Genomic DNA, 57,671 nt, shown 5'->3' with positions numbered 1-57,671 from the left:
GTTTCTTCGAACGGCCCGCCGCCTGTTGGGCGACGACGCCTTGATGATAGTAGGCGCAGATCTGGTCAAGGACGAAGCTACGCTCCTTGCCGCCTACAACGACGCGGCAGGCGTCACCGCCAGTTTCAACAAGAACCTCCTGACCCGGATCAATCGCGAGCTCCTCGGCGACTTCAACCTGGACGCCTTCGACCATCTCGCCGTCTGGAATCGTGAGCAACGTCGAATTGAAATGAACCTGGTCAGTCGCGCCGACCAGGTAGTCAATGCTGCTGGCAAAACGTTCGCGTTCAAAAAAGGCGAGTTTTTGCACACGGAGAACTCACACAAGTTCACCACCGACTCCTTCGCCAGCCTTGCCTCCGATGCCGGCTGGACAGCCGGACGAACGTGGACCAGCGATGCACCCGAGTTCGGGGTATTCGTGTTGATGTAGGCCGAATTTCAAGATCAGGCTCGGTAGACGCCACACAAAGCACGCCGAGTCGCTTACGCGCTGCCGCAAGCTAGCGTCGAGCCCCTTCGTCGCATCCGCGGCGAAGGGATTCCGATCGCAGAGCGGTTCGAAGAATGAACCAAAGCGAGCCGTCTCCCACATAACGCTTTCGGAGTTCCCAATGCCGTATCAGCACATCAAGGTTCCAATCGGTGGTGACAAGATCACCGTCAACGCCGATTTTTCGCTCGATGTTCCCGACCGGCCCATCGTTCCGTATATCGAAGGCGACGGCACAGGTGTCGACATCACGCCGGTCATGCTCAAAGTGGTCGATGCGGCGGTTGAGAAGGCCTACGCGGGCAAGAAGAGAATCCACTGGATGGAAGTCTATGCGGGCGAGAAGTCGACCAAGGTGTACGGCCCGGACGTCTGGCTCCCGGAAGAAACGCTGGCGGTGCTGAAGGAATACGTCGTCTCGATCAAGGGGCCGCTGACCACGCCGGTCGGTGGCGGGATCCGTTCGCTGAATGTCGCGCTGCGTCAGGAACTCGATCTGTACGTTTGCCTGCGCCCGGTGCAGTACTTCAAGGGCGTGCCTTCGCCGATGCGTGAACCTGAGAAGACCAACATGGTGATCTTCCGCGAGAACTCGGAGGATATCTACGCCGGCATCGAATGGGCGGCGGAATCGGAACAGGCGAAGAAGGTCATCAAGTTCCTGCAGGAAGAAATGGGCGTGAAGAAGATCCGGTTCCCGGAAGCTTCGGGTATCGGTATCAAGCCTGTGTCGCGTGAAGGCACGGAGCGTCTGGTGCGCAAGGCAATACAGTACGCGATCGATCACGATCGCCGCTCAGTCACGCTGGTACACAAGGGCAACATCATGAAGTTCACGGAAGGCGCATTCCGTGACTACGGCTATTCGTTGGCGCAAAACGAATTCAGCGCTGAGCTGATCGACGGCGGCCCGTGGATGAAGATCAAGAATCCGAAAACGGGTGGCGACATCGTGGTGAAGGACGTGATCGCCGACGCGTTCCTGCAGCAGATTCTGCTGCGCCCATCCGAGTATGACGTGATTGCCACGCTGAACCTGAACGGTGACTACATTTCAGACGCGCTGGCGGCACAGGTTGGCGGTATCGGCATTGCGCCGGGAGCGAACATGTCGGATTCGGTCGCGATGTTCGAAGCCACGCACGGCACTGCGCCAAAGTACGCGGGCAAGGACTACGTGAACCCGGGTTCGGCAATCCTCTCGGCGGAGATGATGCTGCGCCACCTCGGCTGGACCGAAGCAGCCGATCTGATCATCAAGTCGATGGAAAAGTCGATCCTACAGAAGCGAGTTACGTATGACTTCGCGCGGCTGATGCAAGGCGCGGCACAAGTTTCGTGCTCGGGCTTCGGCGAGACCATGATCGGAAATATGTAATACCACCTTATTGGGCAAGGGGACCCGAGCGAAAGCAATCCAATCCGTGCAGCGCTTTGACGCTATGCACCGATGTGCATAGCCACTTCGAATCACTGACTGGAAGAGGAAACTGCTGATGCTATGTGCCAGGTTACCCGCCGCTGCCGCGCGCTTTGCATAGAGTGTTCGATAAACAAAGTGTTCCAGAAGGCTGATACGGACACTCAAACGTTGGGTCGCCGGGATTACAGTGTCACGCAGGGTCCGATTCAATTGAACGCGCGTGCTCCTTGAGGTCCAGTTTCATCCTTGCGTACAGGCTCTGGCGACGGAAGTTTTTTGATTTGAGACTTGTCGAAGCGCTTCTGTTCGCCATGAAGCCCATACTTCCCTACTCTACGGCGGATAACCTCTGCACGTCGCATGCTGCAGTTGACGGTTAGGCGTGTGGCTCGAGTAGAACGATGTAAATCCAGAAAACCGAGGTCAGAAATGATGACGAGAAAGTCGATTCTGTCCGGAACCTACCTCCGGTCCTTTGCCGACTGTCTAAGTGAGGTCCTCTGGACCCAGGAGCAGATAGATCAATCTCTGAGTGAAACGCTAAAGTCCCGACCGGCCAATGGTGAGGTTTGGCTCTTCGGTTACGGGTCGCTAATCTGGAATCCACTGTTCGAATACGACGCCCGGGAAATCGCCACGCTGCAAGGATGGCAGCGAAGTTTCTGCTTGCGTGTGATTGCGGGCCGAGGGACTAGGGAAACACCGGGAAGAATGCTGTCGCTGGAGCCAGGAGGATCTACTCGCGGGGTCGCGCTGCGACTTCCTGCGGCTAATCTGGATGAAGAACTCCGGTTAGTCTGGACTCGCGAGATGTTAACTGGCGCATATACGCCAACTTGGGCAGACGTCGCACTTGACAACGGAAGGTTACTAAAAGCACTGGCCTTTGTCGCAAATCCGGCGCATCCGTTCTACGAATCAAATACGCAGGTTTTGCACATTGCACCGTTCGTGGCAGCGGCGTCGGGTCTATTGGGGAGCAACGTAGACTACGTTCGCCGGTTGCAGTCAGCCTTGCTCAACTGCGATATTAAAGATCCGTACATCGACCAACTTGCGACCGAATTGGACCGCCTCTCAACCAGCACCTGATTGCACCGGGGCTATGCTCCGATGCGCGGCAAATTTTGAACGTTTGCAATTTCCCGCCATGGCTCACTTGAGCGCTACAAGCTGCGCTGACGATTTCTTCTTAGCAAGTTCCCCTTTCCTTCTATTGTGAGCCCATCCGCCGCAACGTCGCTCATTCTACCGATGAAGCAATTGCGGCAAGCCGCTCCCGAGTGGCGGGCCATTGCACGCATATCACACCTTTGTATGCAGTTCCACAACTTGAACGTAAGAGATGAGTGGTGCGTGCCCACTCATGCGTTTCTCGCCCTCCTCTGTGGCACGACCGCACCGGCTTGGTGAAAATTAAGCGAAAGCTAAAGAAGGAGTCCGTCACGCCGATATTGAGCATAGTTGAGCTGTTTTTTATTATGTGCGGATCTGCAATCCGCTCGATGTTTTCCTTCGTTGGAGTTCGACTGTGGACCATTCGGCGTGTGCGGTGAAGGCCGGTGAGACCTCTTCTGAGAAACGGCTCAATTCGCCGCCAGCCAGCGCGCCTGAAGTCCTGACGCAAGCCCTCAATGGGACGCCGTCCTACCTATGAAACGCAATCTCTTCTTTCGCTTGCTCGCACGCCTTCGCGTGGGGCGAAAACTCCTGTTCAGTTGCTTGAGGCCAGACGTCATTACTGTGTGGTTGACTGGCAGGGGCTGCGATCAATCGCCAATAGCGAAGCGGTACTGCCGCTGAAGTCCCAGCTACCGACAGAAATTCATCCACCACGCCAATAGGGATTTCATTGGGAAAACGACAGTCGATCCGCGATACGACGACCGTAGACGGAATGGCTTGGCGTGGCTGGCCAATGGCGTCCTCAAGGGTCCGGTCGCGCGCTTGGCGAGAAGTGCTGCAGGTGTGCCACCAGACATACGGTGGGCGAAACCGATGGCGTCGACAAGCGCCCTCTACAGCGACCCTTTGCGAGCTCGCGCCATGCTGCTGGGTTTATCTCGCGAGCTAACAAAGGGAACGGGTGAGGCATCGGGCTTCCGAACGGTATAAAGCCCACGGCTGTGCGCGACTTTCAGGGTTCTCCCCGTTATGCAGCGATGCGCTCTCGCCAGCGCGGCCCACCGTCACGGCGCCCGGAAGTTACCTCAAAGCGACTGGCAGGCAATCGCCCACACAAGAAGATCGCATGGTCGCACTGGCCGTGCTATGCCCGGCAGACCGTTAGGACCGTCACCCGGTCATGTCGCCGGAAGCCCCCAATGCCCGGGACAACGTCGTCGCACGCCTCGCCACTTCGCGTCCAATCGCTTCGATATTCCCATGCGGCAAGCGCGACTTGGGCGACGTCAGGCAGATGCAGCCCAGAATGCCGCGCGGGCCAAATACCGGCGCAGCGATCCCACGTGCATCAGGTAACTTCTCGCCGGTACTGACGGCATAGCCCTGCGCCCGAATGGTATTCAGCTCAGCGGTTAGCGCTCGCCTGGAGGGCAACGCGGCCCCGCACGCTGGTGACGGCCCTTCGTTTGCAAGCACCGTTTGCACGACATCGGTGGGCAGATACGCGAGAATTGCTTTTCCCGATGCGCCCCAAACCAGCGACAGAGGCTCGAACATGTCGATTTGATATTTGAGCATTTGCTTGCCGTCCGCCCGAGCGACAAAGCTAACGGCACCCTGCTCCGGAAGATACAACCCGAACACGACTGCCTCATCGAATGTATCAGCAACCTCCTGAATCATCGGCAGTGCGATATCGGGAGCGCGCACGAGTGACATGACGCGCGCCGCGACCCGGTAAAACTGAGGCCCGATTGAATATTTGTGCCCCTCCGCTGCGGCCTCGACAAACCCTTCCTTACGTAGCAACTGAAGCAACCGATGAGCCGTAGATGGCGCCAATTGCATTTGTTCCGCCACTTGTTTGACAGCCATCGTACCTGGAGAATCGGCAAGCAGGGTGAGCAACTGCACGGCACGACTCACGGTGCCCGTCGTTGCTGTGGCCGGCTCGACGACGGAAGCCAGGGAGGTTTTTTTCTTTGTCGCGTTCAAATCGTTACCACCTAGAAGGTACTGCGCCAGATCACGCACATTACGTCACAGAATACTCGACGCGCCGCATAATGCCCGCAGGCACTGGTGTCGCTGCACACAGATTCTATCAACAATCCTAGACCGCAAAACCTGACCTATGGCCACCGTTCCCGGCAGTCTCGAGTTTTGAATCGGCCCCACACCCCTGCTGAATGGTTGCACTCGCTAGAAGACGCAATTTATGGACGCAAGCAGTGCGCTACGGAATGGCGTAGCCAGCCAAGCAATCTGTCAAATTTTCGGGTCCCAAGTATTTCATTTACCAGATTTAATTTCCGGTCAACGGAACAAATATAGCTTGCGGCTGGATCATGCGCAAGCCGCTCCGTGTGGCGCAAGCCAACTTCCGCCTCCTCCGCGAGCGTCAACAAACCCGGCCCGACGGCAGCTACGCTCGCCGCAAACACAAATCTTCTTGCCAACCACGTGGGCGATATCCTATTATTTCCATATATGGAATGTCATTCCATATATGGCATTCGTAACGATCCACAAGATGCCACCGGGGCGGGATGAAGTTTCCTTATGCGAGTCGTGCGCCGGGGACGGACGTCACATCGACGCATTGCCGTTCCAGAATTGACAGGACACGTGCGTTACGCCGTGCGCGTTACACGTTACTTAACGCGCTGCTCAAGATAGAATCATGCGAGACGCTATTTGCCCTCGGCTACGTCGATTTCCCGGAAGGCTTACGTGTATGGAGGGACGTCGAAATCGGTCAGCCATCGCTCGGCACCGTTCCAGTCATTCAAACCAACGCCGTCTCCACTGGCGAGTGGTAGCGCGCGCAACGCGTGAATAGATGGGAGCGACAATCTATCTGTCTCAATTCGTCATATTTAAATAGGATTACATATCAAATTAAACACCGAGGTTTTGATTTAACGGTCGAAGAGTACTAACGATTGCACTCATCCGGCCTGTTGCAATTACTACAGGTCTCGCAAACAAGTTGCCTCTGGTGATGCCACGGGGTCCGCCACTGACCGGCGCGTCGACGAACTCGATGGGGCGTTCCTGCAGTTGAGCAGCGATCTCGCGACACGCGCCTGGACCGATGGTCGACGTTTCGATGTAATAGCTCACTGCCTGTCCGTGTATGATCCCTTCCCCCCCTACGGTCACGTCCCTGCTGGCCTCTGCATCGGGCACCGAGGCTATGACAAAGCGCGCGCGCTCGGCCGAGCGATCGTACACAATCACCTCATATCCGGCCGCCATCAGTCGATCCGTGATGGACGCACCCATCATCCCCAATCCGACAAAACCAATTGCTTCACTCACTTCCAGCCTCCTCTCACCATGTGTCGACCGATCCGTTGTCCAGCATTCATTCGCGCGAGGATGCCACGCGTCGAGGAGCGCATAGCCATGCGCAGACGAAGCCAAATACGCCCAACGCCGCCATATAGGCCGCGATCAATGTAGTGCCACCGGATAGGGAAAACAACAGCGTTGCTAGAAACGGAATAGTGCCGCCAATGATGGTGGTCGGAATCGACTGGCTCAAACTGATACCGGTGTAGCGTACCGACACGTCGAAGCGAGACGAAAACAGGGCAGCCTGCGGCGCCTGCAAGGAGGCATGGTTGATCGCCAGCAGGATCGCCATCGCACCTAAAGTCCAACCCATCGACGCCCTATCCAGCATATGGAAATACAGGAAGGAGGATACAAAGGAACTCAGGGAACCAAAGGCAACCATGCGCCAGTGACCAACTCGATCGCTGATCCAGCCGAACATCGGGATTGTGATCAGAGGGATCGTTGAGGCAAGCAACAAGGCGTTGAGTACGGTGCCCCGGCTCATGCCCAGATGGCTCGATGAATACGACAAGGTGTAGATGGTTGCAATATAAAACACTGAATTGCTCGGTGCGGCCATGCCGAAAGCCAGGAACAGATCTTTCCAGTTACGCCTGAACACATCGACGATCGGCACCTTCGGCTCCATCTTCTTCTGGCTGGCCTGCAGAGCCTCGAACTCCCGCGTCTCGTCGATGCCCATTCGGATCCAGAAGGCGATGAGGAGCAGAACCAGACTTGCGAGAAAGGGAATGCGCCACCCCCAAATCAAAAACTCGCTTCCCGAGACCCAACCGCTGATCGTGGTCACGCCCGAGGCCAGAATCAGGCCACCGGGGGCCCCCATCTGCACCGCGCTTCCAATCAGCCCCTTGCGCTCTGGAGGGCTGTTTTCGACCAGCATCAACGCCGCGCCGCCCCACTCTCCCCCCATCGCAAGCCCCTGCAGCAAACGCAATGCTACAAGCAGAATCGGCGCAAACACACCGATCGATCCGAAGGTTGGCAGCAGACCGATGGCGACGGTCGAGGCACCCATCAACAGTAGCGAGATGATCAGCGTACGCCGACGCCCCAGCTTGTCGCCCCAATATCCAAACAGAACACTGCCAAGCGGGCGCGAAAAGAAACCGACAGCGAAAGTGGCAAATGCGGCAAGTGTTCCTACCAGCGGGCTATAGCTGGGAAAGAACAACTGCTTGAATACCAGCGCTGCCATCGTTCCGTAGATAAAAAAATCATAGTACTCAAGCGTCGTACCGGAAAAACTCGCCACAATAATCTTGAGCATCGCCGGCCTGCGGGCGGCGATCTGTATATTGTCCCCTGGTGCGGATACCACGCTGACGCTATGACTTACTGGCATGATCTCGTCTCCTGATAGTTATTTTAAAGAGCCCCGACATGCCTCTCGGCAAGGGCACACGCTGACGTCGTCACTGACGCCAGCGGAAGTTGAAATGGCGCGCATGAGCTCAAAGAGTGGTCTTCTTCCGGGCGCTAAAAGTGCGGCGAAGCAACTGTATTGCCTCATGCCCGCGGCCAAAAATCAGGCTCATGATGCTATCGAGAGCCCTCCGCGTTCGGCGCAGGTTCGTGCGAACCCGAGGACTCCCAATGCCGTGTGAGGAGAGAAGCGAGTTGGCCCGGCGTGGTGAGCGCTACCATATGCCCCGCATTCGAGATCTCCGCGAACTGGATATTCTGCCCGGCCTTCGCCTCGACGAAAGCTTGCACGATCTGTCGCATGGCCGCAGGGGGTGTCGATAAATCGATGCTGCCTGCAACCGCAAGCGTCGGAGGAAGAAACTGTGCCAGTTCGCGATAGCCATCGAACTGGGCAAAAGCCGTCCAGGCCGCAGCCCATTCCTCAGGTGACATCGCCATCAGACACTCGCGCGCATAGTCGAGCACCGCCTTGCTCGAATTCGTGCCGCCGAACCACCGTTGTAGAGTGTCGTCCAGCACGCCTTCTATGCCACCGGCAAGCGCAGCGTGCGCCCGATTCTTGAACTCGGCGAATCCATGAGGTGGCGTAGTGACGAGCGTAAGCGAGGCGACAAGTTCCGGGCGCCGGGATACTGCCGCGGCGGCAATGCTGCCCCCGAGAGAATGGCCTAGCACGTGCACGCGCTGCCCATCGAAGCGAGCGAGCGCCGCGAGCGCATCGTCAACCCAGTCTTCGAAGGCGAGCGCTGCACTCATGCTCAACGTGGCACTACCGTGCGCCAGCAGATCATAACTAACGATGCGCCAGCCGGGCGCAAGCTGCTGGCGCAGCAAGTCGAACGCACGCCGGTCAAGGCCCAAAGAATGCAGCGCAAGGACGGTTCCGAGCTGACCTGTGCCAATGTCTCGCCACGGGGTGGCGGAGTGGCGAAGTTGAACGATGGAATCCGATGGATTATCAGTAAACATTTGATGTACTCCAGAACCGCAGTAATTCGCTCGCGACCTCAACGAGGCTTTCGACCATCGGCGTATGACCTGCGTCTTCGATTACGAGCCGATGTGGCACCTGTGGCGCTCCCGGTCGACAGCAGCGCGCACACGTCATCGAACATCGATCCATAAAAAAGAGCGAATGCAGCATGAAAACCGGCTCCTCTCCACCAGCGGCCCTCGATCGAATATCCCGGTAATGCAGGCGCGCGCCGTCGTCGGTTAAAAGTATGTCCTGCTGCATGGTGAATACAAGGTCGTGCGATTTGCAATGGACTTTGTGCCGAGGCGTTGTGCTACGGAACGCACTCCGATGTTCGCTTTCGGGGATGCTATAAATTCCGCTAAACGGAATACGATAACGCTCAATGGAATAACGGTATCTACTCAGACTGACGGTGTCAAGCGCTTTCTAACGCAACGCAGACCGCACTCGTCGTGATTCTTGAATGCGCTTCGGGCGGCAAACTTCACTTGTCAGGATCCTCTGGCCAAAGTATTATTTCACACCAACGGAATCTAATTCCGTTAACCGGAATTAACATTGGCAGCGCAAGATAAGCAGTTTCTGTTACCGAACGGATGGCCCAGCCACAATGCCATCCGGCCGTCCCGGCTCTTTCTCTGCCCACGCCGGCATAACCAGCAGATATACAGCTTCGGAGACCCGGATTCATGCCACTTGACTTGCAGCGATTAGCCCATGCCGTGGCGTCCATATCCGTAGATGGACAGCCGGTGACACACCAGGAGGTTGCACGCAGCCTCCTGGACACCATGGCCGTCGCCACCGCTGGTCGCCACGAAGTGGTGGCGCGCAAGCTCGACTCCCTGTATGGCGATGCACCGGTATCCCTCGAGCATCGCGCGTTCGTGGAAGCCACCGCTGCTCACGCGCTGGACTATGACGACGTGCAACTTTCCAGCATCGTGCATGCGAGCGCCGTTATCGTGCCCGCGTTGCTCGTCGCCGCCGAACGCCGCCCCCATCCGGACATGGCAGCGGCTTATCTCGCAGGCCTGAGGGTCGCCGATCTCGTGGGCCAGGCGCTTGGCCCTGGCCACTACTCAGCAGGCTGGCATGCGACCAGCACAATCGGGCCAGTCGCCGTCGCTGCAGCTGTGATGCGCATGTGGCGCGCGCCGCAAATGTCGATTGAACGCGCGCTTGCCCTTGCGCTGTGCCAGGCGGCCGGCACGCAGAAAAGCTTTGGTTCGATGGCCAAACCCGTGCACGCGGGTATCACGAGCGCCGCCGGCCTACGTTCCGCCTTACGGGCCCGGCAGGGCATCACTGCCTCACAGTCCCCCTTTGGCGAGAAGGGCCTTGAGGTACTGTACGGCGGCCGATCGGATTCGCCGTTACCCTGGCAGGATCCGCCGACGGTCAACGTCTCGCGCAAAGCTTTTCCACGCTGTTACGGGGGTCACCGTCTGATCGCCACGGTGCTTGAGATACGACGTCAACTGTCGGGGAAGCCTTTCGCCTCGCTCGCTGTGACCGTGCGCACCGGCACCTTGCTGCCACTGCTTACCCGACCGCCGACCAATGGCAATGAGGCAAGGTTCTCTGCCGACTACCTCCTCGCGGTCGCGATAGTGGATGGCCAGGTCGGCCAGCGACATTTCGATGACAGCTGCCTGGAACGAACCGACATCTCCGGGGCGCGGCGCTGGCGCAAGCCACGGTCGAGGCATTTCCAGGCTCACCCTCGGCGCCGTTCGCTGATAAGCAACTCGACGCGCAGGTTCCCAACTGTCTCGGTCAGTCGCACGACGCGGGCGCGACGCTCAAACATGATCTCAGTCGTTGGCTCGGTCTGACTAGCGAACAATCTCAACGCAGTTAAAAGGAGGCGAAATGCCAAACATGGAATCCACCAGGACGTCGGGCGCGGCCTACGCTAACGATGCCCTGCCTTTCAAAGATCTAGAGGAACCGAAACCAGCCCAGTTCATCAAGCAGGACGGCATTGTCCTGCTCAAGGGAAGCGTCAGTCGCTCCTCGGGATATAAAGCCTTTCCTGAACGTGACGTCTGCCCACAGACCGGTGCCCGCGATATGAGGCCAACGCTGTTCGGTCCGCATGGCACGCTGTATTCCTATTCCTCGGTGCACGTGTCGTCAACGCGGGCGACGCCCTACGCCATCGGCTATGTCGATTTTCCCGAGGGCGTGCGCGTCCTGGCCAATGTCGAATCGCCGGCAGCCTTGAAAGGGGAACTGTCCTGCGATATACCCGTAGAACTGCGCGCCGAAGGCGACCGTTGGTTTGTGGTCCCGCTTGTCGGCCAACAGGACGGAGTATCAGCATGAGCAACGCTTACATCGTGGGCGCCGCAATGATTCCGATGGGCAAATATCGTGAATCCAGCTATTCGGGCCTGGCTGTACCCGCCGTCTTAAACGCGATGGTTTCCGCTGGGATTCGCCCACAAGATGTGCAGGCGGTCGTATGCGGGCATACCTACGGCGGCATGCTAACTGGCCAACGCATTGTCAAGGAAGTCGGCATCAGCTCAGTGCCCGTCATCAACGTGGACAACGCATGCTCGGGCGGCGCGTCGGCATTGCATCTCGCGTGGAAAGACGTGCTCGAGGGCAGGCACGAAGTCGTGCTTGTAATCGGCGTTGACAAGCTCACGCAGTTTGGTGGGGGTACTTTGCCACTGGTGCTTGAGGATCCTGAAGTCCAGCAAGGCATGGTGATGCCGGCCGTGTACGCCATGCGTGCCCGCCGCTACTTGCACGAACGGGATGCATCGATCCAAGACCTCGCCGAGGTGAGCGTCAAGGCGAGACGTCACGGCGCGCGCAATCCGTATGCCCAATTCCGCAGAGAGGTAAGCGTCGAAGACGTGATTAGCTCGCGCCCGATTGCCGATCCGCTGACCTTGCTACAGTGTTGTCCGACCGGCGACGGCGCGGCCGCCGTGCTCGTAGTATCCGATGCGACGCGGCGCAAGCTGGCACGTCCCGCAATTCGGATTGCTGCGTCGATACTCCACTCCGGTTCAGCGATCTGGGGCTTTCGCGACATGCTGCGACCGGAGATCAGTTATCACTCTGCCGCGGAAGCCTACGAGGCGGCGGGATTCGGCCCGCGGGATCTCGACGTCATCGAATTGCACGATTCATTCTCGATCGCGGAACTGGTGTACTACGAGGCTTTGGGGTTGTGCGAAGCGGGCGCCTCGGCCGCCTATCTGCGCGCAGGCCGGACCACATACGGCGGCGACGTTGTCGTTAATCCAAGCGGTGGGCTGCTCTCCAAGGGACATCCGGTTGGGGCGAGCGGCGTCGCGCAAGCGGTGGAGATGTATTGGCAACTTACTGGCCAGGCTGGTGCACGTCAGGTGGGGAATGCGCGTCTCGGCCTCAGCCACGTGACCGGCGGCGGAATCGCTGCTCTCGACCACGGTGCCTGCACCATTCACCTGTACGAAAGAGCTTGAAGTCCTCCGGTAAACCAAGAAACGCACCCATGAAAGTCCAGAACAACGCCGCCCCACTGAAAGGCTATCGGGTTCTTGATCTTACGACGTTCCTCTCCGGACCGTTCTGCACGCAAATCCTCGCGGATCTGGGCGCGGAAGTGGTCAAGGTCGAGGCGCCCGATGGCGACTCCAGTCGCGCGATCCCACCTTACTTTGTCGGTGACGACAGCGCGTACTTCATGAGCACCAATCGCAGTAAAGAAAGCGTCGCAGTCGACCTGAAGCAGGCCGATGGGCTCGCTCTCGTCAAGCGCCTCATAGCTCAGTCAGATGTGGTGGTTGAAAATTTTCGCCCCGGCGTCGCGGCTCGAATCGGCCTCGATATCGACGCCTTGCGCGAGACAACACCGCGCCTGATCTGGGCCTCCATCAGCGGCTTCGGCCAAAGCGGGCCGTGGCGAGACAAGCCGGCGTATGACATGATCGTGCAAGCTCTGTCCGGCGTCATGAGCCTGACTGGCGAACCAGGGCGCCCGAGCGTGCGTTTGGGCATCCCGGCGGGCGACATGGTCGCTGGGATGTATGCCACCATTGCGATCAACGCGGCGCTCGCCGATCGCGAACGTAGTGGTGCCGGCCGGATAATCGATATCTCGATGCTCGATTGCCAGCTCGCGATGCTTTCCTATCAAAGCACCTATGCCCTGCTTGCCGGCATCACGCCGCAGCCACAGGCCGCGCGCCATGACTCGATTCCGACCTATCGTTCCTTTGTCGGGGCGGACGGACGCGAGCTGGTCGTGACCGCCAACACTGAGCGGATGTGGCGAGGATTGTGCGAGGTGCTCGGCTTGCCTGAACTCACTCGGGATGCCCGCTTCGCCGACGGTGCGCAGCGTCTAGCCAACCGCGAAGCGCTATGGGAATTGCTCGAAGCAGCCTTCCGACAACGCGGCGCAGCGGACTGGATCACGCCGCTTGCCGAAAACGGTGTGCCGGTGGCCTTGATCCGAACCGTACCCGAAGCGTTGGACGACGCACGTCGAGCCGGACGAGAGATGATCATTCCCATTTCAGACGGGCATGGACAATCCGTCGAAGTCGTCGGCAATCCGATCAAATTTCCGGGCTCGACGCCGATGCAGCACGGATACCCACCGTCACTGGGCGGCGACAATGAGAAGGTATTGCATCGTTGGCTCGGTGCGGATAAGGAGGAGATTTGCGCACTTGTCGAGAGCCAAGCGTTGCGGTCGCGCTGAAGAGGATGTGGCGGGTCCACATTCTCTTTCAGTCTAGTCGATATTGATCTCGGCCGAGGTTCGCCGTGGTAACTTCGGATGTGCGAGCGCTATCGTATTTGAGATACAACGATCAACGGAGGAAAGATGTCCAAGCTGGCAGGTAAGACGGCGTTTGTGACGGGAGCAGGTGGCGGCATTGGCCTCGCTATGGCCAAGGCATTCGCGGCTGAGGGCGCCGTGGTCGCGATGGCCGATATCAATGCGCCTCTACTCGAAAACGCAGCGCGAAGCTTGCCCACAGGAAGAGGAGTTCCAGTCGTCTGCGATGTAACCGATCGCCTTGCTGTGAAGGCCGCCGTAGACGGTTTCTGCGAACTGCACGGCGGGCTCGACATCTTGGTGAACAATGCCGTGAAGTTCCATTACGCACCGTTGGTTGATATGCCGGAAGTCGAGGTCGACCGAATGTTGTCGGTCGGCATCAAAGGCGTCCTCTGGTCATTACAGGCCGCAACTCCCCACATGATCAAGCGACGCGGAAGCGTGATCAACCTTTCATCCGTCGCGGTATCCCTTTCTATTCGCAACGGCGCCGTTTATACCGCGATCAAGGGCGCAATTGATGCGCTGACACGTCAACAGGCCGTTGAGTTGGGAGAGTATGGAGTGCGCGTGAACGCCATCGCGCCTGGTCCGGTGGACACACCCGGCGCCAGTTCGGTAATCGATGCCCAAGGTTGGGCCGACCGTCGTGCGCGTACGCCTCTGAAGCACCTCGCAAGCGTCGAAGAAGTCGCGGCCGCAGCCTTGTTTCTGGCCTCGAATGACGCCGCTAGCATTACCGGTGTCACACTCAAGATAGACGCTGGCGTCACAGTGATGGGGCCTTAGCCCATGGAGCAACATCCTCGTTCGGTTTAGTTCTCGTCCATGCAAAGTAATCAATCAGCCAGAGGGTGAGGTCGGTCGGAAGTCGTGGACGCCCGCGGTTTAAGCAGCTACCCGATTCAGATAGTAGCGCAGCGAGAATGCCACGTGCAGTCCATGATAGGGAGACGTTTCAATAAGTTTTTCACACGCAATAAACGATCGCTGGATGAATTACGTCGCGCTTTTTGAGCTGAGTAGTGGCGCGTCGCGAGACGGGCTATCGATCGGGGTTTCGCGGGCAGCACTTGATCTTGAATAAAGCGCGCTTGCTTGTGTCGGTGCGCCGCATGCGTAGCGCAAGGATCTCGGTTGCCGTCCAATCATGGACGATCACATGGCCAAGTCGTCGCGAGGTGCCATGGGCTAATCGTTATATTTCGTTTCACGAGGCCTCAAGCGCCCATAGGGGAGCGGGAACTGCATGTCCCGAGGGAAGACTTAGTGATCTTTAAGTCCCCGCGCCTTCCACCGATACACGAACCTTCTTCGTGAGCCGCCTAACAGCGCCGCAATTCCGCCCTGAAACATGATCCTGGGCTTGATCACTCAAGAAGATTAAAACTCGCACAAAGCTTTGTTCCATTGTTAATGTAGCGCCCCCGCGATCGCAAGGAGCGCTTAGCTTCGCTCAAGCCGTTGCCGCCGCAACCGACTTGCCGACCAAACGTCCTGTTCCGGTGGAAGGACTACCGACACGGTGCCGCGCACAACAGGTGCTGGATTGCATATATACATTCGGCCTGTTTGCGGCACGCGAGTGCCTGGCCCCAATGGATTTCGCCCGGCGACTCCTTCATATATCCACGGCTTCGGGAGCCCTAAGTCTGCGCAGGTTTTGTCGCCGACGGTCCGACCTGTTTGCCATTGAGTCAAATCACTTGTGCAACCGATGAAGGAATAGAATTATTGCAACCGGACGACCAGCGCGTTGGTCATACGGGAGGTGCGTATTCGCGCTCGCGTGCAAGTAATACCCAGATCGTCCTGGCTATCTTGTTGGCGAGTGCCGCGACGGCGACATTTGTGCCCCGTCTTGCCTGGACCTCGAGTATCCATCGCCAGAGTGTGTCGGTATGCTTCACAGCCTGCTGGACGACCGACCTGGCACCGTGTACCAGAAGCATTCTCCGATACCCGTTGCCCCGCTTCGTGATGCCAAACAGGCGCTCCTTGCCGCCTGACGAGTGCTGACGCGGTGTCAGGCCGAGCCATGCCGCAAACTGTCTGCCATTTGAGAACTCCGTGGCGCTGCCTGCTGCAGCGATGGCGGCGGTTGCGATCATCGGTCCGACGCCACGGATTGGGCGGCGACACCCATTGGCGAGCCCGGTGTCAAGTGAGCGAACAATACCCTCGACTGCCTGCGCAGCCGAATTCGATTCCACTGACGGAATGCAGTAGCCGATCGCACCCGTTTCTTCGATTCATGGCTGCGACGGATCGCGCCAGACACCCAGGCGATTTCCTGATCGAGCGCCTGCCATTGGGCCCACGCGCGCATGAGCGCCTCGCGCGCGGGTCCGGCGAGTTCGTTGCTGCCGTCTTCGACGCAGTCGACGAAGTATTTGTGCAACTGGTTGATGCGCTGCGGGAAGAACACGCCGAACTCGGCGAGCAGTCCCCGCAACCGGTTGATGAGCGCGGTGCGCTCCTCGACATAGCCGGTACGCATCCGGTGAAGCACGAGCACGCTTTGCTGGGCGGGTGACTTGACGGGCACGAAACGCATCTGCGGCCGGCTCGCGGCTTCGCAGATGGCTTCGGCGTCGCGCGCGTCATTCTTCACGCGCGCTCCGCCCTTGCGGTAGGGCACCACAAACTGGGGTGGAATCAGGCGGACCTCGTGTCCGAGCGCGCGGAGTTTGCGGGCCCAGTAGTGGGCGGCGCTGCAGGCTTCCATTGCGATCAGGCACGGCTTGAGATTGACAAACCAGCACAGGAGCCGGTTCCGCGCAATCGCCCTGCGGGCGACGACGCGCTCGGCGGCATCGACCGCGTGGATCTGGATGACATTCTTGGCGAGATCAACGCCGACCCGGGTGATCGTGTCCATGACTTCCTCCTTGGCGGAAGGTTGTTCAGCGGCCCTATGATCGCACCTGAGGCTGGTGCTCCGCTGGCCGGGCAAGTCCTTTACCAATTCAGGATCAAGCGATCGACGTTACAACCGTTGCTCATCGCCTTGGTGATTTCCCACCCCAGAAGAACTACAAGGGCTTCCCCCTTTGAGCACAAGCTCAATCGAAGTTCGATGTGGATACTTGCTGCAATGCCGCTTCGGCGTGCGTGAGAAGGTGAAGGACTGCTGTACTACAACCGGTCATGTCCAACCCGCTTCACATCACCGCCGGCAGTGCAAAGTGATCGTCAATCCCCTCGTGGTTGCTGTGGTGCCTCGGGCTGTTTGCCTATCGGGCGTAGTGTTCGCTCATGCGGTCGCCGGTACGTATTTGAAGCGTCGCCGTACTTGAGAGTCGCCCACGCCATGCACGCATTCTTCGCGGCGATGGCGACAGCTGTCCGCCAGTAGCCGCGACGCTCGACGAGACTTCTCACCCAGCGGCTGAAACGGTCCTGCTTGTCGCCCAGGCTCGCCATCACCGAGCGAGCTCCGAGTATCAGCAGATTGCGTAGGTCCGCATCTCCCGCCTTCGTGATGGCGCCCAGCCGTTCCTTACCTCCGCTGCTGTACCGGCTTGGCGTGAGGCCTATCCATATGGCCACCCGGCGGCCGTTTGTGAAGTCGTGTCCGGCGCCGAGACTCGCAAGCAAAGCGCTCGCGGTGGTCGGGCCAATGCCGCGGAGATGCCTAAGCCGTCGACTGCGCTCATCGTCTCGGGCGCTTCTTTTGCACTTAATTTTGGAGTGACACTGGAAACTTAGGCAGCGGCGAGTCTCTTCAGCGTGGGCTCGCGTCCTTCGAAATAAGCTCGTATCCCTCGATGCGCGAGGCCGGTGAGGAATCGGCACCAGCAGCCATGGGAGATTGTGGTGTGATTAGCGTGGCCTGCCCGGACATGGGCAGACGGTGGTTAATACAGGCTAGCGCCAATGCTCCCATGATGCCGGCCACTCCGATCGCGAGGAAGTTCAGCTCCAAGGGTAGCTTCAGCGAGACGATCAGACCGATCAACACAGGAGCCGCGATGGCGCCCAAACGCCCGATTCCTAGTGCCATGCCAACTCCCGTTGAGCGGATAGGCGCAGGGTAGAACTGCCCGCAGTAGGTAAAAGCTATTAGTTGCGCACCGGTGGTGCATGCGCCCACGATAGCAACGATTGCGTATCGCATTTCGATCGGAGTCTTGAAGGTCATCGCGTACAGGAAGACACCACCAAGCGCATACATACACACCAAAACCCATTTGATGTGAAAACGATCAGCAAGCCACCCTCCTCCTATAGCGCCAATTATCGCGCCGACATTCAGTGCCACCAAGAAATTCAGCGCCGAACCAAGGCTGTAGCCTGACATCGCCATCAGCTTAGTCAGCCAGGTGCTAAGTGCGTAAACCATGAACAATCCGGCGAAGCACGCGATCCAAAACATGATTGTGCTTACACCGCGGCCGCCCTCGAAGAGTTTTACCACAGGGACCCTTGCGGCTCGGTCTTGATGCGGCCGTAGGAAAGTGTCATCGGATTTTAATATGCCCTGCGGATGGATACGGCCGACGATCCCTCGCAAATGAGTATCGTCCTTGCGTGAAATCAGGAATGGCAAGGACTCTGGCATTGACTTCAACATGAATGGGATCAGAATCACTGGAGTGCCCGCGGCAAAGAATACGATCTGCCAACCGAACTCTGCAATGAACTGTTTGCCGAGCATGGCGGCCAGAATACCGCCAATTGAGTATCCGGAGAACATCATTGTCGTCAAGAGGCTACGAATCCGTCGTGGTGAATATTCGGTCATCTGTGCAACGATGTTTGGAATAACACCTCCGATTCCAAGGCCGGCAATGAACCGCGCCCCACTAAATGTGACGGGATCGTGAGTTAGCCCAGCTGCGGCTGTGAAGACGCTGTACAGAAAAACACAAATAGAAATCGTCCGACGGCGGCCGATTTTGTCCGAAAGGGAGCCAAGGAGCATTGCGCCAAACATCATCCCAAAAAATACCGAACTCACCATGAAGCCCGCCGTCGATGGCTCGACGCTCATGTCTTTCATGATAGATGGCAGTGCGGCGCCAGTCACAACGATGTCATAGCCATCGATACACATTAACAGCAGGCACCAGGTTAGGACCTTGGCGTGAAAGCTATTGAACTTTGCTTTGTCGACCACCTCATGCACGTTTATGCATCCCATCGCTTGTCTCCTTCGTTATAGTAGGGTACATGGCTTTTGAAATTGTTGACGACGTAAATCCTTTTAATTTCTGTGCAAACTTCTATAGACGGCGAATCAGTTACGTAATGATATATGGCCTGGTTTAGGCTGCGTTCGTCCCCACGTTCGCTTCGAACATTGCCCAAACGTCCAGGAAGTGTCCTCCATCTCTAACGCAATAAGCCCCGGTCTTGCCGGGGATCACTTAATTTGATCACGACATCCTTGCTACAAGAAAAACGATCGGCAGTCGCGCTCTACGGGTATTGCTTCAGATAGAACGGCCGCCGTCGATGGGCAGATTAACCCCCGTCAGGAACGACGCTTCGTCGGAAGCAAGAAACACCACGGCCGACGACACATCTTGCGCACGGGCAAGTCGGCCCAGCGGTATGCTGGCCAGCAACGGTTGAAAATCTTCGCCCCCAGCGAGCGTCTTCAACATATCCGTCTCAGTCCCCACCGGACATACCGCGTTGACGCGAATCCGGCGCGGCGCGAGTTCGATCGCGAGCGCCTTTGTCATGATGTTAACCGCACCCTTACTACTGCTGTACCAGGTCAATTGTGGTCGAGGCCGCAAGCCGATCGCCGAGCCCACGTTGACGATCGATGGGTGAGACGACTTCTCGAGGATCGGTACGCCATATTTTGCAAATAAGAAAATACTCTTGACGTTGACGGCCATCAATCGATCGAACTCGACCTCGTCCGTATCAAGAAGATCGCCCTTCGGCTGCGCGATACCTGCGTTGTTGACAATCACATCGATTCCGCCAAACGATGTTTCGGCCAGACGCAGCACGGCACGCACATCATCCGCGCGGCTGACATCGCCTTGGAAAAAATGAAAATTTGACAAGTCGGGCCACGGGCTATCGGCAGGCAAGTCATTGCGGTCCATCGCCACAACTTTGGCGCCTTCGTCGAGCAGCCGTGTGGTGATCGCAGCGCCAATGCCACGTGCGGCACCGGTCACGAGAAAAACTCTATCTACAAATAACATAATGTATTTCCTAAAAAGAGAAGGATCGCATCGACGAGACGCTGCGTATGCAGCGCCTCACGCTTTAACGCGAGTTCACAAACTTCGTCTTCTGGTACGGCGCGAGGATCTCGATACTGCCTTCGGTGCCATAACCGCTTTCCTTCCATCCTCCGAATGGCACCTCCGGCGGATGACTCGGCACATCATTCAAACCAATTATTCCGACTATCGGACCGGCGAGCGCTGCGCCCAGTGGCTGACCGGCGTTCGCGAGTCCCACGGCCGTCGCAAGCTCCCGCCGGGAAAACCAATTGCTCATTACCTTGTTGGCCGTCGAGCAGGACGACCCCTTGCCCGTCCCGAAGAATCATCGAATGGTAAACAGCATCGGCAGGCTGCAGAAAACCGACCAGCCGAGCGTGGCAACCGTCATGATGCCTTTTCTCCAAAGCGATCAGACGACCACCGTACTACGCGTACCCGCAATTGGTGTCGCGACCTTCCTTCCTGGGTCTGGTATTCAAGCTAATCGAAGAAGCCGAGAAAATCTAACGCCACATGAACGACCTCGAAAAGATCCAGCTATTGCTGGAAGGCATTACCGCGAGAACGACGTCACGATTGTCGCAGCGAGAAAAGCATCGACAAAGGTCTTACCTCAAAGGCAATTTCAGCAGCCACTCTGCTATGGCGACCCCGATCTCGTGAGGCGAATCTTCCTGCAGGAAGTGGCTGCCCGGAACGGTTACTTCCTCCTGGTTTTTCCAGGTGCGACACAGCTCCCGCATTTCGCCGACCAGGGCACCACCCGGTTCGCCGTTAATGAAAAGCTTCGGAACATCCGTCTCGGCCATCCATCGCGAGTAGTCGGTAACAATCTGGGCCACCTGCTCGGGTTTCCCGTCAACCGGGATCTCACGTGGAAATGTCAGCGTCGGCAGCCGATCTTCCCCGGCGCGAAGATAGGGCCGCCTGTAGATATCCATTTCGACTTCCGTAAGTTTGCGGATAATGCGGGCGGGAAGTAGCTTTTCGATAAAGACGTTGTCCTGCAATGCCATTTCTTCACCGTCCGAAGACCGCAATCTTTCGAACGTGCTGCGGACGATCGGATCCATTTCGTCCCATGTCCTGGTGCGCACCAAGGTCTCCATGTAAGCGATGCCGCGTATTTCTCCGGCATGTCTCCGTGCCCAGTCCATGGCAAGCGCGGCACCCCAATCTTGCGCCACCATGACCACGTCATGGGTAACGTCGATGCTTTCCAGAAACGTGTCAAGAAAACGCCGGTGCTCCACAAAACTGTATCGATCAGGGCCGCCCTCGTCGAGTTTTTCGGAGTCTCCCATGCCGATAAGGTCCAGCGCGACGCAGCGTGCGTACGGTGCCACGTGGGGTATCACGTTTCTCCATATATAAGAGGACGTTGGGTTTCCATGGAGAAAAACGACTGGCCGTCCGTCGCCTACGTCGACGTACGCCATCTTTTTTCCATGAACTTCGCAAAAACGTTTGGGTTGCTCGTCAGTCGAGAACATTTGGGAGCTCCATGATGAGGTTTTTCAAACGGGCGCAAAGACATGCTTTGCGTCGACACTTCCAGGAACCACCGAGTTGGGCCGTCGCCCGCCGCCAGACGCGCAACGGCACGCGCGAAACTCGCATGGACGCCGCTGCTGGCCGTCTGTACTCTCGGCACCGACACTATTACTCCTGCAATACACGACAGCCTCCGTTCATATCATCTCGTACAGGGCTTGCCACACTACGCCACTACACCGGGGCGAATTGGCATCGGCTTTGGCGTCGTATTCGCGCTTCTGATTCATGCAGCACTTCGATGTCTGAACGGTCATGGGCAGCGCGAAATTCAGATTTTTTCTCATTCGTGCTACAACTTTTTCCGTGCTTTCAGAGGTCAAGCACGAGCAAGTCTGATTTTGCGCGTGAACAGCAAGGAGTGAACTGATCGTTACGCGCCTTCTCATCGTCGGTGAAGTACACGTCGCGGTGATCGATTTCGCCATCGAGCACGCGTGTGGCACATGTCCCGCACACCCCCGACTCACACGACATAGGAATTTCAATCCCGCTGGCCAGCAGTGCTGCGGTCACCGATTGGTCCGTTCTCACCGGAATCACCTTGCCGGTGCTGGCAATCTTGACCTGAAAACTCACGTCGGAGGACGCATCAACCTCCTTGCCAGCGAAGTATTCAAAATGGACGTTGGAACTCGCCCAACCGTTGGCCTTGGCGGTGGAGATCACGAGGTCGAGAAATCCGCCCGGTCCGCAGACATACAGGTGAGTTTGGGAGTCCGGCGTTGCGAGCAGCGCCGGAATAGCAACCTTCTGCTGAGGGTCCCCGTCGTCGTAGTGGAAGTGCACCTTGTCCGCGAACCGGCTGTCCAGGATACGTTCATGAAACGCTGTCCGTGCCTTCGAACGCGTGCAGTAATGCATCTCAAAGTCAGCCCCTGCCTCAGCGAGCTGCTCCGCCATGCAGAGGATCGGTGTGACGCCGATTCCGCCGGCGATTAAGAGGCTGCGCTCAGCGCCGTGCACTAACGGAAAGTGATTGCGGGGTTCGCTGATCCGGACCACACTCCCTTCGGATACGTGATCGTGCAACCGGGCCGACCCTCCCCGAGTGTTGGGATCCCGCAGAACGCCAATGAGATACCGGTGTCCCTCCCTAGCGTCGTTGCATAAAGAGTACTGTCGCACGATACCTGGGGTGACTTCGACATCAATGTGCGACCCCGCACTGAAATGTGGCAACGGGCCACCCGAGGGATCGACAAGTTCGAACGTGCAAATATCCTGCGCTTCGAAGATCTTGCGCGCTACGCGTACTTCCATCATCGTCCTCGTTGCCATCGCCTCATCGGAATTGGAAAGGGTACGGGCTAGCATGGTTGTGCACTCCCGATGAAATCGTGGTTCATCGCTCAATGCACCGTGACGGGGAGAGAGGACAATCCGCGAAGGACGTTGTTGACACTGTACCTGGGTTCGCCAACAAGTTCGAAGCGCTGGATTTTCGGAATCAGTGCCTTCAGCAAACAGCCGATTTCGAGTTGCGCCAGGTGCATGCCTGCACATTGATGGACACCGTGGCCGAAGCCCAAATGATCGCCCACGTTCCGGCGTACGTCGAACCGCTCTGGATCCTGAAATTTGCGCTCGTCGTGGTTGGCCGACGAGAACATCACCAGCGCCCGTGAGTTGGCTTTCAGGGTGATACCGTCGACTTCGACGTCGCGAACGACCAGCCGAGAGAATTGCCTGAGCGGCGAGTCGATGCGGACTGCTTCATTGATCGCATTGCGGATCAACGAAGGGTCGTTACGCACCAGTTCATATTGCTCGGGAGACCGTGCAAAATGGAGTATCAGCGTTGACGTGACATTGATGGTCGAGTCGAGCGACGGAATAATGTAGTCCATCAGCAGGTGGCCAGCTTTTTCTGGCGAGATTTCACCGCTATCGACCGCTTGAAAGATGTCATCGCCCCAACTGCCTGGTCGCACAGCCCGAGTGGCGACACAGTGATCGATATACGCCGCCATTTCGCTAATTCTGTCCTGTGCGGCATGCGCGCGGTCGTTCATCGGACCGATCGAATCGAACGCGGCAGCAGCCCATTCGAGCATGTGATCACACCCCTCATCGGACAGGCCAACGAATTCTGTGACCAACGACATCGGCAGGTGATGAGCCAGATCTGTGACGCCATCAAAGCTGCGACGCGCGACCAACTGCTCCGACAGGGCGTCTGCGGTCGTCTGAACCCGCTCGGTGATGGCGGAAAGCGCGCCTGGCAGCATTGGTTTACCCATGATCTTGCGCAGCTTGGTGTGCAGTTCGCCGTCGCTAGTCACTGCGTTACCGCGCATGATTGTGTTGAATCTGTCATTCAACGCAATGCCTTGTCCCGAGATGAAGACGTCCGCATTCCGTAGACATTCCTTCACTTCCTTGTAGCGTGGGATTGCCCACGCTTCGTGCCGCGGAAGCCATACTGCAGCACCGATGTCCCGCAACTTCTTGAAGTGAGGAAAAGGGTTCAGGTGGACTTCGTCGCTATAGAGATCGACATCGTAAGTTGGACTGGCGTTGTTCACGGTTTTGTCTCCTTGTGAATTGTTCGGGCCCTTGGGCGCTTTTTAAAAAAAGTCCTGGGTTTCTGGGACGCCTGACAACGGAAATTTTTACGCCAAGCGTTTATAAAAAATCACGAATTGCAGGCGCCTTGCCACCGGCCGGCCCATATCGGGAATGCCGCACTCCGTCGTCGATTGAAAGCATTTCTTGCTGCACGGCAGGCGCGTGATCGATGCAATTCGTATTGGGCTCCACAGCTCGTCTTTCAATTCGAACACAATATTCCGTTGACCGGAATTCTATTGCGTACAATGGAATTAATGTAGCTAGTCCAACGGGCATTGTCAAGGGCTCTCATACTCGGCACCAGTGATATGCACACCAATCTTTCGGATGTAGTGCGAGGGGCAAAGCTTCGATTGTCAGGAACGTTTGACACCGCCAGCATTACCGGCGTCAACTCAACATAGACGCCGGCGTCACGGTGGTAGGGCCCTAGGCCTAAAAGAAGCACGGTTTGCCAACGAGTTGAAAATTTCACTCATGCCCGCTCCGGCCTCGACCGTGCCAAAAGATGGACCACCCGCAGCGCCGGGGATAACCGCTGCTGATCCGGCTCCGTCGACTGGGCACACTCCTCCGACGACCGCGCCTCGAAATCACCGGCCCGGCTGCAATCCAGTTCGCTCGGGATTTGCCTTTGCGGTATTCGCCTGTTTTAACGGGAGATTGGTCTGCTCCAAGCCGATGAAGCGGCAAGCTTCCAGATCAAATGGGATCACCCGCAAACAAAGCCCGTCATCGAACTCAAGCACGGACATTGCGCTAGTGAATGTATTCCGTGACCGCGAATTGCTGTATGAAAACCGATCGGCAGTCGACAACAAGGAGAACGGCTCAGGGACGACTTCTTTGAGGAGTGAGTTGTCAAGTGCCGGTCAACTTTGTGGGGATGTTCGGGTCATGAGTGATTCCTTCGAGTCTGGGGCCGCGCGGTCCAGACTCATCATGTTGAATTGGAGCCGGGTGATGCGCGCGTGAGACACCAGCGTCTCAACAACTTCTATCCGCCGGTGTTGTGCCGCCTCATCCTTTATGCGCGGTGCACCAGACAATGCAATCCGGGAGAACTGCCCCATCTAGTTATCGGTTACGTCGAGCAACCCGTCGGCCCTCCGGGCACATCACACTCCAACCTCCAGAATGGCGAACTGTGTACCCGATTTCATGCCGGCTTGAACTGGGCTCCGTCGGAAATGATGCCGTCCCCCACGTCGCGCCACAATGCAATCACCAGCCTCCTGGCACGCGCAACGATCGCGATGCGGCGTGCGCGGCGATCGAGTCCGGTGCCTTGCGTACGCTCGTTGAACCAGCTCGCCAGTGCACTGCCGAGCTGGTATGGCAGCCAGCGCCAGACCATCTGGACGAGCTGGGTGCGTACCCGTCTGGCTCCCGGCTCTGGCCGCTGTCGTACGGCTGCGGCACCAGTCCCACGCATGCACCGAGCTGGCGACAGATGTTGAACTGGCGCCACAACAGTTCGTGCTTGAGGCGGGATGCGCCGATATGACCGACGCCCCTGAGGCGCCTAAGGTAAATGATTCGCTCACGCACCGGCGAGCGCAGACGCTCCTGAAGCGTGCGCTCAAGCGCGGCGAGCTGCTGTTCAGCGAGCTCGAGGCGCTCGGTGTCGCGATAAGCCTTTTGCGCAACTCGTCTGGCAATGGCGAACCGTCTTGACAGGTCAGTTGGCCGGCTGCGAGTCACCTGGCGAACGACCTGTGGCCGAGTTTGTCTCAGCAACCCAACGTGACAAGCAGCTTGCGCATGCGCTCGCGGTGTTGCGGCACTTCCTTGTGCAACTGTCCGCGATTGCGGATCAGATGGCGCAACGCTTCGTCGTGCGTGGGGGTCGCAAGCACCACCCGCATGCGGTCGCGCTCATCATGCAGCCAGGCGCGTAGGTTGGTGACCAGCCTGATAGCATCCAGCCTGTCTGTCTTCGCACGCCGCTTGTGGCGCTCCACCGGAATGCTCGCGGCATCGACCATATAACAGTCGATGCCGCGTGGGACAGCGCCCGGAGGATCCAGAATCCGTCCTGCCCGGCTTCATAGCTGACGACCACGCGCACGTGCGAGTGTAGCGCTTGCCTCGAGGCTGCTTCGCCAGTCGCCGCACTTGACGCTGACGCGTTTGCCCAGCGGGCCTGCGCACGCTGTACATCCGCGACGCCGCGCCCGGCGGCCAGATCCTCGAGTTGAGCCTCGAGTGTCTCGATCGGCCGCTGCAACTACTCGGGCTTGCGACCGAACTGCATGCGCCTGAGCTTGTCGATCTGGGCCCTGAGCTGTTCGATCTCGACATCTCGTTCGGCAAGCAGGCTACCCGGCTTCTTCCCTTCAGACTGTGACAAAGTGGTGCCCATCAGATCGGAAATGATGAGCATCACTATGGCGCCTCTCTCAGTCACCGTCTATAACGGCCGGCGCGAGCCGCTAACGCTTGATCTCACACAGGCGTCGAACTGCCGAATCGTTCCAAGGATCGCGATCAGGCCCGGAGACACAGTCCGTTGTCTAGGCAACAACACCGGGTTGCCGGACGATCGCTGCAAATGAGTCCACACCCGACAAACCGTGCATTTCGCGCTTTCAATAGTGTTTAGTAACGGCTTATCACGGTCGGAAACTGCGGCAAGACATGCTCGCCTAACTCTTGCAGGACGTCGATTGCAGGGCGCCTCGACACCCTTAGATTTAAGGCCACGTGAGACACACCTTGATCGCGTTGTCGTTTCCAGAAGTCAATTAGCGATTTTCGGCCTCCTCGCATCATTACGCCGCGGACGAACATAGGTTCATCCGGGTCAGCGCTCAGATCGAAGTACGTTCCGTAGCCGAATGGTTTGAAGCAATGCTGCTTATTTGAATTGCGCCACATCTCGATGATCTTTGGGACGTGCGAATGGTCGAAGCCGTGCCAGATCCAGCCATCCATTTCCTTGGCGAGCCAGTCGACTTGTTGCCCCGCCCTCCCGATCGCGACGGTCGGTAGCCTTCGCACGAAAGGCTTCGGCACAAGATCTACCTGTCCCACCAGGCTCCCAAATTGTTCGGTGTTGTATCTCGGAAAATCCGTTTCAGTTACCGCGCGGATTATTTCTCGCGCCTCTCTGTAACGGGTGCCTCTCTCATGATAATTGACACCGAATATCGGATACTCGATAGGTCGGTCGCCTGAGGACAAGCCTAAAATAAACCGGCCGCCCGTCAATTGGTCCAGACTGGTGGCCTGCTTCGCAATCGTCAGAGGATCGCGCAGCGGCATAACAATGCCTGCAGTGCCGATTACAATCTCGCTTGTTAGTGCTGCAAGGTACCCTGCGTACGCGATCGGGTCAAAGATCTGCCCGACATCGTTGAATCCCGGGTCAAAGAGCGGAACGTCACGCAGCCAGATCGCCGCGAAGCCCAACTTTTCCGCTGCCTTCGCAATCGCAACGTGATTTTCCATTTTCGGGCTCGGAGAGTGTCCGTATCCCTCTATTGGAGTAATGAGGCCAAAAGTCAGAGCGTCAGGCTGAAACACCCTCGAGTAGCCCGGGTGTTCGGATAGATCTGTTGGGAGCAGATTGTTGCTTTCAGACGGCGAACCCATAAATTTGCCCCATACGTTTAAATTTCACTCACAGCGCCTAGTCAGCAGCTCATGACAAGATTGATGATGTACGCGACTGTACTCAATCCGCGACAAAATCTACGCTAGTGGGCAACAAGGATAAGAGGATGTACGCTCGTACTCACGCGGCAATTGACGAATTGCGGCCCAATGAACCAGGAACGCAGATCCGCCGTGGTCGCGTGAAATTGTCCGCCAATGGCACGACGCAAAATCCAATGGCTAACGGGCCGGATCGGCCTAGCCAGCTTGACTACGACATTTTGTGGACAACCGCCAGTTCACCGCAGATGGTCGTAAAGCCTGTGACCTGCTCCACGATTGGCATCAAGTGCGCCAACGCGGTAATACTCACGCTGGGACCGGAACCTGATGTTTAGCAGTCTCGCCTCTGCACCCCTCACTTTGCCCGCGTAACGTCGCTTTAAGTGCCTGCCTGATGGACGACGACCGAGTAGCACCGTCGATACGGAAAATGAGTCGATACGTGCGAGGTTCACCCGTATTGCGCGTAGACCTCCAGATTATCAAGGTCAGCCGACTCGTCTTGAATGCCGCCTTGACAGTCGCTTTTGAAAAAAATCAACTACGTCTTCAAGTGCCGCGGGATACCCAGAAAGATCTTTGCGTGTTGTATCTCGATATCGCACAACCTCGGTATGAACACCTGCCGCAATCAGTTCACTTGCGTATCGCTCCGCTTCGACGTGCAATTTGTCCCCGTGCACACTTGCAATCAACGCGGGCGGCAGCCCGACCAATCGGCGAGACTCGAGCGGCGCTGCATACGGGTGTAGCCGTTGCATCGCGGTCGGGAGGTATGCGCGGTAGCAACTCGCGCACGTTCCCAAGTCGAAATGAGCGTCCCCTTCGAGGTCGTCGGCAAGACGCGTCATACTCGGGTCGAGTAGTGGCGCAAGCAGAGCTTGCGCGCTGATATGCGCCGTGTGTCGATCTCGCGCCATTGCCGCTACGGATGTCGCCAGGTTGCCGCCTGCATCGTGGCCAGCAATGCCAATTCGCCGAGGATCGGCACGCTGATCGCGCGCGCACGTCCAAGCCCACAGAAGAGCACGCCATCCATCTTCAGGCGCATGAGGAAACGGGTATTCGGGTGCCAATGAATATCCGACTGAAACGACCCACGCCGGGGTGCCACGCGCAATGGCCTTCGCTGCGACATCCCCATCATCCAACGTGCCACCCGTGAACGAGCCGCCATGAAAATAGATGATCAGGGGAAGAGCGGAGCCGCTGTGCGATGGCCGATAGCTACGCAGGATAATAGGTTGGGCGTGGCCGGTGATTGCCACATCCTCGACACAGAGACCCAACTCAGTAAGCTTTGCCATGTTGTGCGCCGACGCCCTCGCGCAGTCCCCTAATTGGTATCGGCTCATTTTGGCCTCGGCAGGCGCACAGATAAATCCAATTCCGCACGAAACACAATTCATTCCCGGCCAACAATATTTTTTTGCACAGCGCCGTAGCAAACGACCCCCGCGGAGATATACGCCCGGGACGGATGCGTTGAACGGAGGGTACTCGCCGTGAAATATCTTGAGAGCGGGTGCGGTCGACTGGTCATTCGGTCAGCGTCGTCCATCTTCCAGCTACGCGCCCATCCACGTGCTGCGACGAAACCATAGCCGTCGTTGATCGAATCTAAGATTGAAAGACGCACTGCCGCGCGCACACCTTAGCGTAAGGGGCCACCGCAATTCGGCTATTCAATGTCCATTCTCGACTTTTGTGAGAGTTCGCGCACAAAGGTGCGGCCGAGCATGCGACTTCACGCCCGGATACCGCTCCAGTGGCACCGCAAGCGAGTAGCATATGAGCAACTTGACGATCTCCTAGCCTCCCGTATCCTTGTCTCAGGTGACGGGAGCTGCTGCGTTGGTCGCTGCGTCCAGCCGATTCGAATCATCTACGCCGGCGAGCATTGTCGGGCTGCGACGCACTTTCAAATCCCCCTGCCCGGACAACAGCTCACATTCACTGAAGAGATCAGCGACCCAGTCGACAAACACCCGCACCGTTGGCGAGAGATGGCGATTGTGCGGATAGATCACGGAAATCGGCATAGGTAGCGGTTTCCACTGCGAGAGGATTTCTACTAACCTTCCCGACTTCAGATGCGGCAGCGCCATGAATCGGGCAGCCTGGATGATACCGATTCCCTCAAGGCCGCCTTCGACATATGCGTCCGCGTCGTTGACAGCGATCTGCCCTTTCACCTTCACCTTGACCGGACGACCGTCCACCTCGAAGGTCCAATCCATAATGCGGCCGGTCCGCCCCCAGAAATAGTTAACGGCCACATGACGTTCCAGATCTTCGACTGACTCTGGAACGCCACATCGCTTCAGATAGTCAGGGCTCGCAACGGTTACACCTTGGTATACGCCAATGCGGCGAGCTACAAGCCGGGAGTCCTGGAGAGTACCGATACGAATAACGCAGTCAACACCCTCCTCAATCAGGTCAACAGGCCTGTCCCCAAACCCCAGCATCAAATCGATGCCCGGGTAGCGGGTATGGAACTCGTGAACTCTGGGCATAACGGTCATTCTGCCCAAGGCTCCCGGCATATCTATCCGCAACTTGCCTCTAGGCGCCTTTCCGGCATTCTCGAGCGAACTTTCCGTTTCTTCAATGTCCGCAAGAATTCTTACACAGCGTTCATAGTAGGCCGCTCCATCGGGTGTCAAGTTCAGACGGCGCGTCGTGCGCTGCAACAACCGCACCCTTAGATGTGCCTCAAGCTGCTGGATAATTACCGTGACAGAAGCGCGCGGCAAGTCCAATACACCGGCTGCCCGACTGAAGCTGCTTGTCTCGACCACTTTCGTGAAGACGTTCATGGCCTGCAGTCGATCCATATCCATCTACCTCTCAAGTGAGTCGCCAGAACCACAAATTTCCTTGGCTTTCGGCACAATAGCGCAGCAGGAGGGCGCAGTACGCACTAACAAATTTTGACGAACAAACGCGTGCTGCGTTGGTGCACTGCCGTCAGTGACCTTGTTACGCCAGTGACTGCACACGTGGGGCAATGTGTGCACGACCAGGCCTCGCGTGCGAGGTTGCACGATATCCGCCGTCCGCTACATTGAAACACGATCAACCGACAAAATACTATGTCTGTACATATTGCACCATGAATCTTTCTCAAGGTCAATAATCGATGCACATCGTCCGTGGATCATCAACACAGGCAAACTCACCCACCGTCTGATCTCTGAAATTGACGGCGGTCTCCCACTTACCATATGTACGACCATATTGATTTTGTTTGGCACAGAAAGAGAGGCGTTCGTAGGGCGCGCGTCATGTCGGTTTTGAAGTCTCCCCACCAACGACGGGAGCCCCCGCCCGACTCTGTCGACGCAAATCGCCGAAGACCGCAGGTTGGACGTTGACGCAGTTGGCTAACTCCGCAAGCAGAATGAGCGAGCTCCCACGAGACCTACCACACCAGTCAGCCAAGTGATCGGTCGTCCATCTCCGTTGTTCGTGCGGCCGGATCGGACCTGCCGAATTCTCGTAAGGCTTACGCCTCGGCCCCTGGACGCGAGCTGACTGGCGGCAATCAACCGATAGTGCGCGGCAGGAAACGTTTGCTATGGGCGTCCAACGGCCTAGGCGGTTGGATTTTCGACAGCAGGCGGCACCGTCATCCATTGTGCCGTCGCCGGCGGAGCGATTGCGCTATAATATGTACGAGCGTACAATTTACGACCACCATCATGTCCAGACCGTCACACAGAGATACTCTCCTCGCCAAAGGCATGGGTGTCGTCCATGAGCACGGCTTCAATGGCGCAAGCGTGCGGGACATCGTCCAGGCGGCGGGAGTTCCACACGGATCGTTCACAAACCATTTCGCGTCCAAGGAAGCGTTTGGTTTGGAAGTGATTGATTTGTATTTTGCCGATGCTTGCCTTGACCTTCGCGAGACGCTGTGCAATGACGAACTCGCTCCACTGCTTAGGCTACGCAAATATATGGACGCGAGCATCAGGCACATAAGCCGGAACGATTCCCGCAACGGATGCTTATTCGGTAATTTCGCCATAGAGGCAGGCGACAGCAGCGAAACTATACGGCTGCGAATCGTCGAGATTTTTGCAGAAATCGAAAAATGCGTCGCCTACTGCCTGACGGCGGCAGTCAAGGCACGCGAGCTTGGTGCCGGCACCAATTGCGAGGAACTTGCCTCGTTTATCGTGGCTTCTCTGCAGGGCGCGTTCTTGATGGCAAAAGTGCATCGAGATCCCACTCCCGTCGTCAACTTCAAAGAGATCTTGTTCACGGTGATTCTACGCTGACCTACAAGGCACGTTGCGAGCCGGCAGACCGATCTCCGGCTCGCGATTCCTTCACCGTCATCACACTGCATCAGATCACGTAACCGGGCTAATGGTCCCCGAAAAGCAAAGTCGAGACTCGGCTACGCGAGCGGGTAAATGTCCGACCGACGATTCATACGGCTTGCCCAGCACAAAACACTTGAGTCAGTCAGCAGCCGGCGCAGCCCTTTTTTACGGTAATTCAGGCCACAGCCCAGGTCGCTAACGACCTCGACATCGGCGAAACCTGCGTCGATGCAATGACGCTCGGGCGGGCCGCCCGCGTCTTCAGCTGTCCGGCCTGATCGTGCGAGGAAACACAGGCACAGCAGCCGGTCCTGCCGGCGATAGCTGGCTCAGCGTCCAGGTGGCGCGTACCGTGTCACGCTGTTATCGCCGATGGCCGCCGACGGTCCGGCCGAACGGCATCAACAGGCCCTGTCGATGCAAGCGTCGCAGCGTGCCTACCGCTAGCCCAGTTCTGCCGCAGTCTCGCCAATTGATAAAAGTCGCATCCGATATCTCCACAAGGATACCGGGTGTAGAACCCGTTTTTTAACGCGATGGCCCGGTTTGAGCAGACCCAGCGCTTACTGCTACAGACCCGCGACGCCGCGCGTCATGACGCTGCTCCCTCACAGTGCTGTGCCGCTTTCCGAAGCAACGACGGCAACCATCACGGCCACACAGATTCTGTCAGTGTCACTTCCAGACAAGTTCTTTGGTCACGGCCTTGGTGCGTCGGGAACCGATACGGAATCGGTCGACGCACGAACGTACGGCATATCTCCACCTCGCGGCTGACCAGCTATGGCTTGATGAATACGCTAGTGTCTGGACGATTTAACAGGTCACGCTGTTGGGACACATCATTCTTAATTGGCAAGTTTTGTCAATGAAAGGGCAGATTTGGACATTGTCCGTAAAAGTCGCGAAGGCTACGATCAGCCCTTTGACCGCCCTGTCTCACCCCCGCCCTGCCCCGGAGCCTGGTCGAGCATGACAGTCAACCACTCGCAAAATGTGAAGGAGACGCGCGATGAGCTATACGGCGCCCATCAAGGACATGCTGTTCGTGATGCAGGAACTGGCGGATCTCGACGAGATCACTACGCTGCCGGGTTTCGAAGACGCTAATTTCGATACCGCTCAGGCTATCCTCGAAGAATCGGCGAAACTGTGCGGCGAAGTGCTGGCGCCGCTGAACGTTGAAGGCGACCGCAATCCCAGCAGTTGGAAGGACGGCGTCGTTACCGCAACGCCAGGCTTCAAGGGGGCTTTCCGGCAGTTTGCCGAAGGCGGTTGGCAAGGTGTGCAGCATCCGGTCGAGTACGACGGTCAGGGCCTGCCGAAGCTGATAGCTACCTCCTGCCTTGAAATGCTCAACGCGTCAAACCTCTCGTTCGCGCTGTGTCCGTTATTGACCGACGGCGCGATCGAAGCGCTGCTGACTGCCGGCAGCGAAGTGCAGAAACAGGCCTACGTGCCGAGGCTGATCTCCGGCGACTGGACCGGGACGATGATCCTCACCGAACCGCAGGCAGGCTCCGATCTCGCCCTAGTGCGCACGCGCGCCGAGCCGCAGGCCGACGGTTCATTCAAGCTGTTTGGCACAAAAATCTTTATCTCCTGGGGCGAACACGACATGGCGAAAAACATCGTCCATTTCGTGCTAGCGCGCACGCCAAATGCTCCCGAGGGTGTTAAGGGCATTTCACTTTTCGTGGTCTCGAAGTTTCTTATCAATGATGATGGCTCGCTGGGCGCACGCAACGACGTGCGTTGCGTGTCGCTCGAACACAAGCTGGGCATCAAGGCGAGCGCAACCGCTGTGATGCAGTTCGGCGATAATGGCGGCGCAATCGGCCATCTGATTGGCGAACAGAACCGTGGTCTCGAATACATGTTCATCATGATGAACGCAGCTCGCTTCGCGGTGGGCGTCCAGGGCGTCGCGATATCAGATCGTTCGTACCAGAAGGCGGCCGCCTATGCGAAAGAGCGCGTGCAAAGCCGCCCCGTCGGCAGTTCTGCAAAACAGCCAGTCGCGATCATTCACCACCCGGATGTGCGCCGCATGCTCGCAACGATGCGCAGCTTGACCGAGGCGTCGCGTGCGTTGGCATATGTAGCCGCAGCACATTGCGACATAGGCCATCACCATCCAAATGCAGCGACGCGAGCCGACCATCTGGCGATCTACGAATTCCTGGTCCCGATCGTCAAGGGCTGGACCACGGAGCTATCAATCGATGTGACCAGCCTTGGCGTGCAGGTGCATGGTGGCATGGGCTTCATGGAAGAAACAGGAGCCGCACAGTACTATCGCGACGCGCGCATCCTGCCGATCTACGAAGGCACAACCGCCATTCAGGCGAACGACCTGATTGGCCGCAAGACGGTGCGCGACGGCGGTGCGATTGCGAAATACCTGCTGGCCGGCATCGCAAAGACGGTCGAAGCGCTCGGTCGCCATCAGGGGACAGCGTTCGAGTCGATGCAAAAGCAGTTGGCGCAAGGACATCGCTCACTGGAAGCGGCTGTAGAGTTTGTCATCGCCAATATCAAGCGCGATCCAAATGCGGTGTTCGCAGGCAGCGTGCCTTATCTGAAGCTTGCTGGACTCGTCCTGGGCGGTTGGCAGATGGCACGTGCGCTGTTGGCAGCGGAAGAAAAGCGCGAGGAAGACCCATCGTTCTACGGCGCCAAGATCGCAACGGCGCAGTTTTACGCTGAGCATGTGCTTCCACAGGCCGCTGCGCTCGAAACGTCGATCGTCAGCGGGAAGGGAAATGAAGGCGTACTGGCTCTCGCCGAAGATCAGTTTTGATGGAAAACATTAAAAACTCACCCCATACGAGACTCATTGAGCAGTACGGTCCACGCGAGTCGATGGAATACGACGTTGTGATCGTCGGCGGCGGCCCGGCTGGCCTGTCCGCAGCGATCCGCCTGAAGCAGCTGGCGGCGGAAAAAGGCGCCGAGCTTGGCGTGTGCGTACTGGAAAAAGGCTCGGAGATCGGGGCTCATATCCTGTCGGGCGCGGTGATGGATCCGCGCGCCATCACCGAACTGATCCCGGACTGGAAGGAAAAAGGCGCGCCGCTGACGGTGGACGTGACCGAAGATAAATTCCTGTTCCTGACGGAAACCGGATCGAAAAGCGTGCCGACGTGGGCGCTGCCGGACAACTTCAAGAACCACGGCAATTACGTGATCAGCCTCGCGAACGTCACGCGCTGGCTGGGTCAGCAGGCCGAGGCGCTGGGCGTCGAGATTTTCCCGGGCTTTCCGGCTGCTGAGATTCTGTATAACGACGATGGCTCGGTCAAGGGCGTCGTCACCGGCAATCTGGGGATCGGCAAGGACGGCGAGCCGACCGAGAACTTCCAGCTCGGCATGGAGCTGCATGCAAAGTACACGCTCTTCTGCGAAGGCGCGCGTGGACACCTCGGCCGCCAACTGAACGATAAATTCAAGCTGCGCGATGGCGTCGATCCGCAGGTCTACGGTATCGGTATCAAGGAACTGTGGGAAATCGATCCGGCGAAGCACAAGCCGGGTCTGGTGATGCACACCGCGGGCTGGCCGCTGGAAAACGACACCTACGGCGGCTCGTTCCTCTATCACATGGACAACAACCAGGTGGTGGTGGGCTTTGTGGTCGGTCTGGGCTACACGAACCCGTACCTGTCGCCGTTCGAGGAATTCCAGCGTTACAAGACGCATCCGGCGGTCCGCGCGATTCTGGAAGGCGGCAAGCGGGTGTCGTACGGCGCGCGGGCGATCACCGCGGGCGGTCTGCTGTCGCTGCCGAAGCTGGTGTTCCCGGGCGGCGCGCTAGTGGGTGACGATGCGGGCTTCCTGAACGCATCGCGGATCAAGGGTTCGCATGCGGCGATCAAGACCGGCATGCTGGCGGCTGAGGCGGCATTCGATGCCGTGCAGGCTGGCCGCACCAGCGACGAGCTGACGGCCTATCCTGAGTCGTTCAAGACCTCGTGGCTGCACACGGAACTGCATCGTGCGCGCAATTTCAAGCAGTGGATGAGCAAGGGCCTGTACCTCGGTACTCTGATGGTCGGCATCGAGCAGAAGCTGCTGGGCGGCAACGTACCCTGGACGCTGCATCACCAGCATTCCGATCACGAGATGCTGAAACCTGCGTCGCAGTGCAAGCAGATCACGTATCCGAAACCGGATGGAAAGCTGACGTTCGACCGTTTGTCTTCAGTGTTCATTTCGAACACCAACCACGAAGAGAATCAGCCGGCTCACCTGACGCTGAAAGATCCTTCGGTGCCGGTGAACGTGAACTGGCAGACCTATGCCGGTCCGGAGTCACGCTACTGCCCCGCAGCAGTGTATGAGTTCGTAAAGAACGACGACGGCAGCGAGCGTCTCGTGATCAACGCGCAGAACTGCGTGCACTGCAAGACCTGCGATATCAAGGACCCGACCCAGAATATCGTCTGGATGACGCCTGAAGGTGGCGGTGGGCCGAACTATCCGAATATGTAGAGCGACCCGTCATTCCAGAGCCTTTGTCAGTTGAGAGGAACACACCTGTGCAAAGAGAAATCATGATCGTTTCTGGAGTCCAGACGGCAATCGGGACCTTCGGAGGCCCTTTGAAAGACGTCCCCCCACATCTCTGAATGCACTGGCCGTACGCGAATCGATGACGCATGCCGGTATCAGTGGAAACGAAGTTGGTCATCGACTGGTGCACTTCTGACCGTCAAGGCCATTTGCCGGTTGCGCCGTAACAGCGGGCGCTTTGCGCTCTTGACCATGTGCATCGGCGGCGGGACAAGGCATCGCTGCCATCTTCGAGAATCTACAGTGAGCGGGACGCAGCGTTGCGGGGCAATTCAACACAGGAGTGACATATGACGATCAAGACAGTCGGTACCCTCGGTGCCGGCACGATGGGCAATGGCATTGCACAAGCCGCGGCAATGGCAGGCCTGGACGCGATCATGGTCGACATCAGTGAAAAAGCGTTCCTAGAAGGCGTAGAGTCTGCCAGACGCAGCCTGGACAAGTTTGTCGCAAAGGGCAAGCTCGACACTGGCGCGGCACAGCTAGCTCTCGCGCGAATTCTAACGTCGAGAGACTACGAGAGCCTCGCATCCGCAGACATCGTTATCGAAGCTGTGACAGAGAATGTTGATACGAAGATCGCCTTACTGCGCAAAATTGAAGCTGTCGTCGGGAGCCACACCGTAATCGCAACAAACACATCGTCAATCTCAATCACCGCTCTAGGTGCAGCGCTGTCTGATCCGACCCGTTTCATCGGTATGCATTTTTTCAATCCAGTACCGCTGTTACCGCTCGTGGAAATCATCGAGGGCCTGCAGACACGCGCGGCTACAACTGAGAAAGTTCGAGAGCTAACGACGAAGCTGGGCAAAACACCGATTGTCGTAAAAAATTCGCCAGGTTTCGTGGTAAACCGCATCCTCCTTCCGATGATCAACGAAGCATTCTTCCTACTGGCCGAGGGTATCGCAAGCGCGGAGGAAATCGACGCGGGCATGCGATTCGGCGCGAGTCACCCGATCGGTCCGCTTGCATTGGCGAACCTCATCGGATTGGACGTATGTCTAGCAATTCTCGACGTCCTTGCACGCGACTTTGGAGACCCGAAATACCGCGCATGCCGCCTCTTGCGGGAACTGGTTGGCGCGGGGCACCTGGGACGCAAAACGGGCAAAGGCATCTACACCTACAGTTAGATTTCGGACGATCTGACCTGTGCCTGCGGTTCAACGTAGCTCACGATTGCAGGCTTGAACTCCATCCAACGAGAGCCGCATACCCGCCGTCAAAAAACGATCAGTTTGCTTATGATCAGCGGTCGCTTTAGGTCCTAGCTGGAGGAGAAGTGATCGCGCAGCAACCACGACGGTCACCGACGCCTCCGACACGGCATCAACGACTACGCGGGCATCGCAGCAGCTTCCGTAAGAATTTTCGGGTACGTCACACGACTGTCGCTATCGGAGCATTATTTCGACATACGATGCCGGTACAGATCTCTTGACTTCATATTGCATATCAACAATCGCACTCCACACAGGGATGTAAACGCGTATACGAATAACAACATGGCTTGAAACTTCAATCCATCACGGTCAACTCCATATGTTGCGCTGGCAGAGCGTCTAGTCTTCACTCAGATTTCATTAAATTGCAGGAGATTGGTGCCGTAAATTCGTATACCTTACTTTGCGAGTGCCCCCCATGCAGCATGATATGCAGTCAGAGCTGGAAGCTCCGCGAGTCAAAACCCTGATTTCCCGGCGTAGCTTGTCTGCTGTGTTCCAACCGATTGTCGACCTCGAAAGCGGATCAATCTGTGGGTACGAAAGTCTGGTTCGGGGACCAGCGACCACGCCACTTGAGATGCCAAATGCCCTGTTCACACAGGCGAAGGCAGAAGGTTGCTCCATTGACCTGGAGTGGGAGGCTGCGCAAACCTGTATCGAAGCCTTCGCACGCCTTCGGTGCGAAGGTAAGCTACTTCTCAATTTCAGTGCAGAAGCGCTTCAGCAGATTGTGGTTGAATCCAACAATCCACTTGATCTTCTCAAGGAGTCCCAGATAGATCCAGCGCGGGTCATGCTCGAGCTGACCGAACAAAGCATAATTCATGACACTGGCAAATTCCTTTCGGTGGTAGCAGCACTCCGGGCCGAGGGTGTACAACTCGCGCTGGATGACTATGGGACCGCGAATGCAAGCATGAACTTGTGGGTACGCCTGCGACCCGACGTTGTAAAAATCGATCGTTTCTTCATCCATGGGATCGCCAATGACTCGCTCAAGTTCGAGGCGGTCAAGGCAATGCAGCACTTTGCGAGAGCAAGCAGCACTCGACTCATTGCCGAAGGTATCGATAATATGGCAGACCTAGTGGTCATACGCGACATGGGCATCACCTGTGGCCAGGGATTTTACTTTGGACGACCCGATGCTCAGCCATTGCGCTCTATTGACCCTGGCGTAACCGCGTTGTTGCACAGCAAGCACATCGCGGTTTTTCCCGAGCCAACAAGGGACACACGCGCATTGCCATCGGGAGGAATGGCGGCCACGAAGATGCTGGTTCACGCACCTGCATTGCCGCGCCACGCAATCAACAACGATGTACTCGAGCTGTTTAACCGGCTCCCCGAATTGCACGCGGTCGCGATTGTCGAGAACGACCAACCGGTTGCGCTAATCAACCGGCGTGATTTCATGGATCGCTATGCCCTGCCCTATCATCGTGAACTGTTTGGCAAACGTTCCTGCCTACAATTCGCTCATGCATCGCCTGTGATCGTCGAGAAATCAATGGCGATCGAAGATATGGCCAAGCTCCTGGCAAGCGATGATCAGCGATACCTAGCTGACGGATTCGTGATTACCGAAAACGGCAAATATGCTGGTCTTGGCACTGGCGAAACCCTTGTGCGCGCAGTGACCGAGGCGCGCATCGAAGCCGCCCGTTACGCAAATCCACTGACCTTTCTTCCGGGCAATATCCCGATCAGTTCGCACATCACCCGCTTGCTCGACAATGACACCGACTTCCATGCCTGCTACGTTGACCTGAATCACTTCAAACCTTTCAACGACCAGTATGGCTACTGGCAAGGTGACGAGGTACTGAAGTTCGCTGCGACCGTACTCGCCACTATATGCGACCCTACCCGCGACTTTCTCGGCCACGTCGGCGGTGATGATTTCCTGATTTTGTTCCAGAGCGACGACTGGAAAGAACGCGTGCTGCGCGCAATCCACGCGTTCAATCGAGGCGCGCAGCGGTTCTATGCGCCGGCTGACCGTCTGGCCGGCGGTATTCACGGTGAGGACCGGCGAGGCAATGCTACTTTCTTCGATTTCGTCACCATGGCGATCGGCTGTGTGCACGTGGAGCCGACCGGCGGCCCTTCGCCATACAGCAGCGAAGAAATCGCGTCGATCGCCGCACTCGCGAAACGAGGCGCAAAGCAGCAAACCTCCGGACTCGTACTAATTGATGCTAGAGAGGCGGAAATCCTGCTGCGAGGAGACACTGGCATAAAACGTGAATCCAGCTAGCTAGAGCTTCCAAGCGAAGGACCTGCAATGGGACGATTGCTATTAGAGCAAGGGGGCGGTCCTTCTAACGACACTGCCAACGAAACGGGGATACGGCGCGACCCCGTTGGACAACGAGCGAGTTGAACGGTAGTGTAAGTATCCCTCGCAATCACGGAATGAAAGCATACAGTGAGGAATTATTTGAGAATCGGGCAGACGCATCCCTCAATGCCGTAATCATCAATCTGGCATCCTAGCCAGCCCCACTCCCGGACGCACGCCACCCGGCGCCGACTGGGACGATCTGGCTCACACGATGCGGCACTCCCTCATTCGAGACCTGCTGCGGGAACATGTATGAGTTGGCCGACGCTCTAAGCTAGTTACCAAGATGGAGAGGCTGGTACTCCGCTATTTCGGCAGCCGGTCGCGTCCGCAAGAGATAGCCTGAAAGAGGCTCTTCCAAATGCCGGCTGCCAAGCAATGCAATCTTGCTCGCCTCCCCTGCACGCGGCGGCCTGAAGAAAGGCGATCCGAACTAGCCGCCTTCGCCCCAGCCGCGCAGCTGCACGATTCGCTAGAGATAGGCGATTTGGTATGCCGCGGAGGGACAAGGGTATGTCCAATCCATGACCAGCCGACCCAATCGTGACCAACCAACAGGTCAAGCGCCGTGTGCCCGGAGTCGGATACCACGGGCGGGATTGTGCTCTTCCAGACATCAGAGGACGTTTGGCCTTCATGCAGCGAAACAACAGCCCGCCCGTCGTCCACGTCGAGACAAGCAATCTCTTGCTCCAGGTTTCCACACGAATGTCTAGACTGCTCTTCCGCTGAGGACATGCTGTTCCACTAAAAAAGGTTGCAAGTGAGCCGCCAGAAGCGCTTTTAATCAGACAGCGCGTTTGAAAATGTCGACCTGGCACCAGCTGCTCGCTTGACGAATTTTCAGGCTGTACCGTCGCACCGCGGCCACGACTGCCGAATCACAGCTATGCAAGACGCTGCTCTACCCCCGATGCGCGCTAAGTTGGTAGGACGCAATGCGCCTGCACACCGCCAAGCGTCTTCACCTGCATACGCCACGCTCACGAGCATGCTTGCGGATAATCTAAAATTCAGCAGAGACGTCGCGCGCTGTTTGGCGACAGCGACGCCGGATTCCCGCAGTAACGGGAAGGCGCTGACAAAGCTCCTGCTTCAGGCTAATTTCCGCAACCACTCTGCTATCGCGGCACCGATCTCGTGAGGGGAATCCTCCTGCAGGAAGTGGCTCCCTTTAACCGTCACCTCCTCCTGATTTTTCCAGGTGCGACACAACTCCCGCATATCACCAACGAGGATGCCACCCGGGTCGCCATTAATAAACAGCTTCGGAACATCCGTCTCGCCCATCCATCGTGAAAAGTCGTCAACAATTTTGGCCACCTGTTCTGGCTTCCCGTCAATCGGTATCTCACGAGGAAAAGTCAGGGTTGGTAGTCGGTCTTCTCCCGCCCGGAGGTAGGGTCGCCTGTATACGTTCATTTCGACCTCTGACAGTTCGCGGACCGTCCGAGCAGGAAGCAGCTTCTCGATAAAGACGTTGTCCCGCAATACCATTTCCTCACCTTCGGAAGATCGCAACCGTTCAAATGTGCTGCGGACAATCGGATCCATTTCGCTCAGCGTTCTGGTGCGCACCATCGCCTCCAGATAAGCAATGCCGCGTACCTCGCGAGCATGGCGCCGTGCCCAGTCCATTCCAAGCGCGGCCCCCCAATCCTGTACAACCAAAACCACGTCACGAGTCGCATCGACGCTTTCCAGGAAAGCATCGAGAAAACGTCGGTGCTGCACAAAGCTGTATCGATCCGCACCGCTTTCTTCGAGCTTTTCAGAATCGCCCATGCCAATGAGGTCTGGCGCAATGCACCGTGCGTAGGGTGCCACGTGTGGTATCACGTTTCTCCATATGTAGGAAGACGTCGGGTTTCCGTGGAGGAAGATGACCGGCCGCCCGTAGCCCACCTCCACGTACGCCATTTTTTTTCCATAAACTTCGCTGAAACGCTTAGGTTGCTCGTCGGTCGAAAACATCAGGTTCTCCATTGGTAAGGGTTTCCAGCGATCCCGAGACGTGTCGCGTGTGGACAGTTCCAGGCACCGCCGAGACAGCCAACGTCAGCGGCCATCGCAATTAGTCGAAGGCGGTTGCCAGTGATATGCGCTCCTGCTCAAGAAATGCAGAACGCCGCGTGCACGCCCAAGGCGCTCCCTAGAACACGCATCAGCAGGCCAGCCACCGAAGGAAATCCGACACACCCCTTACGCAAGCATGCAACAAGGGGCAAAAAAACTGAGTCACTTCTGACGCATGGCTACCGATCACATAAAGCTTTGCCTCAGGGCTCCCTCAACAGACAGCGGCTTCGAGGGGCAAAGCGGCAGACGCAGTCAGAATCGCTCGCTCTGCCGCCCGGTGTTGCGGCATGGCATGCTTCACATGATCGATCCACGCCCTGACCTTGGCGCCGAGATATCGACTCGGGGTATAAAGTGCAAAAATACTCCTCGGGCGGAGCGTAAACTCGGGAAGCACGCGAACTAGCGTTCCGTCGCATAGGGCTCTCACAGCCGAATAAGCAGGTACCTCGCCGATGCCCATTCCACTCTCAAGCGCAACTACCGCAGACTCCGCAACATTTACGCGAAAGCGTGTGGCAACCCTTATCGAGACCCGTTCCGCCCCTCTGTGAAGCATCCGCCCATCTTGCGGAACCGATGGAGTGTCAAGTTCGACGCAAGGCAACCTCTCAAGATCCTCTGGACGCTCCACTGTCGGATGGCGTAGAAGAAATTCTGGAGACGCGCACAAAATGCTCGCTGTGTCGCCAATATGCTGCGCGGCCAGCGCAGAGTCCTCTAGCCTCTCGGCTAAAACGATTGCCACGTCAAAGCCATCATCGAGCAAATTTGGCGTTCTTTGTGACAGAGTAAGCACGACGGAAACATCCGGGTATTCGCGCTCATAGCTTACGACGCAGGGAACAATACAATGTTGACCGATTCCATTGAACGCGTGAACCCGAAGCACGCCTGACGGCCTTAAGTGTGTACCTCGCGCCTCGTCCTCGGCCACGTCTACTAACCTCAGGATATGCGTGCATCGGTCCAGATACAGTTTTCCAGTCTCCGTTAACGCCATCTTCCTAGTGCTTCGATGAAGAAGCCTAGTACGCAATTGTCGTTCGAGCGTCGTAATAGCACGCGAAATGACAGAGGTATCGAAGCCCAGAGATTCGCCCGCACCAGTGAAACTGCCCGCTTCCACTACCCTCACAAAAATTCGCATTGCCTGCAACTTGTTCATTGCTATCCCATGCACTTTACCCAATGATTTCTGGGAAGAAGCCCAGTTTCGTATTTGTGCTCCGATCCACGAAACGTCCCTGATCCTTTCGTCTGATGTCACATCTGCAACCACATCGGAGCCCCAATATTCAACCTGTACGCGAGCTCAATCACTTCCCGCTCACGGTCACACCTCATTCTGTGCGTCAGGGCGGGTGATTATCGGACACAAGAGCGGCATCATATGTGGACATCTTAGGCGGTGGTGGTCGACAAGTTCATGATCCGACGCCATCTTTTACGCACCAACCATAACAATTCAGGGCAATGTCATCCTTCGCGATTTTGGCACCCATCTGGACGATTCCGACACCCAATCAAATTGACGCCGGATTCATCAACTATCCTCGAACCTGCCATTTCGATAGGATTCCTGATTCTATATGTGATATATAGCCACAAAAAATTCATAAATCAGACGACAGTCCGGTACCAAAAAATTATGGCGTATTCCGCGGCGGAGCGCTGTCAGAGCCATGCCTGACTGACACACGACGCCATGCGAAATAATATGTACAGTCATATTACTCGTCAAGCAGTTTCGGCGCGCGAACTTCACGTCCTATCGTTTGCGCCCGGTAAGGAAGAATAAACGTGACGCCGACCAAGTCGAGACGCGGATATTTTCGCTCCGCGCGCGCACCCAACGAGCAGAATGTATGCCGCACACGTTGCCTTGCTGACCGCTTGCATGCTGATACGCCCCGATCATGTATACGTCGGCGCGTTTCAGTAGGCGGCAAGTGAGACCTAGTGAGAAGTCGCTGATGTATCTCCGCTTGAATTCGTGTAGCCATCCGTCTGCAGAACTCGCTGACGATGCGCACATTGGCTTCATCACTGTGCTGCAGCACCCTGAGCCGAACAGAGTTGCGACTCGGCAAAATCGGCAAGCAGTGGAAACTATGCTCGCATCAAATATACCGCCGTAGTTTCAACCTCGCGACGCGTTCGTCTCTACACAGGCCTCACGGTGTTGCGATATGCGGTGGGCGTGCTGCCCGTCCAGTGTCGGAACGCGCGGTGAAATGCGGTCGGATTATCGTAACCGACTTCATAGGCGATCACTGCGATAGCATCGTCCGATCGGGTCAATCGCTGGATCGCGATGTCCCGTCGTACTTCGTCTTTGATTGCCTGGAATGTGGTGCCCTCGACCTCGAGCCGGCGGCAAAGCGTGCGCACAGAGTAGTGCAGTTGCTGGGCAACCGCCTCGATAGTTAGGGTCGACGGCAGTCCATCGGCTATGCACTGCCGCACGCGATGACAGACCATTTGCACCGCAAATGACTCAAAAATACAGTCTTCGGGCGCGCGGTGCAGAAACTCCTTTAGGTCCGAATTGCGTTGCCTTATTGGCATGTCCAGGTACATGACGTCGAAACACAAGCGCGTCGCTTCGTGACCAAATCGCACCGGCCCCGAAAACAAGTACAGGTGATCGCTGGTATGAGCGGGCCGCGCGAGTTCGAAATCGACCCCGATCAGCGGAATTCTGTGCCGGATCAGCCACGATGCCACCCCATGCACAAGCTTGAGCATCAGCTCCCGGCCGAGCATGCTCACACCGGGCCCGTCCGGGTCGGTTATGAGTTCGACGTAGCCCAATCCCTTCTCGCGCCGCGAGTCGAGTTTGAAATCGTCGAGAAGCAGATGAAAGAACTGGCAAAAGCGGTGGAGCGCGACCTCGAGTTTCGGTGCGTCCAGCAGGCCAAGACACAGAAATTTCAGCGTACCGCTGCGCATCGGACGGCTAAAAATACCAGGCATCTCGTCATCGAGCTCCGCCGCGAGCAGCCGGTAAAGCATTGAAAACTGCTCCTGAGTGACCCTCGCCTCGGGCTTGTGCAACAGTTCATACGGTATTCCCGAGCGCCCGGTGAGCCGTGCGACCGCCGCCCTGTCAACTCCAGATAGGAAGCCATTGACGACCGAAATCGGCACAGTAGCAGCAAGATTATTCAAGGTAGGCATAGTCGGGGCTACGGGTTGCCGAACGTATCCATAACGGAACGTTCGGCGTGAACGGCATGCGACAACGCGACGGCCGTACGAAGGTGGTTTAGCTCTTGCCTGTGTAAAATCCTGCTGTAACTACCGACGAAAAACGCTCACCACCCTGTAAGCGGCCCACACCGAATGCAGATGCCCACACTTCAGGCAAATCGGTTCGCGTGAACTCTTCCACCAGCCAAGACGCAGAGCCGTCTGCCCGTTCGGACGCAACAGCCAAGTTACCGAAATGACAGCTCGGATCGGGGCTATTCCGCTCAACCTCGCACCCTACTCCGCTTCAACTGAAAGGACACTGCAATCCGGTCTGCTGGATAGCATGTATCAGTAACTTCAAGCAGGCGGCCATCGGCACTTCTGTAGTGGCGGACGAGGCGAAGTCCTGCCGAACCAGGGTCGACACCGAGCGTATCTGCGAGTGACGCGTCGAGCAACGTCGCGGTAGCAACTTGTCGAATTTGATCAATCGGGCGCCCATACTGCCTTTCGATTATGGAGCTGATTAGCACTTCCGGGTGGCTGTAAATCTCGTCAACAATCCCGCCAAACGAAGGATCAATGTAAATATCCGCCCATGCAACTGGACTACGGTTTTTCCACACGTCGACGCGAGGACCCGACAGCCGGATCCATTGACTTCCAACAGGTGCCTCAAGACGACGCGCAGTCGCGCGATCGAGGGTAACGAGATCGGTCGTCTCGATCGCGCGAACTTCCGTAACTGCAACTCTAACCAGGTCGTCAACACTGTCAATCGACTGCGTGTACGCGACGGTTGGATTCGCGTTTTCGACAATCGTACCGACAGACTTTTTGCGCGAAATATAGCCGAGCTCCTGTACAAGCTTAAGTGCTGCGCGCACAGTGTGGCGACTAACACCATAACGCTGCGCCAACTCGTGTTCGGTCGGGAGCAAGCTACCAACAGCATGATGCCCGGCTACAATAGCCTTCACCAATATGCTGGCAAGTTCGCCATAACGAGTGTTGGCCGAGGCTGAATCAGGACTACGGTCTCTGGAAGGGACGTTCATGTGATCACGCGGCAGTTTGTCATGTTGGCGACAGATTCTACCTTCACTAGAGGCCGCGTACATCGCTGCCCAACAGCCACCCGACTAACACGCAATCCGCGCCCCGGCGACTCAACTCGCAAAGAACCGCTGCTTCGCTTCAGCCGGTATCTCCATTCCAGTCACCTTCGCCTTTTCCAACACCGCCCAGAAGTAACGATACGTCGCGCGGTCGTGCAACTCTCCCTTGTACTGGACAGGACCCCAGTTGGCATCCTGAGCTGCAATCAAAACCCCAGCCGCGTCAGCGACTTCACCAAAATCCGGTCGCAGCGCATTCACAATTGGCAGTATCTGCGCCGGATAGATGCTCCACATGCGCAAAAACCCGAATTCGTTGCGCGCGCGATGAGCATCGCCCGCAATGATTTTGTCGTCCTTGAGGTTCAGACAGACGTTATGCGCAGGCACTATGCCATTTGCAAGTGCTGCTGCAACAACCTCAGCCTTGGCTCGTACCAGCAAAGCATGCTCAAACTGCCCCGGGCTACGCATGGCGGACGCCGGGATTGCGCCGTGATGGCCGCTGACAAAATCCATCAAACCAAAATCAAGCACTTCGATAGCCGGCAGAGCGGCGATGGTAAATACTTCGTGCAACGCGCCGTGAGTTTCGATAAGCACATGGATAGGAATTATCCGGTCGACGGCGGCAGCTCGAGCAGCATCCTGGATGTATTGAATAACTTCTGAAACCTGCGCTGCGTTTGTAGCCTTCGGTACCGTGATATAGGCCACGCGATTTCCAGCCTGCCCTACAATGACGTCCACATCCTGTCGCCACGCTGGATGCGCCGGATCATGAATCCGCGCCCCTGCTCTGCCGAACCTGTTTTGATCGGAATTGATCATGCGAGCAACCATGGTCGCGTGCTCGCGCTCCTCCCCTGCAGCCGCCCCATCTTCGCAATCGCAGGTGATGTCAAAGACCGGGCCATGTTCAGATTGCAGCTGCATGGCCTTGTTGATCAACTTCTCACTGCCGGCGAAATGCTCGCATACGGCCAATGTCGGGAAAGCACGCTCGCCTGCGAATAGCGCGTCTTTCGGATGCGTTAAAGCATTCATTGATGTCTCCAGTAGCTACATTCTTTTGGGGATCGCGATCGTGTAATCCAGATCGAGAACTACATTGCCTGGATACGACACTTTGCCAAGCTTCGACTCTGGGAATTCGATTGATTCGGGCCGTGCATTTTTCACGCCGACCGTGCGCAACCGGAGCCCGCCGACATAATTTGAATTGAAGTCGAACTTGTCAATCACCTCAGTCGCACAAGCTATCGTGTCGGAAGCATACGTCGGGTTAACGTGGCTTCCAGCGTTGATGGCCAGAATCGATAGGCCATTCTCAATCCCGTCATATGCCAACGCCTTGCAAATCGAAATTACGTGTCCTCCGTAGACCAGCCTTTGGCCTCCGGCGGCTGCAGCCGAGAACCCGTCGAAATGTGCTTTTGCGGTGTTTTGGTAAAGGCGTGTGGCGATACTGTGGTCACTATTGTTGATCGTCATTGCGCCCGGATGAACTATGCGCTCACCCACGGCGTAGTCGTCCCAAAGATCGTTCACACCTGTCGTCGAGCAGATCTTCTGCACATCCGCGGTGTAGGCGCCCCACTCCAGACGGTCGGCCAGGACCCACGGATCAAGAGACGGCACAAATTTCTCTGGACAGTCAGCACCGCCATCTCGCTTTCGAATCATTACCCACCGGATCCATGTCAATACTTCGATTCCGTATTGGTTTGTTGCAATGGATCGCACATAAACTACCCCACTTTGTCTGCTCGAATTTTCCTTCAGGCCGATGACCTCGGATTCCACTGCGAGCGTGTCGCCTGGATAAACGGGAGCCACAAAGCGCACGTCCGAGTAGCCGAGATTCGCGATGGCATTGAGTGAAATGTCAGGGACTGTCTTGCCAAAGGCCACATTAAACACCAGCAGATCCTCCAACGGTCGGCGCTCGAAGCCAAGTTGCCGGGCGTTGGTATCTGCGGTGTGGAGCGCTGCGCGACTACCCGTGAGACCAACATAAAGACTCTGGTCTCCCTCCGTCAACGTACGCGGCGTCGCATGTGTGATCTTTGCGCCAACCTGAAAGTCTTCGAAATAATTCCCGTTTCGTTCTTTCCCCACCCTTCCTCCCGCTGCGGCATTTCACGCCAAATAATGTCTTTCCACAATGTACGTACATAGTGGCAGTCGATTTGAATCAAGTCAAGGCGTCAGCGCATAAAGTTGCACATCACAGAAAATTCACCGATACTATGTCCGTACATACTTATCACCATATAGCGATGGTGAACCCAACGGTAGATGGAAGAGACCTATGCACAGACTTACCGACGAGCGGCGCATGATTCAAGAGGCCGCTCGGCAGTTCACCATGGAGCGGGTTCTGCCCATTGCGAACAGACTCGATCCGGAGAAAGGCAAGATCCCGCGCGAACTCATCGACGAGATGGCCGAGTTGGGATACTTCGGCATTCTGATCCCAGAGGAATATGGAGGGCTTGGCCTCGGCGCGTACGAGTACTGTCTCGTGGCAGAACAGTTGTCTCGCGGCTGGATGAGTGTCGCAAGCTTGATTGCGCGAGGCAATGGCCTAATCGGCGCGCTAAAGGCCTTGTCTCCCGAAAAGAAGGCTGAGTATCTGCCTCGTATGGCGCGCGGCGAATTCCTCGGAGCATTTTCTCTGTCGGAGCCAAATGCAGGGTCCGACATCGCCAACATTTCCTGCCGCGCTGTACGCATCGGTAGCGAATGGGAGATCACAGGGAGCAAGTACTGGTGCACATTCGCCGATGATGCAGATTTCATTCTGGTAATAGCACGAACGGACGCTGCGAGCGATCCGAGAGGCCGCCACCGGGGGCTCAGCGCCTTTATTGTGGAAAAACCACGTGGGCAATTGCCAGAAAACGTGAAAGGTAGCGTTATTCCCAAAATTGGCTATCACGGATGGACGACTTGGGAACTTGCCTTCGACGGATGCCGAGTCCCTGCGTCTGCCATGGTCGGAGACGAAGGCACAGCGTTTTATCTGGCGACTGCAGGACTGGAGACGGCGCGCGCGCATACCGCAGCCCGTTCTATAGGTCTGGCCCAAGGTAGCCTGGAAGACTCCATGCAGTACGCCTCGCAACGAAACCAGTTCGGCTCGCCAATCGGTGACTTCCAGGCGATCCGCTTCAAGCTTGCTGACATGGCCACCCAGATCGAAGCGGCGCGCGCATTGCTCTATTCGGTGTGCGAGAAGATTGACGAAGGCCAGCGATGCGATACGCAAGCCTCTATGGTGAAACTGTTTGCAAGCGAGATGTCCGAGCGGGTAACCAGTGAAGGTCTGCAGATTCACGGTGGAGCTGGCTACACCACCTATTTTTCAGCCGAGCGCTACTGGCGCGACGCCCGCCTAACAAAGATATTCGAAGGCACGTCGGAAATTCAGATGCGAATCATCTCAGACGCGTTGCTCGGCAAGGTCGCCTCATAACGTGGCTGGAGCAGCAACCACATCGAAGCACCGAATACCCATTACAAATGAAAATGGAGAGAAAAATGGAGCCCCCGAAGCAGCCAGGAGCCCTTTCCGGCCTTCGCGTCGTGGATTTGACGCAGATGCTTGCTGGCCCTTTTTGTACACAAATCTTGGCCGATCACGGTGCCGATGTCGTCAAAATTGAAACACTCAAGGGCGATGGCACGCGCCCGATAGGACCGTTTCTCCCGGACGATACTCTCCGTGATTATGGCGGATATTTTCAGAGCGTCAATCGGAACAAGCGTTCGATAGCAGTGGACCTGAAGACGGCCCATGGTTGCGCCGTTGTGCGTAAGCTGATTGACGGAGCAGATATCGTTGTCGAGAATTTTCGGTCCGGCGTTATGGAGAGGCTCGGTCTGTCTTTCGAGCGACTGAAGGAAACCAACCCTCGCCTCGTCTACGGCACCGTGCGCGGCTTTGGCGACCCCCGGAGCGGCGAGAGTCCTTACGCGGACTGGCCTGCCTATGACGTCGTCGCCCAGGCAATGGGCGGCATGATGGGCATCACAGGACCGGACCGCAACACGCCGGTCAAGATTGGGCCCGGCATTGGCGACACAATTCCCGCGTTGATGCTCTGCATTGGCATTCTGGCGGCGGTCCACCGGGCACGCGAATCCGGCGAGGGGCAATTCGTCGACGTCGCAATGACCGACTGCATCCTGGCTGTGTGCGAACGCATCGTCTATCAGACGTCCTACACCGGTTTCGTGCCGGCACCGGAAGGCAACCGTCATCCGCTGTACTGCCCTTTTGGCCTTTTCCGCGCTCGCGACGGTTACGTCTCCATTGCCTGTGTACACGACGAATTCTGGCGAAAACTCGCCACCATTATCGGGCGCCCGGAGCTGATTGAGGACGAAGCGTTTGCCACCAATGAGGCTCGAGTGCAGAATGTACAACTGGTAGTCACGACTATAGAAGCATTCACATCGACACGCACGAAGGAGGAGCTGGCACAGTGTATCGGTGGCCGGGTGCCATTTGGTCCCGTCTATACCGCTTCGGAGATTTTCAACGATCCGCACTACGAAGTCCGCGACATGTTGGTCACTGTCGAACAACCGGGCTCCGCGTCACCGGTCCGGATTGCAGGCGTGCCGATCAAAATGAGTGCGACGCCTGGCCGGGTGCGACATCGAGCACCAATGCTCGGCGAGCATACGGACGAAATTCTGCTCGGGGCGGGTTATGCAGCGCGAGATATTGAAGCGATGCGCGCGACCGGAGCAGTCCGCTGAGACGAAAGCGGAAGTGGGCTATGAGAGCCTGACACCAGATATGGGCTCTGCTCGATTCCCTCGAGTATATTGGCGGACGCGGTGCAGGTCATCGGACAGCATCCTCCGAGACAGGAAAAGGTCCCGCCCATTGCTCGCCGTCAGCACCGGTGAGCCTCGATCGTAGACCGTATCGTCAATCCTCATCCGGTCGCACGTCCTATGTGAATCGGTATCCGCCTCTGAAGATGGTCCACTCGTCGACACTGCGCGCCGCGCGACAGGAACGGCTCGCCGTATCTGAACCAGCGCTGCGCTCCTGTATCCAGAATGCACCGGTAGCACCTGCATGACGCGCAGCAGATAACTCCTTCTTTCCGTAGTGCCAGACCTGCAAAGGCGTCTATCAGTCCATTGCTAAGTTCAATCACACAGCCAATGCTCGTCTAACCACGCGAGATCTGCGCGGCCACATCGCAGTACTGGTGTGCGCTACAGCCCCATTCTCCACGCGTTTTAAAACAGAGGATATCGAACCATCTACCCTCTTCCATAATTCGCTCGATGTCGCGATGAATCTGAATTTTTAAAATTTGACGTTTTGTCGATCAACGCTGCGCGCGTCACTGAAAATTCACAAGTGACCTCCTGAGTCACCCAGAGCCCTCTCCGTCAGCTCCTTCCTTCACGCCCGCGGTCTGGCTCTGCTTTTTTCCATCGATCTCCTACACTATGTACGGCCATATTATAATTAAAACGTACGAAGGAAGTTGGCTCTTCAGACGTTTAACGACACGCAAAATCTCAAAAAAGAAGTTTACGGCGAATAGATTTAACTCTACTATGTCCGTACATACTGATGACAAAAAGGAAGCAGCCTTCGCGAAGACGAGGGATGGAATAGATGAGGATGACGAAATCATTGGACGGAATGAGAGTTCGCCGCAGTGAGTTCTATTGACGGTTTGACCGAAGATGCATCCGGGCGAATGGGATAACTGGAACCCGGTCTACGGCAGCACAGTGGGCGCGTTCAATCAGACGCGCTTCTCTCAGCAATTTGTGTGGCTAGATTGACGGATCAGATACGCCTAGTGTGCTGAACAAGAAATTCACCAGAAGAACTACCAGGGTAGCCGCTGCGGCTTCGTTTGATTCCCTTCGGCATTGATCACACGAGACGGCAAACCCCTTAGCCGAAGCCACGACCTCTCGAGTACAACGAGGCGCGGCTGACGAACGGGACTTATGTTGACGGAGAAGCAGATGAACGCGGAAAAGTCCTTGCGCTTTCTGGTGGAAAAATGGCTAACCCAAAATTTGGCTGCGCCGGTTCGCGTAACCAGATTCAGTCGCATGATCCATAGTCGAAGGCGCTACGTATGCGTAGAAGCGCAGCGGCCGAAGGGCTCGATTGCCCTTTATTTCTTCCGGCACGACGATGGTGCGTGGCGCGTGTTCCCACCTGAGGCAGTGCGGCTAACAATACATGCTTACGCAAGTGTCGAGTAATCTGGATATCGGCCGCAGCGAACACACCTACTGCCCCACCAGGATCACTATGATGGACGAGTCACAGTTCATAACGCTCGAGACCTTATGGAAATTGGAAACGTGGGCGTGCGCCTGGTTTGACGAAGCGCTCGAAGCGAAATTTATCAGCACTTCCTATTCTCCTGACGCCGCGACGGTCGACCTTCTACGAGGCTACTTCAGAGCCGGGCTGTCGCCCGCCGAAGCGGCTCAAGCGTCCTTTGGCGGCAGACACTAAGAGTATGGCTTCGCAAAGACTGTTCGGTTCATTGCCGAGCGTTCCAGTGGACCAAGCAACAACCGAGTTCAGGGAAGGCTTTTTGAACATTAGTGCGACGTTCGAAGGGAGCAGCAGAAGGCGAAAATGAAGCAAGCAGGCGTGTGTACGCTTGAAAAACCGCTATTCGAACCGGCATACTGAACAGCTTCGACCAGTCAATAACTGACCGTTGTAGAACCGGCTCAGGTAGATCTTTGAGAACGCTTCCCCGACTGGCTTCATTTATCCCGCAAAGAGAAGATTCGATTCCCTCATTCATTTTCTGGTTCTAGATACATACACAACGCGATCCCGGAGCGAAGATCCTCTCTTCATGAAATCAGGTGGTGAACTGCGCAACCAGTTCTTCCATCTTCGAAAGAAACTGCTTCAAAACTGCTGAAGTGTTCGACCTACTGTAGCCGACAACGAGGTCGATGGTCGGCGCGTCGCCCACAACAGGTCGGCTGACCACCGACCAGGGCAACAGGTTAGTTGCGTACTCCGGCATTAATGCCAACCCGCGTGTGGACGCAACTAGCGAAACCGCCATTGCAAGATTGTCGACCCCGTGTTCAGGCGTGACATCAATCCCATTTTCTTTCAGATATCGCTCGATTACCTCGTGCAACACCGCCGCCTTATTCGTAGCCATGATGAACGGCTCGTTCATGAAGTCCTTCGGATGGATTTCTGTTTGTGCGGTCAGCCTGTGGTCACTCGGCATCAGCACGATGAGCCTCTCTTTATTAACGACCCGATATTCCAGATCAAACCCGGGTTCAGCGCGCAGAAACGCCAGGTCGAGCCTGCCGCGGGCGAGCGCTTGGGCAAGGTCTGGCGAATAATCACTTGATACCGTGACCTGGATGTTCGGCAGTTCATCGCGAAGAATCTGCATGGCCCGCGGCAGCCAAGTCATTTCCTGCCCGGTCAAAAAGCCGAGCGCAAATACTTGTTTCATCGGTTTCGCAGCGCGGCGTGCAGCCTCGGTCGCTGCATCGACCTGCGACAGCGCTAACCTGGCATGGTCGAGAAACGCTCTGCCAGACGCAGTCAGGCCAACGCCACGTGCACTGCGGTTAAACAGTTGTACACCGACCTCGTCCTCGAGATCACGAATCTGTCGACTAAGTGAGGGTTGTGATGTGTGCAGGCGCTCCTCGGCCGCGACCGTGAGACTACCTGTCTCAGCGACGGCGACGAAATACCGAAGATGTCGAAGCTCCATTGATTCCTCTTTTGTGTCCCATGCCTCAAAGGCATGCGCATCAGCCTACAAAGTCTTTCTCGTTTCCGCAATAGGCAGCTAGATTAATCGCCAGATATCGGGGCGCCCCTGTCCGATCGCGGTAGGGACCGCAACGCCGTCACGGTTCGCACCCTTTGTCTGCAAATGGGGACCAGAACCAGGCAAGGCGATGATAGCGATCACACGCACCTGCCTCTACGGTGCTGCATGAGCGCATCGACGTGAGCAAGGATACGGCTCGGTGGCGCTCTTTTTTGCGCCTTCGATCGAGCGTCGCTCATGGGCAGTCACATCACCGCCGCCCATAGTAGTAAAGGAAACAGTTAGTACCGGGCAAAAACCAACAAGGAGAACTGCCATGACTGGCTATACACATCAAACGGCACCAACGCAATTTGTCGAAGCAAACGGCATTCGCTTCGCTTACCGGCGGTTCGGCAAAGCGGGCGGCGTGCCGCTCGTGTTCAATGTCCATTTCACCGGCACGATGGATCATTGGGATCCTGCTGTGACTGACGGACTGGCACAGCATCGCGAGGTTATCCTCTTTAACAACGCCGGAATCTCCAGTTCGTCAGGCGAGGTACCGGAGTCGATCGAGGAGATGTCTGTCAATGCTGCGGCGTTTATCAAGTCGCTCGGCATCCAGCAAGCCGACGTGCTGGGCTTCTCAATGGGCGGCCATATCGCGCAGGAACTGGCGCTGATTGAGCCAAAACTTGTGCGGCGCGTAGTTTTGGTGGGTACCGGTCCACGCAGCGGCGAAGGTATGGAATCGCTCACTCCTGAGGCACAGGAAATTTTCGGCGCTACGTACGAGGAACCCGATCACCTGTGGCTGCGCGTGCATTTCTCACCGTCGGTGGCGAGCCAAGCCGCGGGCCACAAATTCCTACATCGCTTCCGCCTGCGCACTGAAGGCCGGGATCCGGCACCTAATGAAAAGGTCGCTCCTGCGCAACTGGCTGCGATTGCAAAATGGGGCATGCCGCGCGACAACCCCTACGATTATCTGAAGTCGCTCGCTCAACCGACGCTAGTGATCAACGGAGACAACGACGTAATCGTCTACACCGCCAACTCGTGGATCCTTCAGAAGCACATTCCGAATGCGCAACTGATTATCTACCCAGACGCAAACCATGGCTCGCTGTACCAGTATCCCGAGCGCTTCGTCACTCATGTTGCGCAGTTTCTGTCCGAACCCGACTGAATTTCGTCCATGAAATCCGAGCGCCAAACGATCGGATCACCCGCCCATTAAAGAGACGAATTCTGACAAAAAATGAGCGAGGTTATCCCGCCTTGATCGTCGGCGCGTCCCTCTGTCCTCGCAGCACTGGTGCTGGCAACTGTCACCAGTGCTTTTTTACTGCGCCCCATCAGCTGGCAATACTGGGAAAATAGTTACAGGCCGAGTCAGGTATTCATGTCGGCGACCCGGAAACCTACGACATGATCTCGCTTGATCATGCCCCCTACACGCTTGAAGTCGACTGCCGCGCTTTGTCGCTGAACACGCCGAGGCTCCCAAGAACCGTTCCCCGCGCACGGTTCGATCGGTGCAACAAGCCTAGCCAGCCTCCGATTCGCCGAATGTATCGCGCAGGGTACAAGAAAGCAAAGATTGTCGCGGCCACCATCGCTGACAATGCCTATTGCCACGCCGGTCGATACGACAAGTCGGACTGGAAAATTTCAATCACGAAATGAATCATGCTCTGGATGGCGCATATGCTCAGTTTCCGTTCACAAGAAAACCAGATCCGACGACTGCAGAAGAACTTGATGGGCCGCTACAAAGCCGTGTTCTCCCTTGACAAAACAAGGCACGTCGAGATAGCCGGCCACCAGACACCGATCTTGGTCAATGGCGATCGCGCGGTGAACATGGACCATGCAGTAGTCGATAGTTTTGCCCAAGAGACCGGGGGAAACGCTTCCCATTTTGTGCGCCACGGCGAAGCTTTCATCAGGGTCGCAACCACAGTGAAGGATGCAAAGGGTGCTCGCACCTTGGGCGTGACCCTTGAACGTTCTCATCCTGCATATCAGCTGCTTCTATCTGGAAGCAGCTACTTTGGCTATTCGACCTTATCCGGCAAGAAATTCACCGTTCTTTACAGCCCTATCTACGACGCTAGCAGTACGATAATCGGCGCTTCTGTTGCGGGTATAGACATCAGCAATGCGAAGCAGCCAAGTCTTGCTCTAAAACTGTCCTTTCTGGTGATGGCGTGGACCACAGCGCTTGTTGTAGGCCGCGACGTGGCCGCCTATCTACTACTTGACCCAGGAACACCGCTAGTCGCAATTCCCGGCGTCGCCCTGAATCTCGCGCTGGTGTTTATGGTTGGCATAGGCGTATTCGCGATCGTCGGACGTACAGTGAGCCGTTCGCTGCGCGACGCGGAAACCGCCGCCCAACGTCTGGCGAGAGGCGACTTATCCGCCCAGATACCAGTGGATCGAGGCGACGAAATAGGACAGATACTCGAAGCTTTGAACGGAATTAATATAGACTTGGCCGGTTTGGTACGAAACGTCCGGGGGACCACGAGTAACCTTGCAAGTTCGTCCCACGAAATCGCAGCGGGCAATATGGACTTGTCGGCGCGAACTGAAGAACAGGCGGCATCGCTTGAGGAAACGGCCGCCAGCATGACGCAGTTGACAGAGACTGTGAAGCAGAATGCCGACAATGCGCGTCAGGCGAATAGCTTGGCAACGAACGCCACACATATGGCCGAATCAGGCGACGATGCCGTCCAATCTATGGTCGGCACCATTGGCAAAATTAGCGCAAGTTCGAGCAAGATTTCCGAGATCACCGGCGTCATCGAAGGCATCGCCTTCCAGACAAATATTCTCGCGTTGAACGCTGCCGTGGAAGCTGCACGCGCTGGCGAAGAGGGACGTGGCTTTGCTGTCGTGGCCAGCGAAGTTCGTAGTCTAGCCCAGCGTTCCGCCACTGCCGCGAAAGAAATTAAGGAGCTAATCGGCTCGTCCGTGGCAACAATTGAAGACGGTGCGCAGCAGGCTTCCCAGGTAGGCGTGACCATGGGTCAGATTAAGCAGGCAATCAAACAAGTCTCTGACATCGTAGGCCAAATCGCCGCCGCCTCTGAAGAACAGAGCCGCGGCATTGAACAGATCAATCAAGCGGTCACTCAAATGGACGAGGTCACGCAACAGAATGCAGCACTGGTCGAACAGGCAGCGGCAGCATCTCAATCGCTTGAGCAACAGGCAGGCCAACTAGAGGACGCAGTCTCCTTGTTCAAGGTAGCTGACGCGGACGCAGTCGCTCCCCGGGTCGCGGTCGCCCACAGCGAACCTCGCCTGTCCGCTCTATCAAGGGGTTCGACGGAGCGAGACAG

The 57,671-nt window shown here is 56.9% G+C and carries 39 protein-coding genes and 8 pseudogenes (2 of these 47 cut by a window edge); 22 read left to right on the top strand and 25 right to left on the bottom strand.

Translation table 11 applies throughout. The annotated features are described in order from the left end of the window. The 3 genes from egtD to P3T21_RS22340 all read left to right on the top strand — a co-directional run. Positions 1 to 436, top strand: the 3' end of a protein-coding gene (gene egtD / locus P3T21_RS22350; RefSeq protein WP_429258178.1) for an L-histidine N(alpha)-methyltransferase. The gene continues 458 nt to the left of window position 1, outside the view; 436 of the gene's 894 nt are visible here — the last part of the coding sequence; its start codon lies off the left edge, out of view; its stop codon occupies positions 434 to 436. A 181-nt stretch (positions 437 to 617) separates the two neighbouring features. Further along, positions 618 to 1,874, top strand: a complete 1,257-nt coding sequence (icd, locus tag P3T21_RS22345) for an NADP-dependent isocitrate dehydrogenase (RefSeq protein ID WP_429258120.1) — start codon at positions 618 to 620, stop codon at positions 1,872 to 1,874. 474 nt (positions 1,875 to 2,348) lie between these two features. Then, the gene (locus tag P3T21_RS22340) at positions 2,349 to 3,011 is read left to right on the top strand and encodes a gamma-glutamylcyclotransferase (protein WP_429258119.1); all 663 of its coding nucleotides are present in this window, start codon (positions 2,349 to 2,351) and stop codon (positions 3,009 to 3,011) included. A 1,203-nt stretch (positions 3,012 to 4,214) separates the two neighbouring features. Here the strand turns inward: P3T21_RS22340 and P3T21_RS22335 are convergent. The 4 genes from P3T21_RS22335 to P3T21_RS22320 form a co-directional block, all read right to left on the bottom strand. Beyond that, positions 4,215 to 5,039 carry an IclR family transcriptional regulator gene (locus P3T21_RS22335; RefSeq protein ID WP_429258118.1) on the bottom strand — a complete coding sequence of 275 codons (825 nt, stop codon included), beginning with the start codon at positions 5,037 to 5,039 and terminating at the stop codon, positions 4,215 to 4,217. A 906-nt stretch (positions 5,040 to 5,945) separates the two neighbouring features. After that, a complete protein-coding gene (locus P3T21_RS22330) occupies positions 5,946 to 6,368 on the bottom strand; it encodes an NAD(P)-binding domain-containing protein (RefSeq protein ID WP_429258117.1) in 423 nt (140 codons plus the stop codon). A 46-nt stretch (positions 6,369 to 6,414) separates the two neighbouring features. Continuing rightward, positions 6,415 to 7,755, bottom strand: coding sequence for an MFS transporter (locus P3T21_RS22325; protein ID WP_429258116.1), 1,341 nt, complete (start codon positions 7,753 to 7,755; stop codon positions 6,415 to 6,417). A 197-nt stretch (positions 7,756 to 7,952) separates the two neighbouring features. Beyond that, complete coding sequence (locus P3T21_RS22320) at positions 7,953 to 8,807, bottom strand: alpha/beta fold hydrolase (RefSeq protein WP_429258115.1); 855 nt, start codon at positions 8,805 to 8,807, stop codon at positions 7,953 to 7,955. Positions 8,808 to 9,506: 699 nt separating this feature from the next. On the opposite strand from P3T21_RS22320, the gene P3T21_RS22315 reads away from it, so the two are divergent. The 5 genes from P3T21_RS22315 to P3T21_RS22295 all read left to right on the top strand — a co-directional run bounded on the left by P3T21_RS22315 (position 9,507) and on the right by P3T21_RS22295 (position 14,404). After that, a complete protein-coding gene (locus P3T21_RS22315; protein WP_429258114.1) occupies positions 9,507 to 10,655 on the top strand; it encodes an MmgE/PrpD family protein in 1,149 nt (382 codons plus the stop codon). 37 nt (positions 10,656 to 10,692) lie between these two features. Further along, complete coding sequence (locus P3T21_RS22310) at positions 10,693 to 11,148, top strand: Zn-ribbon domain-containing OB-fold protein (RefSeq protein ID WP_429258113.1); 456 nt, start codon at positions 10,693 to 10,695, stop codon at positions 11,146 to 11,148. After that, the gene (locus P3T21_RS22305; RefSeq protein ID WP_429258112.1) at positions 11,145 to 12,287 is read left to right on the top strand and encodes a thiolase family protein; all 1,143 of its coding nucleotides are present in this window, start codon (positions 11,145 to 11,147) and stop codon (positions 12,285 to 12,287) included. The genes P3T21_RS22310 and P3T21_RS22305 overlap by 4 nt, the downstream gene beginning before the upstream one ends. 29 nt (positions 12,288 to 12,316) lie before the next feature. After that, positions 12,317 to 13,531, top strand: a complete 1,215-nt coding sequence (locus tag P3T21_RS22300; protein WP_429258111.1) for a CaiB/BaiF CoA transferase family protein — start codon at positions 12,317 to 12,319, stop codon at positions 13,529 to 13,531. Positions 13,532 to 13,657: 126 nt separating this feature from the next. Next, positions 13,658 to 14,404 (top strand): SDR family NAD(P)-dependent oxidoreductase, encoded by a 747-nt coding sequence (locus P3T21_RS22295; RefSeq protein ID WP_429258110.1) that lies wholly within the window; start codon positions 13,658 to 13,660, stop codon positions 14,402 to 14,404. Positions 14,405 to 15,375: 971 nt separating this feature from the next. On the opposite strand, the pseudogene P3T21_RS22290 reads toward P3T21_RS22295, so the two are convergent. The 11 genes and pseudogenes from P3T21_RS22290 to P3T21_RS22240 all read right to left on the bottom strand — a co-directional run bounded on the left by P3T21_RS22290 (position 15,376) and on the right by P3T21_RS22240 (position 27,540). Continuing rightward, positions 15,376 to 16,496, bottom strand: a pseudogene (locus P3T21_RS22290) (IS110 family transposase). Positions 16,497 to 16,810: 314 nt separating this feature from the next. Further along, positions 16,811 to 17,284, bottom strand: a pseudogene (locus P3T21_RS22285) (transposase); the annotation flags it as partial. Between the two features lie 58 nt (positions 17,285 to 17,342). Continuing rightward, positions 17,343 to 18,761: an MFS transporter gene (locus P3T21_RS22280; protein ID WP_429258109.1), complete on the bottom strand. Its 1,419-nt coding sequence runs from the start codon at positions 18,759 to 18,761 to the stop codon at positions 17,343 to 17,345. A 292-nt stretch (positions 18,762 to 19,053) separates the two neighbouring features. Further along, on the bottom strand, positions 19,054 to 19,788 hold the full coding sequence (locus tag P3T21_RS22275) for an SDR family oxidoreductase (RefSeq protein ID WP_429258108.1): 735 nt from the start codon (positions 19,786 to 19,788) through the stop codon (positions 19,054 to 19,056). 64 nt (positions 19,789 to 19,852) lie between these two features. Then, entirely contained in the window at positions 19,853 to 20,089 is a 237-nt protein-coding gene (locus P3T21_RS22270; protein WP_429258107.1) for an aldehyde dehydrogenase family protein, read from the bottom strand. A gap of 334 nt (positions 20,090 to 20,423) precedes the next feature. Then, complete coding sequence (locus P3T21_RS22265; RefSeq protein WP_429258106.1) at positions 20,424 to 21,308, bottom strand: haloalkane dehalogenase; 885 nt, start codon at positions 21,306 to 21,308, stop codon at positions 20,424 to 20,426. Positions 21,309 to 21,681: 373 nt separating this feature from the next. Next, positions 21,682 to 22,686 (bottom strand): PDR/VanB family oxidoreductase, encoded by a 1,005-nt coding sequence (locus tag P3T21_RS22260; protein WP_429258105.1) that lies wholly within the window; start codon positions 22,684 to 22,686, stop codon positions 21,682 to 21,684. Positions 22,687 to 22,721: 35 nt separating this feature from the next. Then, entirely contained in the window at positions 22,722 to 23,897 is a 1,176-nt protein-coding gene (locus P3T21_RS22255; RefSeq protein WP_429258104.1) for a cytochrome P450, read from the bottom strand. Positions 23,898 to 25,102: 1,205 nt separating this feature from the next. Continuing rightward, positions 25,103 to 26,029: pseudogene (locus P3T21_RS22250) on the bottom strand (IS110 family transposase); the annotation flags it as partial. Beyond that, positions 26,012 to 26,266 (bottom strand): annotated as a pseudogene (locus P3T21_RS22245) (IS66 family transposase); the annotation flags it as partial. The pseudogenes P3T21_RS22250 and P3T21_RS22245, both read right to left, overlap by 18 nt. 278 nt (positions 26,267 to 26,544) lie before the next feature. Beyond that, complete coding sequence (locus tag P3T21_RS22240) at positions 26,545 to 27,540, bottom strand: LLM class oxidoreductase (RefSeq protein WP_429258103.1); 996 nt, start codon at positions 27,538 to 27,540, stop codon at positions 26,545 to 26,547. A 128-nt stretch (positions 27,541 to 27,668) separates the two neighbouring features. Between P3T21_RS22240 and P3T21_RS22235 the strand changes: the two genes are divergently transcribed. Continuing rightward, positions 27,669 to 27,941, top strand: a complete 273-nt coding sequence (locus P3T21_RS22235) for a hypothetical protein (RefSeq protein WP_429258102.1) — start codon at positions 27,669 to 27,671, stop codon at positions 27,939 to 27,941. A gap of 153 nt (positions 27,942 to 28,094) precedes the next feature. Here P3T21_RS22235 and P3T21_RS22230 read toward each other — a convergent pair whose 3' ends face one another. Both P3T21_RS22230 and P3T21_RS22225 read right to left on the bottom strand, forming a co-directional pair. Beyond that, positions 28,095 to 28,913 carry an alpha/beta hydrolase gene (locus tag P3T21_RS22230; protein ID WP_429258101.1) on the bottom strand — a complete coding sequence of 273 codons (819 nt, stop codon included), beginning with the start codon at positions 28,911 to 28,913 and terminating at the stop codon, positions 28,095 to 28,097. A 525-nt stretch (positions 28,914 to 29,438) separates the two neighbouring features. After that, on the bottom strand, positions 29,439 to 30,446 hold the full coding sequence (locus tag P3T21_RS22225) for a LysR family transcriptional regulator (protein ID WP_429258177.1): 1,008 nt from the start codon (positions 30,444 to 30,446) through the stop codon (positions 29,439 to 29,441). An 867-nt stretch (positions 30,447 to 31,313) separates the two neighbouring features. On the opposite strand from P3T21_RS22225, the gene P3T21_RS22220 reads away from it, so the two are divergent. From P3T21_RS22220 to P3T21_RS22195, 6 genes and pseudogenes are all read left to right on the top strand, one after another. Next, the gene (locus P3T21_RS22220) at positions 31,314 to 31,895 is read left to right on the top strand and encodes a TetR family transcriptional regulator C-terminal domain-containing protein (RefSeq protein WP_429258100.1); all 582 of its coding nucleotides are present in this window, start codon (positions 31,314 to 31,316) and stop codon (positions 31,893 to 31,895) included. A 1,060-nt stretch (positions 31,896 to 32,955) separates the two neighbouring features. Then, positions 32,956 to 34,746, top strand: coding sequence for an acyl-CoA dehydrogenase (locus P3T21_RS22215; protein ID WP_429258099.1), 1,791 nt, complete (start codon positions 32,956 to 32,958; stop codon positions 34,744 to 34,746). After that, positions 34,746 to 36,437 (top strand): 4Fe-4S dicluster domain-containing protein, encoded by a 1,692-nt coding sequence (locus P3T21_RS22210; protein ID WP_429258098.1) that lies wholly within the window; start codon positions 34,746 to 34,748, stop codon positions 36,435 to 36,437. The genes P3T21_RS22215 and P3T21_RS22210 overlap by 1 nt, the downstream gene beginning before the upstream one ends. A gap of 198 nt (positions 36,438 to 36,635) precedes the next feature. After that, a pseudogene (locus P3T21_RS22205) lies at positions 36,636 to 36,765 on the top strand (acetyl-CoA C-acyltransferase); the annotation flags it as partial. Between the two features lie 43 nt (positions 36,766 to 36,808). Next, the gene (locus P3T21_RS22200; RefSeq protein ID WP_429258097.1) at positions 36,809 to 37,660 is read left to right on the top strand and encodes a 3-hydroxyacyl-CoA dehydrogenase NAD-binding domain-containing protein; all 852 of its coding nucleotides are present in this window, start codon (positions 36,809 to 36,811) and stop codon (positions 37,658 to 37,660) included. Positions 37,661 to 38,168: 508 nt separating this feature from the next. Then, on the top strand, positions 38,169 to 40,013 hold the full coding sequence (locus P3T21_RS22195; RefSeq protein ID WP_429258096.1) for an EAL domain-containing protein: 1,845 nt from the start codon (positions 38,169 to 38,171) through the stop codon (positions 40,011 to 40,013). A 1,182-nt stretch (positions 40,014 to 41,195) separates the two neighbouring features. Here P3T21_RS22195 and P3T21_RS22190 read toward each other — a convergent pair. The 7 genes and pseudogenes from P3T21_RS22190 to P3T21_RS22160 form a co-directional block, all read right to left on the bottom strand. Further along, positions 41,196 to 42,086, bottom strand: a complete 891-nt coding sequence (locus P3T21_RS22190; RefSeq protein ID WP_429258095.1) for a haloalkane dehalogenase — start codon at positions 42,084 to 42,086, stop codon at positions 41,196 to 41,198. 304 nt (positions 42,087 to 42,390) lie between these two features. Then, the gene (locus P3T21_RS22185; RefSeq protein ID WP_429258176.1) at positions 42,391 to 43,329 is read right to left on the bottom strand and encodes a LysR family transcriptional regulator; all 939 of its coding nucleotides are present in this window, start codon (positions 43,327 to 43,329) and stop codon (positions 42,391 to 42,393) included. A 735-nt stretch (positions 43,330 to 44,064) separates the two neighbouring features. Further along, positions 44,065 to 44,180, bottom strand: a pseudogene (locus P3T21_RS22180) (porin); the annotation flags it as partial. Positions 44,181 to 44,345: 165 nt separating this feature from the next. Beyond that, positions 44,346 to 45,362, bottom strand: coding sequence for an AraC family transcriptional regulator (locus P3T21_RS22175; protein WP_429258094.1), 1,017 nt, complete (start codon positions 45,360 to 45,362; stop codon positions 44,346 to 44,348). 296 nt (positions 45,363 to 45,658) lie between these two features. Next, on the bottom strand, positions 45,659 to 46,435 hold the full coding sequence (locus P3T21_RS22170) for a GntR family transcriptional regulator (protein WP_429258093.1): 777 nt from the start codon (positions 46,433 to 46,435) through the stop codon (positions 45,659 to 45,661). A 111-nt stretch (positions 46,436 to 46,546) separates the two neighbouring features. Beyond that, positions 46,547 to 47,542 carry an HpcH/HpaI aldolase/citrate lyase family protein gene (locus P3T21_RS22165; RefSeq protein ID WP_429258092.1) on the bottom strand — a complete coding sequence of 332 codons (996 nt, stop codon included), beginning with the start codon at positions 47,540 to 47,542 and terminating at the stop codon, positions 46,547 to 46,549. Between the two features lie 15 nt (positions 47,543 to 47,557). Continuing rightward, positions 47,558 to 48,616: a MaoC family dehydratase gene (locus P3T21_RS22160; RefSeq protein ID WP_429258091.1), complete on the bottom strand. Its 1,059-nt coding sequence runs from the start codon at positions 48,614 to 48,616 to the stop codon at positions 47,558 to 47,560. Positions 48,617 to 48,809: 193 nt separating this feature from the next. Here P3T21_RS22160 and P3T21_RS22155 point away from each other — a divergent pair, with 193 nt between their 5' ends. The 3 genes from P3T21_RS22155 to P3T21_RS22145 all read left to right on the top strand — a co-directional run bounded on the left by P3T21_RS22155 (position 48,810) and on the right by P3T21_RS22145 (position 53,018). Beyond that, positions 48,810 to 49,976 (top strand): acyl-CoA dehydrogenase family protein, encoded by a 1,167-nt coding sequence (locus P3T21_RS22155; RefSeq protein WP_429258090.1) that lies wholly within the window; start codon positions 48,810 to 48,812, stop codon positions 49,974 to 49,976. Positions 49,977 to 50,041: 65 nt separating this feature from the next. Further along, positions 50,042 to 51,268, top strand: coding sequence for a CaiB/BaiF CoA transferase family protein (locus tag P3T21_RS22150; protein ID WP_429258089.1), 1,227 nt, complete (start codon positions 50,042 to 50,044; stop codon positions 51,266 to 51,268). Between the two features lie 1,543 nt (positions 51,269 to 52,811). Beyond that, a complete protein-coding gene (locus P3T21_RS22145) occupies positions 52,812 to 53,018 on the top strand; it encodes a hypothetical protein (RefSeq protein ID WP_429258088.1) in 207 nt (68 codons plus the stop codon). A 361-nt stretch (positions 53,019 to 53,379) separates the two neighbouring features. Here P3T21_RS22145 and P3T21_RS22140 read toward each other — a convergent pair whose 3' ends face one another. Then, positions 53,380 to 54,270, bottom strand: a complete 891-nt coding sequence (locus P3T21_RS22140) for a LysR family transcriptional regulator (RefSeq protein WP_429258087.1) — start codon at positions 54,268 to 54,270, stop codon at positions 53,380 to 53,382. A 379-nt stretch (positions 54,271 to 54,649) separates the two neighbouring features. Between P3T21_RS22140 and P3T21_RS22135 the strand changes: the two genes are divergently transcribed. The 4 genes and pseudogenes from P3T21_RS22135 to P3T21_RS22120 all read left to right on the top strand — a co-directional run. Beyond that, complete coding sequence (locus P3T21_RS22135) at positions 54,650 to 55,504, top strand: alpha/beta fold hydrolase (RefSeq protein WP_429258175.1); 855 nt, start codon at positions 54,650 to 54,652, stop codon at positions 55,502 to 55,504. Positions 55,505 to 55,746: 242 nt separating this feature from the next. Then, a complete protein-coding gene (locus tag P3T21_RS22130) occupies positions 55,747 to 56,004 on the top strand; it encodes a hypothetical protein (RefSeq protein WP_429258086.1) in 258 nt (85 codons plus the stop codon). 3 nt (positions 56,005 to 56,007) lie between these two features. Next, positions 56,008 to 56,475: pseudogene (locus tag P3T21_RS22125) on the top strand (Cache 3/Cache 2 fusion domain-containing protein); the annotation flags it as partial. A gap of 171 nt (positions 56,476 to 56,646) precedes the next feature. Further along, positions 56,647 to 57,671, top strand: a pseudogene (locus tag P3T21_RS22120) (methyl-accepting chemotaxis protein) (its annotated part continues 37 nt past the right edge of the window); the annotation flags it as partial.

This window comes from Paraburkholderia sp. GAS334, assembly GCF_050436625.1.
Classification (GTDB): domain Bacteria; phylum Pseudomonadota; class Gammaproteobacteria; order Burkholderiales; family Burkholderiaceae; genus Paraburkholderia.
This window is presented reverse-complemented; position numbering and strand designations above follow the sequence as displayed.

Bases quoted from the DNA above. Each gene is read 5' to 3' on its own strand.
- icd (WP_429258120.1), top strand. From the start codon at position 618: ATGCCGTATCAGCACATCAAGGTTCCAATCGGTGGTGACAAGATCACC.
- P3T21_RS22340 (WP_429258119.1), top strand. From the start codon at position 2,349: ATGATGACGAGAAAGTCGATTCTGTCCGGAACCTACCTCCGGTCCTTT.
- P3T21_RS22325 (WP_429258116.1), bottom strand. From the start codon at position 7,755: ATGCCAGTAAGTCATAGCGTCAGCGTGGTATCCGCACCAGGGGACAAT.
- P3T21_RS22320 (WP_429258115.1), bottom strand. From the start codon at position 8,807: ATGTTTACTGATAATCCATCGGATTCCATCGTTCAACTTCGCCACTCC.
- P3T21_RS22315 (WP_429258114.1), top strand. From the start codon at position 9,507: ATGCCACTTGACTTGCAGCGATTAGCCCATGCCGTGGCGTCCATATCC.
- P3T21_RS22310 (WP_429258113.1), top strand. From the start codon at position 10,693: ATGCCAAACATGGAATCCACCAGGACGTCGGGCGCGGCCTACGCTAAC.
- P3T21_RS22305 (WP_429258112.1), top strand. From the start codon at position 11,145: ATGAGCAACGCTTACATCGTGGGCGCCGCAATGATTCCGATGGGCAAA.
- P3T21_RS22300 (WP_429258111.1), top strand. From the start codon at position 12,317: ATGAAAGTCCAGAACAACGCCGCCCCACTGAAAGGCTATCGGGTTCTT.
- P3T21_RS22295 (WP_429258110.1), top strand. From the start codon at position 13,658: ATGTCCAAGCTGGCAGGTAAGACGGCGTTTGTGACGGGAGCAGGTGGC.
- P3T21_RS22280 (WP_429258109.1), bottom strand. From the start codon at position 18,761: ATGGGATGCATAAACGTGCATGAGGTGGTCGACAAAGCAAAGTTCAAT.
- P3T21_RS22275 (WP_429258108.1), bottom strand. From the start codon at position 19,788: ATGTTATTTGTAGATAGAGTTTTTCTCGTGACCGGTGCCGCACGTGGC.
- P3T21_RS22270 (WP_429258107.1), bottom strand. From the start codon at position 20,089: ATGAGCAATTGGTTTTCCCGGCGGGAGCTTGCGACGGCCGTGGGACTC.
- P3T21_RS22265 (WP_429258106.1), bottom strand. From the start codon at position 21,308: ATGTTCTCGACTGACGAGCAACCCAAACGTTTTTGCGAAGTTCATGGA.
- P3T21_RS22260 (WP_429258105.1), bottom strand. From the start codon at position 22,686: ATGCTAGCCCGTACCCTTTCCAATTCCGATGAGGCGATGGCAACGAGG.
- P3T21_RS22240 (WP_429258103.1), bottom strand. From the start codon at position 27,540: ATGGGTTCGCCGTCTGAAAGCAACAATCTGCTCCCAACAGATCTATCC.
- P3T21_RS22235 (WP_429258102.1), top strand. From the start codon at position 27,669: ATGTACGCTCGTACTCACGCGGCAATTGACGAATTGCGGCCCAATGAA.
- P3T21_RS22230 (WP_429258101.1), bottom strand. From the start codon at position 28,913: ATGGCAAAGCTTACTGAGTTGGGTCTCTGTGTCGAGGATGTGGCAATC.
- P3T21_RS22225 (WP_429258177.1), bottom strand. From the start codon at position 30,446: ATGGATCGACTGCAGGCCATGAACGTCTTCACGAAAGTGGTCGAGACA.
- P3T21_RS22220 (WP_429258100.1), top strand. From the start codon at position 31,314: ATGTCCAGACCGTCACACAGAGATACTCTCCTCGCCAAAGGCATGGGT.
- P3T21_RS22215 (WP_429258099.1), top strand. From the start codon at position 32,956: ATGAGCTATACGGCGCCCATCAAGGACATGCTGTTCGTGATGCAGGAA.
- P3T21_RS22210 (WP_429258098.1), top strand. From the start codon at position 34,746: ATGGAAAACATTAAAAACTCACCCCATACGAGACTCATTGAGCAGTAC.
- P3T21_RS22200 (WP_429258097.1), top strand. From the start codon at position 36,809: ATGACGATCAAGACAGTCGGTACCCTCGGTGCCGGCACGATGGGCAAT.
- P3T21_RS22195 (WP_429258096.1), top strand. From the start codon at position 38,169: ATGCAGCATGATATGCAGTCAGAGCTGGAAGCTCCGCGAGTCAAAACC.
- P3T21_RS22190 (WP_429258095.1), bottom strand. From the start codon at position 42,086: ATGGAGAACCTGATGTTTTCGACCGACGAGCAACCTAAGCGTTTCAGC.
- P3T21_RS22185 (WP_429258176.1), bottom strand. From the start codon at position 43,329: ATGCGAATTTTTGTGAGGGTAGTGGAAGCGGGCAGTTTCACTGGTGCG.
- P3T21_RS22175 (WP_429258094.1), bottom strand. From the start codon at position 45,362: ATGCCTACCTTGAATAATCTTGCTGCTACTGTGCCGATTTCGGTCGTC.
- P3T21_RS22170 (WP_429258093.1), bottom strand. From the start codon at position 46,435: ATGAACGTCCCTTCCAGAGACCGTAGTCCTGATTCAGCCTCGGCCAAC.
- P3T21_RS22165 (WP_429258092.1), bottom strand. From the start codon at position 47,542: ATGAATGCTTTAACGCATCCGAAAGACGCGCTATTCGCAGGCGAGCGT.
- P3T21_RS22155 (WP_429258090.1), top strand. From the start codon at position 48,810: ATGCACAGACTTACCGACGAGCGGCGCATGATTCAAGAGGCCGCTCGG.
- P3T21_RS22150 (WP_429258089.1), top strand. From the start codon at position 50,042: ATGGAGCCCCCGAAGCAGCCAGGAGCCCTTTCCGGCCTTCGCGTCGTG.
- P3T21_RS22145 (WP_429258088.1), top strand. From the start codon at position 52,812: ATGGACGAGTCACAGTTCATAACGCTCGAGACCTTATGGAAATTGGAA.
- P3T21_RS22140 (WP_429258087.1), bottom strand. From the start codon at position 54,270: ATGGAGCTTCGACATCTTCGGTATTTCGTCGCCGTCGCTGAGACAGGT.
- P3T21_RS22135 (WP_429258175.1), top strand. From the start codon at position 54,650: ATGACTGGCTATACACATCAAACGGCACCAACGCAATTTGTCGAAGCA.
- P3T21_RS22130 (WP_429258086.1), top strand. From the start codon at position 55,747: ATGATCTCGCTTGATCATGCCCCCTACACGCTTGAAGTCGACTGCCGC.